Source organism: Flavobacterium frigoritolerans, assembly GCF_025847275.1.
In the GTDB taxonomy this organism is placed as follows: Bacteria; Bacteroidota; Bacteroidia; order Flavobacteriales; family Flavobacteriaceae; genus Flavobacterium; species Flavobacterium frigoritolerans.
On record NZ_JAOZEV010000004.1, the window covers coordinates 173,015 to 230,685 of the forward strand.

At 32.6% G+C, this 57,671-nt stretch carries 48 protein-coding genes and 1 tRNA gene (1 of these 49 cut by a window edge); 29 read left to right on the forward strand and 20 right to left on the reverse strand.

All coding sequences use genetic code 11. The features are described from left to right. A protein-coding gene (locus OIU80_RS07205; protein ID WP_264286362.1) for a PD-(D/E)XK nuclease family protein crosses the window boundary here: on the forward strand, nt 1-1,728 show its 3' portion. It extends 1,038 nt beyond the left edge of the window; 1,728 of the gene's 2,766 nt are visible here — the last part of the coding sequence; its start codon lies beyond the left edge, outside the window; it ends in the stop codon at nt 1,726-1,728. A gap of 63 nt (nt 1,729-1,791) precedes the next feature. Here the strand turns inward: OIU80_RS07205 and OIU80_RS07210 are convergent, their stop codons facing one another. Beyond that, nucleotides 1,792-1,938, reverse strand: coding sequence for a hypothetical protein (locus tag OIU80_RS07210; RefSeq protein WP_264286363.1), 147 nt, complete (start codon nt 1,936-1,938; stop codon nt 1,792-1,794). Between the two features lie 292 nt (nt 1,939-2,230). Between OIU80_RS07210 and OIU80_RS07215 the strand changes: the two genes are divergently transcribed. Next, nucleotides 2,231-2,560 carry a roadblock/LC7 domain-containing protein gene (locus tag OIU80_RS07215; RefSeq protein WP_264286364.1) on the forward strand — a complete coding sequence of 110 codons (330 nt, stop codon included), beginning with the start codon at nt 2,231-2,233 and terminating at the stop codon, nt 2,558-2,560. A 16-nt stretch (nt 2,561-2,576) separates the two neighbouring features. Beyond that, nucleotides 2,577-2,951, forward strand: a complete 375-nt coding sequence (locus tag OIU80_RS07220; protein ID WP_264286365.1) for a hypothetical protein — start codon at nt 2,577-2,579, stop codon at nt 2,949-2,951. 61 nt (nt 2,952-3,012) lie between these two features. On the opposite strand, the gene OIU80_RS07225 is transcribed toward OIU80_RS07220, so the two are convergent. Together OIU80_RS07225 and OIU80_RS07230 are read right to left on the reverse strand one after the other, a co-directional pair. Beyond that, entirely contained in the window at nt 3,013-3,795 is a 783-nt protein-coding gene (locus OIU80_RS07225) for an alpha/beta fold hydrolase (RefSeq protein WP_264286366.1), read from the reverse strand. A 104-nt stretch (nt 3,796-3,899) separates the two neighbouring features. Further along, complete coding sequence (locus OIU80_RS07230) at nt 3,900-5,192, reverse strand: aminopeptidase P family protein (protein WP_264286367.1); 1,293 nt, start codon at nt 5,190-5,192, stop codon at nt 3,900-3,902. A gap of 418 nt (nt 5,193-5,610) precedes the next feature. Here OIU80_RS07230 and OIU80_RS07235 point away from each other — a divergent pair, with 418 nt between their 5' ends. Both OIU80_RS07235 and OIU80_RS07240 read left to right on the forward strand, forming a co-directional pair. After that, nucleotides 5,611-6,246, forward strand: coding sequence for a hypothetical protein (locus tag OIU80_RS07235; RefSeq protein ID WP_264286368.1), 636 nt, complete (start codon nt 5,611-5,613; stop codon nt 6,244-6,246). A 28-nt stretch (nt 6,247-6,274) separates the two neighbouring features. After that, nucleotides 6,275-6,733 (forward strand): GNAT family N-acetyltransferase, encoded by a 459-nt coding sequence (locus tag OIU80_RS07240; RefSeq protein ID WP_264286369.1) that lies wholly within the window; start codon nt 6,275-6,277, stop codon nt 6,731-6,733. A gap of 102 nt (nt 6,734-6,835) precedes the next feature. Here the strand turns inward: OIU80_RS07240 and OIU80_RS07245 are convergent, their stop codons facing one another. Next, nucleotides 6,836-7,243, reverse strand: coding sequence for a helix-turn-helix domain-containing protein (locus OIU80_RS07245; RefSeq protein ID WP_264286370.1), 408 nt, complete (start codon nt 7,241-7,243; stop codon nt 6,836-6,838). A 194-nt stretch (nt 7,244-7,437) separates the two neighbouring features. Here OIU80_RS07245 and OIU80_RS07250 point away from each other — a divergent pair, with 194 nt between their 5' ends. From OIU80_RS07250 to OIU80_RS07260, 3 genes are all read left to right on the forward strand, one after another. After that, on the forward strand, nt 7,438-8,784 hold the full coding sequence (locus OIU80_RS07250) for a polymer-forming cytoskeletal protein (protein ID WP_264286371.1): 1,347 nt from the start codon (nt 7,438-7,440) through the stop codon (nt 8,782-8,784). A gap of 399 nt (nt 8,785-9,183) precedes the next feature. Next, nucleotides 9,184-10,458 carry a hypothetical protein gene (locus tag OIU80_RS07255; RefSeq protein WP_264286372.1) on the forward strand — a complete coding sequence of 425 codons (1,275 nt, stop codon included), beginning with the start codon at nt 9,184-9,186 and terminating at the stop codon, nt 10,456-10,458. Then, nucleotides 10,455-11,777 carry a hypothetical protein gene (locus OIU80_RS07260; protein ID WP_264286373.1) on the forward strand — a complete coding sequence of 441 codons (1,323 nt, stop codon included), beginning with the start codon at nt 10,455-10,457 and terminating at the stop codon, nt 11,775-11,777. The genes OIU80_RS07255 and OIU80_RS07260 overlap by 4 nt, the downstream gene beginning before the upstream one ends. Nucleotides 11,778-11,884: 107 nt before the next feature. Here OIU80_RS07260 and OIU80_RS07265 read toward each other — a convergent pair whose 3' ends face one another. Continuing rightward, on the reverse strand, nt 11,885-13,246 hold the full coding sequence (locus OIU80_RS07265; protein ID WP_264286374.1) for a hydroxymethylglutaryl-CoA synthase family protein: 1,362 nt from the start codon (nt 13,244-13,246) through the stop codon (nt 11,885-11,887). Nucleotides 13,247-13,564: 318 nt separating this feature from the next. On the opposite strand from OIU80_RS07265, the gene OIU80_RS07270 reads away from it, so the two are divergent. The 3 genes from OIU80_RS07270 (at nt 13,565) to OIU80_RS07280 (ending at nt 17,081) form a co-directional block, all read left to right on the forward strand. Beyond that, complete coding sequence (locus tag OIU80_RS07270; RefSeq protein ID WP_264286375.1) at nt 13,565-14,230, forward strand: succinate dehydrogenase cytochrome b subunit; 666 nt, start codon at nt 13,565-13,567, stop codon at nt 14,228-14,230. An 11-nt stretch (nt 14,231-14,241) separates the two neighbouring features. Beyond that, nucleotides 14,242-16,242, forward strand: a complete 2,001-nt coding sequence (locus tag OIU80_RS07275; RefSeq protein WP_264286376.1) for a fumarate reductase/succinate dehydrogenase flavoprotein subunit — start codon at nt 14,242-14,244, stop codon at nt 16,240-16,242. Nucleotides 16,243-16,334: 92 nt separating this feature from the next. Then, the gene (locus OIU80_RS07280; RefSeq protein WP_264286377.1) at nt 16,335-17,081 is read left to right on the forward strand and encodes a succinate dehydrogenase/fumarate reductase iron-sulfur subunit; all 747 of its coding nucleotides are present in this window, start codon (nt 16,335-16,337) and stop codon (nt 17,079-17,081) included. A gap of 126 nt (nt 17,082-17,207) precedes the next feature. Here OIU80_RS07280 and OIU80_RS07285 read toward each other — a convergent pair whose 3' ends face one another. Then, nucleotides 17,208-19,511 carry a family 20 glycosylhydrolase gene (locus OIU80_RS07285; protein WP_264286378.1) on the reverse strand — a complete coding sequence of 768 codons (2,304 nt, stop codon included), beginning with the start codon at nt 19,509-19,511 and terminating at the stop codon, nt 17,208-17,210. A gap of 201 nt (nt 19,512-19,712) precedes the next feature. Between OIU80_RS07285 and OIU80_RS07290 the strand changes: the two genes are divergently transcribed. Then, nucleotides 19,713-20,486, forward strand: coding sequence for a DeoR/GlpR family DNA-binding transcription regulator (locus OIU80_RS07290; RefSeq protein ID WP_264286379.1), 774 nt, complete (start codon nt 19,713-19,715; stop codon nt 20,484-20,486). Here OIU80_RS07290 and OIU80_RS07295 read toward each other — a convergent pair. The 10 genes from OIU80_RS07295 to OIU80_RS07340 all read right to left on the reverse strand — a co-directional run bounded on the left by OIU80_RS07295 (nt 20,483) and on the right by OIU80_RS07340 (nt 36,489). Beyond that, on the reverse strand, nt 20,483-21,553 hold the full coding sequence (locus OIU80_RS07295; RefSeq protein WP_264286380.1) for a dipeptidase: 1,071 nt from the start codon (nt 21,551-21,553) through the stop codon (nt 20,483-20,485). The two genes, OIU80_RS07290 and OIU80_RS07295, sit on opposite strands and share 4 nt — an antisense overlap. Before the next feature lie 20 nt (nt 21,554-21,573). After that, nucleotides 21,574-22,689 (reverse strand): D-TA family PLP-dependent enzyme, encoded by a 1,116-nt coding sequence (locus OIU80_RS07300; RefSeq protein WP_264286381.1) that lies wholly within the window; start codon nt 22,687-22,689, stop codon nt 21,574-21,576. A gap of 5 nt (nt 22,690-22,694) precedes the next feature. Then, nucleotides 22,695-23,342: a bifunctional 4-hydroxy-2-oxoglutarate aldolase/2-dehydro-3-deoxy-phosphogluconate aldolase gene (locus tag OIU80_RS07305; RefSeq protein ID WP_264286382.1), complete on the reverse strand. Its 648-nt coding sequence runs from the start codon at nt 23,340-23,342 to the stop codon at nt 22,695-22,697. 14 nt (nt 23,343-23,356) lie between these two features. Further along, nucleotides 23,357-24,388 carry a sugar kinase gene (locus OIU80_RS07310; RefSeq protein WP_264286383.1) on the reverse strand — a complete coding sequence of 344 codons (1,032 nt, stop codon included), beginning with the start codon at nt 24,386-24,388 and terminating at the stop codon, nt 23,357-23,359. A gap of 94 nt (nt 24,389-24,482) precedes the next feature. After that, nucleotides 24,483-24,950, reverse strand: coding sequence for a RidA family protein (locus OIU80_RS07315; RefSeq protein ID WP_264286384.1), 468 nt, complete (start codon nt 24,948-24,950; stop codon nt 24,483-24,485). Between the two features lie 5 nt (nt 24,951-24,955). Further along, nucleotides 24,956-26,275 (reverse strand): GntP family permease, encoded by a 1,320-nt coding sequence (locus OIU80_RS07320; RefSeq protein ID WP_264286385.1) that lies wholly within the window; start codon nt 26,273-26,275, stop codon nt 24,956-24,958. An 18-nt stretch (nt 26,276-26,293) separates the two neighbouring features. Then, nucleotides 26,294-27,823, reverse strand: a complete 1,530-nt coding sequence (locus tag OIU80_RS07325) for a SusD/RagB family nutrient-binding outer membrane lipoprotein (RefSeq protein WP_264286386.1) — start codon at nt 27,821-27,823, stop codon at nt 26,294-26,296. A gap of 12 nt (nt 27,824-27,835) precedes the next feature. Then, nucleotides 27,836-30,991, reverse strand: a complete 3,156-nt coding sequence (locus OIU80_RS07330; protein ID WP_264286387.1) for a SusC/RagA family TonB-linked outer membrane protein — start codon at nt 30,989-30,991, stop codon at nt 27,836-27,838. A 737-nt stretch (nt 30,992-31,728) separates the two neighbouring features. Next, the gene (locus tag OIU80_RS07335; protein WP_264286388.1) at nt 31,729-33,237 is read right to left on the reverse strand and encodes a SusD/RagB family nutrient-binding outer membrane lipoprotein; all 1,509 of its coding nucleotides are present in this window, start codon (nt 33,235-33,237) and stop codon (nt 31,729-31,731) included. An 18-nt stretch (nt 33,238-33,255) separates the two neighbouring features. Beyond that, nucleotides 33,256-36,489, reverse strand: a complete 3,234-nt coding sequence (locus tag OIU80_RS07340) for a SusC/RagA family TonB-linked outer membrane protein (protein WP_264286389.1) — start codon at nt 36,487-36,489, stop codon at nt 33,256-33,258. A 491-nt stretch (nt 36,490-36,980) separates the two neighbouring features. Here OIU80_RS07340 and OIU80_RS07345 point away from each other — a divergent pair, with 491 nt between their 5' ends. Further along, nucleotides 36,981-37,751 carry a nitrilase family protein gene (locus OIU80_RS07345; protein ID WP_264286390.1) on the forward strand — a complete coding sequence of 257 codons (771 nt, stop codon included), beginning with the start codon at nt 36,981-36,983 and terminating at the stop codon, nt 37,749-37,751. 1 nt (nt 37,752) lies between these two features. Here the strand turns inward: OIU80_RS07345 and OIU80_RS07350 are convergent, their stop codons facing one another. Then, on the reverse strand, nt 37,753-39,411 hold the full coding sequence (locus OIU80_RS07350) for an Ig-like domain-containing protein (protein WP_264286391.1): 1,659 nt from the start codon (nt 39,409-39,411) through the stop codon (nt 37,753-37,755). Nucleotides 39,412-39,711: 300 nt separating this feature from the next. Here OIU80_RS07350 and OIU80_RS07355 point away from each other — a divergent pair, with 300 nt between their 5' ends. The 5 genes from OIU80_RS07355 to OIU80_RS07375 all read left to right on the forward strand — a co-directional run bounded on the left by OIU80_RS07355 (nt 39,712) and on the right by OIU80_RS07375 (nt 44,181). Further along, the gene (locus OIU80_RS07355) at nt 39,712-40,611 is read left to right on the forward strand and encodes a hypothetical protein (protein ID WP_264286392.1); all 900 of its coding nucleotides are present in this window, start codon (nt 39,712-39,714) and stop codon (nt 40,609-40,611) included. After that, on the forward strand, nt 40,571-42,946 hold the full coding sequence (locus OIU80_RS07360) for a hypothetical protein (RefSeq protein WP_264286393.1): 2,376 nt from the start codon (nt 40,571-40,573) through the stop codon (nt 42,944-42,946). Before OIU80_RS07355 ends, OIU80_RS07360 begins: the two co-directional genes overlap by 41 nt. Before the next feature lie 8 nt (nt 42,947-42,954). Further along, nucleotides 42,955-43,356, forward strand: a complete 402-nt coding sequence (gene mce, locus OIU80_RS07365; protein WP_264286501.1) for a methylmalonyl-CoA epimerase — start codon at nt 42,955-42,957, stop codon at nt 43,354-43,356. A 144-nt stretch (nt 43,357-43,500) separates the two neighbouring features. Beyond that, nucleotides 43,501-43,574: transfer RNA gene (locus tag OIU80_RS07370), tRNA-Ile, on the forward strand. Between the two features lie 400 nt (nt 43,575-43,974). Further along, nucleotides 43,975-44,181, forward strand: coding sequence for a hypothetical protein (locus tag OIU80_RS07375; protein ID WP_264286394.1), 207 nt, complete (start codon nt 43,975-43,977; stop codon nt 44,179-44,181). A 32-nt stretch (nt 44,182-44,213) separates the two neighbouring features. On the opposite strand, the gene OIU80_RS07380 is transcribed toward OIU80_RS07375, so the two are convergent. After that, on the reverse strand, nt 44,214-44,801 hold the full coding sequence (locus tag OIU80_RS07380; RefSeq protein WP_264286395.1) for a riboflavin synthase: 588 nt from the start codon (nt 44,799-44,801) through the stop codon (nt 44,214-44,216). 58 nt (nt 44,802-44,859) lie between these two features. On the opposite strand from OIU80_RS07380, the gene pdxA reads away from it, so the two are divergent. The 11 genes from pdxA to OIU80_RS07435 all read left to right on the forward strand — a co-directional run bounded on the left by pdxA (nt 44,860) and on the right by OIU80_RS07435 (nt 52,902). Then, nucleotides 44,860-45,909, forward strand: coding sequence for a 4-hydroxythreonine-4-phosphate dehydrogenase PdxA (gene pdxA, locus OIU80_RS07385; RefSeq protein ID WP_264286396.1), 1,050 nt, complete (start codon nt 44,860-44,862; stop codon nt 45,907-45,909). A 107-nt stretch (nt 45,910-46,016) separates the two neighbouring features. After that, on the forward strand, nt 46,017-46,559 hold the full coding sequence (locus OIU80_RS07390; RefSeq protein ID WP_264286397.1) for a YceD family protein: 543 nt from the start codon (nt 46,017-46,019) through the stop codon (nt 46,557-46,559). 9 nt (nt 46,560-46,568) lie between these two features. Further along, nucleotides 46,569-46,763 (forward strand): 50S ribosomal protein L32, encoded by a 195-nt coding sequence (rpmF, locus tag OIU80_RS07395; protein WP_007137315.1) that lies wholly within the window; start codon nt 46,569-46,571, stop codon nt 46,761-46,763. Between the two features lie 172 nt (nt 46,764-46,935). Beyond that, the gene (locus OIU80_RS07400) at nt 46,936-47,934 is read left to right on the forward strand and encodes a beta-ketoacyl-ACP synthase III (RefSeq protein ID WP_264286398.1); all 999 of its coding nucleotides are present in this window, start codon (nt 46,936-46,938) and stop codon (nt 47,932-47,934) included. Nucleotides 47,935-47,956: 22 nt separating this feature from the next. Beyond that, nucleotides 47,957-48,439: an acetyl-CoA carboxylase biotin carboxyl carrier protein gene (gene accB, locus OIU80_RS07405; protein ID WP_264286399.1), complete on the forward strand. Its 483-nt coding sequence runs from the start codon at nt 47,957-47,959 to the stop codon at nt 48,437-48,439. An 89-nt stretch (nt 48,440-48,528) separates the two neighbouring features. Beyond that, nucleotides 48,529-49,875 (forward strand): acetyl-CoA carboxylase biotin carboxylase subunit, encoded by a 1,347-nt coding sequence (gene accC, locus OIU80_RS07410; RefSeq protein ID WP_264286400.1) that lies wholly within the window; start codon nt 48,529-48,531, stop codon nt 49,873-49,875. A gap of 254 nt (nt 49,876-50,129) precedes the next feature. Continuing rightward, nucleotides 50,130-50,426 (forward strand): hypothetical protein, encoded by a 297-nt coding sequence (locus tag OIU80_RS07415; RefSeq protein WP_264286401.1) that lies wholly within the window; start codon nt 50,130-50,132, stop codon nt 50,424-50,426. 51 nt (nt 50,427-50,477) lie between these two features. Beyond that, complete coding sequence (locus OIU80_RS07420; protein ID WP_264286402.1) at nt 50,478-50,774, forward strand: hypothetical protein; 297 nt, start codon at nt 50,478-50,480, stop codon at nt 50,772-50,774. Nucleotides 50,775-50,811: 37 nt separating this feature from the next. Then, nucleotides 50,812-51,108, forward strand: coding sequence for a hypothetical protein (locus OIU80_RS07425; RefSeq protein WP_264286403.1), 297 nt, complete (start codon nt 50,812-50,814; stop codon nt 51,106-51,108). A gap of 40 nt (nt 51,109-51,148) precedes the next feature. Continuing rightward, nucleotides 51,149-51,445 carry a hypothetical protein gene (locus OIU80_RS07430; RefSeq protein WP_264286404.1) on the forward strand — a complete coding sequence of 99 codons (297 nt, stop codon included), beginning with the start codon at nt 51,149-51,151 and terminating at the stop codon, nt 51,443-51,445. Between the two features lie 125 nt (nt 51,446-51,570). Next, nucleotides 51,571-52,902: a sigma-54-dependent transcriptional regulator gene (locus OIU80_RS07435; protein ID WP_264286405.1), complete on the forward strand. Its 1,332-nt coding sequence runs from the start codon at nt 51,571-51,573 to the stop codon at nt 52,900-52,902. On the opposite strand, the gene OIU80_RS07440 is transcribed toward OIU80_RS07435, so the two are convergent. Together OIU80_RS07440 and OIU80_RS07445 are read right to left on the reverse strand one after the other, a co-directional pair. Next, complete coding sequence (locus OIU80_RS07440) at nt 52,899-55,352, reverse strand: hybrid sensor histidine kinase/response regulator (protein WP_264286406.1); 2,454 nt, start codon at nt 55,350-55,352, stop codon at nt 52,899-52,901. The two genes, OIU80_RS07435 and OIU80_RS07440, sit on opposite strands and share 4 nt — an antisense overlap. A 211-nt stretch (nt 55,353-55,563) precedes the next feature. Continuing rightward, nucleotides 55,564-57,465, reverse strand: coding sequence for a S9 family peptidase (locus OIU80_RS07445; RefSeq protein WP_264286407.1), 1,902 nt, complete (start codon nt 57,463-57,465; stop codon nt 55,564-55,566). Nucleotides 57,466-57,671 lie beyond the last annotated feature (206 nt).

A 57,671-nucleotide genomic window follows, 5' to 3' on the forward strand; every position in this document is an offset into this window, starting at 1 on the left:
ATTTTAATTGCCAAATTGTTTAAAATGCATACTAATGCATTGTCTAGAAATAGTACATCTTACGTTTTTTATTACAAAGATGTTTTAGATATTTTGACACATCCTTTGGTAGAGCCTTATGCAAATGTAAAAGAGCTGGTAAAAAAGATAAATCAAAATAATTATACATTCATCGCACATTCTAAAATTATTGAACTTAATGAGAGTCCTTCGGATTTGTTTTTATTGCTTTTTCAAAAATGGGATTCAGGTTCTGTTGTTGTTCTAAATAATATTTCGGCGCTTTTACTTGTGATAAAAGAGAATTTAAGTAATGATAGTGAAGAAGATAAAATTGCTAAAACGTTTGTCTTTGCCATTTTTAAGGTAATCAATAAGTTGATTAATTATTATTTACAGCATCAGCATATTGATAAGATAGAAACACTTTATGCCATTTATAAACAAGTTATTGAGGTGGCTGAAGTTTCGTTTGAAGGAGAGCCTCTTAATGGTTTGCAGATAATGGGAGTTTTAGAGAGCCGCGTTTTGGACTTTGATACTGTAATTGTGACTTCTATGAATGAAGGTAAATTTCCGGCAGGAAAATCTATGAACTCGTTTATTCCTTATGACGTGAAACGTGAATTAGGTTTACCAACGTTTAAAGAAAAAGATGCTATTTATACGTTTCATTTCTATCATTTATTGCAACGAGCCAAGAATATTTACTTGCTTTATAATACCGAAAGTGAAGGGCTAGATGCAGGAGAAAGAAGCCGTTTTATAACGCAGCTAGAGGTCGAAAAACAGCCAAAACATAATTTGACCCATGAAATTTATAATGCAGTTTTGCCAGAAACAGCATATGAGCCAATGGTTATTCCGAAATCTGAAGCTGTAATGAAGCGATTGAAGGAAATTGCAATTGCAGGGTTTTCGCCATCAGCATTAACGAGTTATATTAGAAATCCGATTCAGTTTTATTTTCAAAAAATATTACGAATTCGTGAGGTCGAAGAAGTCGAAGAGAATATAGCTTTAAATACATTAGGAACAATCATCCATGAAACATTAAAGGCGCTTTATGAACCTTTTATTGGGAAATTTATCTCTGAAAATGATATTTTAAATTGTTTTAAATTATTAGATAATGAAGTATTAAAGCAGTTTAAGGTAGTTTATAAAGAAGGTGAGATTAAAAAAGGGCGTAATCTTTTGGCTTTTGAAGTAGCGAAACGTAATGTTTCTAATTTCTTAAAAGTAGAATTAGAGTGTATTAAAGAAGGTGATGCAATTAAAATTCTTGCAATAGAAGAAACTTTTGAAAGAACATTAACACACCCAAGTTTGCCTTTCCCGGTTTTAATAAAAGGAAATGTAGATAGAATTGAACAACGTAACGGAATTATTCGGATTATTGATTACAAAACGGGTAAAGTAGATAAAGCCAATGTTGTTCTTAAGAATTGGGATGGGCTTGTAACAGATATAAAAAATGATAAAATTATTCAGGTTTTAGCATATGCTTTTATGTATGAAAACAATGCAAAAGGATTGCCTATTGAAGCTGGAATTATATCCTTTAAGAATTTGAAATCAGGATTTTTGCCTTTTGGGTTTAAAGAAGAAAAAGATGTAAATTCTATTATTAATAGTGAGATAATGAAGGATTATCTGGAGCAAATAGTGTTGCTTTTGAATGAAATTCTGAATATTGAAATAGCTTTTGAGGAAAAGATATTGTAGTACTTTTAAAAAGGATTTATCAAAAGGGGCGGTTTTGATAAAAGCTCTTGTTTGTAAATAATTTTAGCTAAATATTTTTTTAAAAAAACCTTTTTTAGCCTGTTCTTGTTTGTGATCTCCTAAAGTGATATTTCCGTTTACAAAGCGGAATCTTCTAAATTTCATTAATTTAACGTTTAAATCAAAGCGTAATTCATCAGTTGTTTTCATAGAACTTAATTTTTTGCAAATTTAGATAAAAAACTTATATAATGATTTGGTAATGAGTTTTATCTGAAATCCAAAATTGTTATTTCGCTTTTTTATACTGTGATGTCTTTTTTGTGAGATTATTAGTTGTTTTTACTGTTATTTGTTGGTTTAAATAATTTATTATTGCCAAAAGATTAAAGTATAAACAATGGGCTGTCAAGGCAATATGATTAACTTTTATTTAACAAGTGTTTAGTTTAGGACTCTTTTAAATTAAAATAACTTTGGCGCTTCAAAAAAACAAAGAGATATGCAAGGAAGTATTGATTTAAACACGTTGGTGACTGAAACGGGAGCCGAGTCTGGATTAATTTTTAGTATAGACGGTATTTTAATCGAATCGGTTAATCTGGAATACGATGGAAATGTTGCTGCAATGATTGGTATGATTTTAAAAATGTGTTTAGAAATGTCGGAAGATATCAATATTGGAGGGCTTAAACAAATTATGATTAAAAATGATGGAGGGATTGTTGTTGCAAACAAAGACCAAGATGATAACTGTGTTGCTTTGCTTTCAAAAGATGTAAGTAAAATGGGGCTTTTACTTCGTAGGATGGAAACTATACATAATAACTAAATTTAAATATAAATATATGTCAGATTTTTTACAAAACTTTCAAAATGATTTGAAAGAGAATATCTCGGGATTCATTGCTGTATCTGTAACAGAAGTTGAGACAGGGATGTCATATTCTTCACTTTCTTTAGATCCGAATTTTGATCCTGAATTAGCTTCTGCTTATAACTTAGAAGTTGTTAAAGCTAAAATGAAAGCAATTAATGCTTTAGGTCTGAATGAGAAAATCAATGACATATTAATTACTCTAACCAATCAGTTGCATATAATAGACGTTTCTGAAGATGGGAAATATTTTATTTATTTAGCAGTAGATTCATCTAGAGCTAACTTAGGTATGACAAGAGCGGTTTTGGCTAAATTCAAAAAAGATATAGTTTCTAAATTATAGATTTTATTTTTACTTATAAAAAAAGCTATTTCATTTTTTTGAAATAGCTTTTTTTGTTGTTTTATATCTTATTGAAAAAATCCAATAAAATTGCAGTTAATTCTGTTTCGTTTTCGATAGAACTCATGTGTCCATCAGGGAAAGTTATAAGAGATACATTTGTGTTTTCTATTTGCTGAATACTTTCTTCGTAGTTTAAAACAGGGTCTTTTTCTCCTAAAATTAATAACTTCGGGAAAAGATTTGTATGTAAAATAATTCCTTTGTCTTTTCTGATTTTCATTCCCTCTAATGAGGCTATTATTCCCTGAAGTGGAGTTTTCAAGGCTTCTTCCTTTACGAGTTCTATATTCGCAGCAAGTCTTTCTCGGTTGTTTTCGCTAAATAAATTGCCTATGGCTAAACTGATAAAAGCAGTATAGTTTTGTTTAACTGCCTTGATTGCTCTAGTTCGGTTTAGTTTTCGTTCAGTATTATCAGGTTTAGATGTAGAATTTAATAAAACTAAGCCTTGTACCTTTTCGGGATATAATTCGGCAAAAGCCAAAGCGACATAACCACCCATAGAGTGTCCTGTAAAAACAGCCTTCTTGATCTCAAGATGAGTTAAGACTTCATTTACCACATCGGCATTATCCTCCATAGTATGGATGTAACCTAGAGGTTCTGTTTTTCCGTGACCTAATAAATCAATAGTAACAACACGGTAATTCTTAGAGAATGCATCAACATAATGATTCCACATGGTTTTGTTTTCTAAGAAACCATGAAGGAAAACGATAGTTGTACCTTTTCCTGTGTCTGAATAAGAAATGTTGGTGTTTTTGAAGAGGATATTTTTCAATGAGATTAATTTAATGTTGCAAAAATAGTAGATTGTTATGTATGGAAAAGCAAAACGGCTAACATTTCTGAAAGCCGTTTATTTTTATTATAAAATGAACTGAATTAAACGTTCATCAAGCTTTCTATTTCATCTGCTTCAATAGGAATATTACGCATTAAATTAAATGGCTCCCCAGTTTCCTGAATCACAACATTGTCTTCTATACGAATACCAAAACCTTCAGCAGGAATGTAAATTCCAGGTTCAACAGTAAAAACCATATTGGCTTTCATTGGTTCGTGAAGCAATCCGTAATCATGCGTATCTAGTCCCATGTGGTGAGAAGTTCCGTGCATGAAGTATTTTTTATAGGCTGGCCAGTCTGGGTTTTCATTTTGTACATCGGCTTTGTCTATTAGTTTTAAATCTAATAATTCCGAAGTCATTATTTTTCCAACCTCTACATGATATTGTTTCCAGAGTGTTCCAGGAGTAAGCATTTTTGTAGCTTCATTTTTTACACGTAAAACAGCATTGTAAACTGCTTTTTGACGAGCGGTATATGTACCCGATACAGGAATTGTACGAGACATATCGCTAGAATAATTAGCATATTCGGCAGCAACATCCAGCAGGATTAAATCTCCAGCTTTACATTGTTGGTTGTTTTCGATATAATGTAAAACATTTGCATTATTTCCAGAAGCAATAATCGGAGTGTAAGCAAAACCTTTAGAGCGATTACGAATAAATTCGTGGATAAGCTCGGCTTCGATTTCGTATTCGGTTACATTTGGTTTTACAAAAGATAATAATCTTCTAAAACCTTTCTCGGTAATGTTACAAGCTTGTTGAATCAAATCGATTTCTTCGCTTTCTTTTACCGAACGAATGCGTTGTAATATTGGGTTACTTTTGGCAACCTGATGTGCAGGATATCTTTCTTTCCACCATTTTACAAAACGAGCTTCACGAGTTTCAGTTTCAACAGTTGCACGATAATGCTCATTAGTATTAATGTACATTGTATCGGCATAAGTCATCATTTCGTTTAAGACTTTTTCAAAATCCTGTAACCAATAAACGGTTTTGATTCCCGAAACTTCAAAGGCACGTTGTTTGGTTAGTTTTTCACCTTCCCAAACAGCAATATGGTCATTGGTTTCTTTTAAAAATAAAATCTCACGTTGATTTTCGTAAGGAGCATCAGGAAAAAGCAACAAAATGCTTTCTTCTTGATCTACACCACTTAAGTAAAAAATATCTCTATGTTGAGCAAAAGGTAATGTACTATCGGCGCTGACTGGGTAAATATCATTTGAATTAAAAACCGCTACACTATTAGGCTTCATTTGAGCCATGAATTTTTCGCGATTTTTTATAAAAAGAGAGCTATTTATTTGATGATATTTCATATTAATTTGGTTTTATACTTTGAATACTCAAAAATACTAATTTTAGAAATACTAAAAAGGATTGGTTTATTAAAATTTTCTTATTTGTTTGGGAATTTTTCCTCTCGCTTTTTCTCTCGCAGATTTAGGAGATTTGGCAGATTTTTTTTGAAGCCTTAGTAGCTTAGGTACTCAGAACCTTAGAGCCTTAATAATGGCGGGTCCCTTTGAGTCGGGATTTCGGCTATATCTTTTATTCCGCTATCGCTTCATAAAAGGATACCGCCTCAAATGAAATTCACTGAACTCCAATTAAAATAAAATAATGTGAAGTAATCCCTCACGCGAATCTTGGTTTGATGAGAAATTCATTATTTATAAAAAAAAGATTGCTGATTCTGATATTTTGTATATTGCTTTCTATTATAATTAAAAAAAAATGGAAAAAATTAATGATTCAATTTTAAAGGGTTTACAAGAAAAGGAAAAGGAAGTTAAAGAAGCGGTTATTCAAGATTTAGAAGAATCGCAAAATGAAACTTACTTAGCTTTTTATAATTTATGGAAGAATCAGATTAGGAAAGATAATATTAATTTGATGTTTGAAGAGTTAAAGTTGAATACTGATAAATACTGGTTAGCTGATAAATACAATAATGATATTGAAAAAAGTTTCAATATGATTTATTTCGAACATGGAGGTTTGTATGGCGGAGAATTAGAAGCTTTTGCGATTGATTTTAATTATTCAAATAACGAATTACCAGAATTTAAAATCATGGACGATAGATTGGAATATTTAGAGAATATTTCTTGTTTGCCAGCTTTTATTTCGCCTACTTTATATCATTTAACAGAAAACATACAAGGAGAAGAAGATAATTTTGATGATTTTCTTGATGTAAATAATATTTATGAACTATTTGAAGCTACAGCATTAGTAGAAATAAATAAATTGTTTGAAAAGGCAAATGAGGAAAATATTTTCGAAAAACTTAATTTTAAAAAGCCGTTTTATTTTGCTGTTGGAGAACATGATGCAGGAGCGCCAAAATTAATTTATGTTGTTGAGTAAAATCTACAAATCACCAATTTATTAAAAAATGACAATCAAAGAAGCAAATTCATACGACCATGAGATCCTCACAGAAATCACTAAAAAGTCAAAAGCATTTTGGGGATATTCAGGTGAGCAAATTGAAGTTTGGTCTGAATTTTTAACGGTTTCTAAAGAATATATCGAAACTAATCCTGTTTATAATTTAATAGTTGAAGATAAAATTATCGGATATTATTCCTTCTTCCACGAAAGTGAAAATACTATAAAGCTAGATAACTTGTTTGTTTTTCCTGAATTTATCGGGAAAGGTTTTGGGAAAGTATTACTGAATGATTTTCTGAATAGATTAAAGGATATTGGCGTTCAAAAAGTAGTTCTAAACTCAGAACCAAATGCCGAAGCTTTTTATACAAAATTCGGATTTGTGAAAATTGGTCAAATAGAAACTTCGATTAAAGATAGATTTTTACCCATAATGGAATTGAATCTTGAAGGAAAATGATTGATTTTTTTGAGTTTTTTGTTAGAAATGACAATATTGCGCATAAAAAAACCGAAGCTTAATAAAACTTCGGTTTTTCTATAAATATATCTTTCGCAAAAATTATTTCTCGCTCAATAACTTCTCTAAAAGGGCAACTTTTTCTTTTTCAGCCTGAACCAATCGTTCATAAAGTTTTTCATTCTTATCAAAAGCTTCAAGAAGTTTATCTAATGGATTAAAAGTACAGTGGTTATTTTTTATAGAAGAAGAATCATTATGATAAGTATTTCCAATAATATTAAAAACAGCTTCTTCAGAAAAGTTTTTTATTACTTCGGAAGGAACTCCCAAAGCTTCGGCAATTGCTTTTAGTTTTTCGTCATCAACACTTTCGCTTCCTTCAATATTAGAAATAGATTGTTGGCTTACCCCAATTGCAAAAGCAAGTGCTTCTTGTTTCATATTCCTAAGCTCTCTGATTCGGCTAATGTTTCTTCCGATATGTCTAGGTTTTGTTTCTGTGCTCATAGTTCAAAGATATTTAAAATTCTTTTACCTTTTTGGTTTTGGTAGAAAACAAGTCCTCGTTTGTGAGATACATTTTGTAATTTGTTTTCAGGATTGTAAAAATACAATTTTTCTGATTATTATTGATTTTGATAGTAGAATTGCGTAATCTTGACATAGTAAATCCGAAGTAATTCGGCTTAATAAAGAATAAAATGAATAAGTTAGGTTTTGAATTAATTACGATTAAAGAAGTTAAAATAGAATATCCTTTTTTAGTAGAGCGTGAAGGCTTTGATTATTTTGAAGAATGGGAAGATCAGGATTTCTTTCTTGTGGCAAATGGGAACGTGAATTTTGAAGGTAATTTTTATTTAGATCTTTATGAGGATAAAGAGAAAAAATGGCTTACGAATATACTAAATCTGTCATTAAAAGAAATTGATACCAGAAGAATCGAAGGAATTTTAATAAACGGAGATTTCTCTATAAACGGAACAATTATAAATGCCGAAGGAGATTATGGTCCTTATATCTATATTAATGGGGATGTTGCTTGCCAGAGTATGTTATTAGGTGGTTCTTATGTTGAGATAAAAGGCAATGTTAAGGCAAAGGAAGTTGTAATGACTTCTTATAATCATGGTAATTTTAAATGTGAAGGTCTTATAGAAGCTCCAGTATTTATAGTCGAAGATCATTATACAATATTTGCTGAGCGTAAAAATGATTTGTTTTATTACAATGATAAGACTGACGATTTTGATGCTAAAAACGAATGCGAATATGATGAAGTTTCTGGTGAGGATATTATCTCAGCTGAATTGCGAAAACATCTTGATAATCCGTTAATAGAAACTTTCGAAGAATTAAAACGGGAACTAGAATTTGGAGAATTGATTTTAAAACAAAATAATCCTCCAGCTAAAAATTACGAATATTGGCACAAAAGAGTATTGTTAAATTATAGAGATCTTAAATTGGTTCCTAAAGAATTTAAAACCGAGGAACTTTGTAACCTGGCATTAAATAGTAGCTATCATGCTTTGCCATTTATTGATGAGAACTTAATAACTGTTGAATTCTGCGATAAATTAGTTGGCAAAGATGGTTTTGCAATTCAAGTTATTCCGGATGAATTTATAACAAAAGAACTTTGTTTTAAAGCCGCTGAAAGTGGAACAATGTTAAGGTTAATTCCAGAAGAATATTATTCTGAAGAATTGATTCTGTTAGTTTTTAAGAAAGGAAAACATCAACCGGATATTAATGATGTTCCTTCTGAGTTTATTACCGAAAGTTTGCTCGAAGAATATGTAAAAATAGGAAAAGGTTTGTGGCTTGATAAGGCTTGTAAAGAAAATGAAATGGATAAATTATCTATTCTAAAAAAAGTAGTTGATTCGGGAATCGAATATTTGGATACTGTTTTAGGAAATCATTTTAGTAAAGAAATAGTTGATTATGCTTTTTCTATTTATGGTAGTAAAAACAAAGAGGAATGGAATAAATATGTTCAAAAACACAATGTTAAATTTGAGCGTTTGGGTTTAAAATATTAGTTGTAATTATATTAAATAGATTGAAAAAATATTTAAAATATCTGATTTATCTCTTTCTGGCTTTTGTCGTGATTGCAGGTGATGGTGCTTTAGATTTTCAATCAAAATTATACAGAGCAGCATAAGAGAGATTGATGATTAGTTTATGTGTAAAATCTTTGTCGAAATTTAAAACTTTGACAAAGATTCTTTATGGCTAATTGAGGTTTTAATCACTAAATTTAAATAAGCTACTATTTTTTTTACAAGAATAGCTTTGTTAATCAGTTGATTGTGAATTATGTAGTTTAATAGTTAAAATTGATTTTATTTTGCTTTTAAAAAATTAATTTTAATGCTAAATGTTAAATTTTTTTTAATAGTTTTGGGCAAATTCCTACACAAGGGCTAATCTTACTTATGGACAGAAAAACCAAATTTTTTAAAACTGTATTATTACTTCAATTTGTTCTCGTTCTTTTGCTTGGTGCTTTGAGTTTAATGAATTTTAGAAAACAAAAGCTCCTTAATATCAGAGGTCTTCATCCATACGAATTTAATTATGGATATGCTGTTCCCTTAATTTTATTTGTTGTTTGTCTCGTTATTTTAATTCCCTATTTATTTTTAAAACAACAAGATGTTGTAGAAGATGAAGCTGGTATGCAGAAGAAAATTCGTCAGCAAAATTTTTGGAAATTTGCGTTTTATTGTAATGTTTTCTTTGTAGTGATCATTACAATCTTTACAATAGCAATTTCTCGTAAAGATCCATTTATTATAGATCAGGCTATTGCTTTCTATGGTTTAGTTTTTTTGAGATCTCTACTTGTTATTATATTGAGTTTAGTAACTGCTTCGTTTTTGTTGTCAGCAGGAATTTATTGGAAAACAAATAAAACAATGGGAGTTGTTATTCTCTTATTTGGTTTTTTAATTATTTGTATTTCATTGGTTTATGAAGCTGCTTTTGCATCTATGTTTATGAGAAACTCTGAAGTTTATATTAATAGAAGAGATGAAAAAGGGCTTTCGTCAGATGCTGCTCAAGTATCAGAAGATTATGTAGAAGAAAGTGAAGAAATAGATACGGAAGTGGTAAAGTCTAAATTGATCTCGTCTTGGAATTCTTTAATTCAGGATTGGGGAGGACTTGAAGGTAAGTATGATTTTTATGATGTTAGAATTTTGATTGGCAGAAGCCTAGATGATCATATTACTGAAAACGACTATTATTATGTGGTTCAATATATTGATAATTTAAGAGAACGTCCTGATGAACTTTATTCAGGATTCGAAAATTACAGATCGGTTATTTATAGTATTATTTCGCCAGAAACGTATCGCATTGCTAATTTTGATAAAATTGTAGATGGTTTATTGTTGACCTACGAAGATATAGGTGCAGAGAATCAAAAATTAGATGAAATTTATAAAAGCATGAATGTTTCTTATGATACTCCCAGACCTAATATGGAACAATATTATTCGGAATTTGAGAAACATTTCTCTTCAGAAACTATCCGAAAACTTCAGGATTATAAGTTTTCTAATGGCGCTAAGTTTCAGGATTCTGATCTAATATGGTTTTACAGTTTTTGGGCCAGAAGAAATCATGAAGGGAATATAGAAGAGATTGCTATAATTTTAAATGAAATAAAAGAATATTACAACCAAAACCAAAGCAAAGAATGATAAAATCGTATAAAATAATTATAATAACTCAGTTTATAATGTTACTGATTTTTAGTTTTGGGTTTTACAGGGTAGAAAATGATAGTGATATTCCATTAATTCCAGCAGTTCAGCTAATGTTAATTGGTTTTTCGCCTTTAATTTTATTGGGAATTTCGATTATAATCCAGAAAATGATAGTTGCTGTTATTCATTCAGATTCGGCAAACAATGAAACAAATAAGGAAGTACCAAATGATGAGTTTTGGAAGGTTTCTTTTCGTGTCAGTGTAATTTTTGGTGCTCTAACTTTTTTTTTATCTATTCTTGCTGTCGTTTTAAAGTTAAAAGTTGGAGTTGTTAACTATGATTATGTAAATAGGTTTTTTGTTTCTTTAGGGATTTTAATTATTTCCAGTTTAGTTGTAAGTCTTTTTTTAAGAATAAAAGAGTCAGTTAGTGAAATAACAAAACTTCTGGGTTATTTAATGCTCTTTATTTCAATAATTATTTTTACAGTTTGCTTATATATATCTATAGTAAACGTACTAACAATACGGTCTTATGGAGGTGAAAATGTAGTAGAATCTTTAAATTATGTTCCAGAAACAGAGGAGGTTTCTGTTTCTGAGGAGGTTGAAAGTGAAGGTGAGGAAGTAGAATCTGATTATTATGGTTTTAGTGGAATGAGTTTTCCAGAAATAAAAACAAACGAATATTTTAAAGATTTATTCGGTGACCAAAAGTACGATGATGCCAAAATTCAAGATCTTACTAGGCTCTTTTTGTCAAGTTTTTTAGTATTAGAAAAAGATCAGTCTTTTACAAGTATTCGAATTGCTATTGAAAGAGGTTTTGCGTATGATGAAGAAATGAAGGTAATTGATAATAAAATAAGGAGGAATCCTGAGGCGATTAAAGAAAGTTTCGATAGTTATAGCCCTTTTCTTTATGCTTTTGTATCTGATAAAATTTATTTTGAAACAAATTTAAATCTAATTGTAGATGCTCTAATAAAGAGTCATGATGATATTTATGAAGCTGAAAATCCCGAACAAGTTTTGGGTGAAATCTATAAGACAATGATTTTTGGCTCTAAAAAAGAGTTTCCTGAATATTATTATAAAGAGATAAATTCGTATGCTTCAGAAAATGTTTTGAACTTAATAAAGAAAAATGCTGAAACAAATTCAGACGGGGATAATAGCGCTGTAGATTATAGTTCGCAACTTAATACTGTTTGGATTTATAGTTTTTGGGCAAGACGATTTAAGGAGAAAAATAGTGATGTTGTATTTGAAATTTTAAAAGAAGTAAGGGAGCATTATGGAGCCAATTAAGAGATTGGCTATAAAAAAAAACCGAAACATTGAACTGCCCCCAAAAAGTTAGAAACTATTTGGGGGCAGTCTACATTAAGCTTCGGTTTTATATTTATTGGAGTTTATTAATCAATCCATTTGTAGTAACGTGCTCCAATTAAATTTGGTATTTCTTTTTCTATTCGGTCTAAAATCCACTCGTTTTTAGGGGTTCTGATGCTTTGTTTTTGTTCCTTTTTGTGAAGTCTTTCGTAAGTATTAAAATCGATTTCTACACTTTTGGTTAGGTTTTCAAAGAGTTTAATTTGGCTTAAAGCCGATTGCCATTCGGGCTGAATTGTTCCTTCGAAAACTTTTGATTTAGATCCGCTTCCATAAGCAAGAAATCCGAATTTGGTTCCTGATATTTCTTTTTTAGTGTCATAAAAATGAGCCAAAGTAGATAATAATCCCATAAAAATAGAGCCTGTATATAGATTGCCTATTAATGATGAAGCAAGCTCAGCAGGTTGTAATTTTTCGCTTATAAATGCTTTGTATGCTTCGGATTTACTTATTTCTTTTAGCTTGTTTTGGTATTCTGATGTTGATTCCTCTCCTGAAATAATTTTGGATTCACTGTCTAAAGCGTAAATCTCTGATAACATTCTACGTCCTTGAAAAGAGTAGGGAAGATGCATAATAATGCTATTCCAGTTTTCGTATAAAGTTTCGGTAGTGTTCTTTAGTTTTTTGAATGAAAAGTATGCGTTGCGAGTACGATCCATATAACACTGATTAGAATATTGTCCGTCAAAAACAGGTTGGTCTTTATGAATTTCAATTTCAGTTTCTAAATTATCAAACCAAGAATCGTTGTTTTTATTTTTTGTAATTGTTTCTTTTGAGAGACTTCTGTAAGGTTTAAAAAAGTCAAAAACTCCTTTTGTACTTGTTGCCCAATTTTCATCAAAAGCAATAATTCTAGGGTTTGAAGTTACTAACATTGCTAATGCTCCCGCACCTTGGGTATATTCTCCCGTTGAATTTAAATCATATTTAGCAAAATCAGTCGTAACCACTATTGCCTTTTTTGTTGGGTTTAGTTTAATAAAATCAATACAGTTTTGTAAAGCATCAACTCCTCCGATACAAGCAAAAGTAAAATCGACAACATCACATTCAGACAAAGTATCTTCGCCAAATTTTTGCTCCATTAATGCAATCAAAAAAGAGCTAATAGGTTTTGAATTATCTATTGCACTTTCGGTTCCTACATAAATTCGGCTTATTTCATTTAGGTTTATTTGATTTTCGGTAATTAGTTTTGTTAGCGCATTTGCACCAAAAACTACTGTATCTTGATAAGTATCTGGAAGGGTCATTTTGATTAAACCCAAGCCTTTTTCTAATTTTTCGGGTTCGATATTTCTGGCTGTAGCCAAAGTTTTTATGGGCAAATGTATGTTGGCTACATCAAAAGAAATAGCATCAATTCCTGTTTTCATTCTGGTTTTTTTGAGGCGATAAAGGTAAAATTAAGCTTTCAGACTTTGGTTATTTTAAATAGATAAAATTCGGGTTTAGGACACTTTTGAGGAAAATAAATTAAAAAGCTGAAAAAAATAGCAATTTGGTAATTACATAAAAAGCAAGAATTATGTATGTCGAAATTCTTTTGAAACTTATTTTGTTGTTTTTAAATTAATTGCAAAGAAGTCTGCGAAAACTCTTTAAACTCATTATAAATAAGAGCGAAATGGTTGTAGTTCATTAGTATTTAAGTTATTTTTGTATAATTTTTTAAAACAAACTATTAAACACTTATGGCACAATCTGCACTATTGAATGCTTCCATCTTAAAGAAAGTGGCTATGGCTCTTTCGGGAATATTCTTAATCACGTTTTTAGCGCTGCATGTTTCTTTAAATTTTATTTCTATAATTAGTGAAGAGGTTTTTAATCAGGCTTCTCACTTTATGGGGTATAATCCGCTGATTCAATATGTAATGCAGCCAGTTTTGGCAATCGGAGTAATTTTCCATTTTGTAATGGGATTTATACTGACTCTTCAAAATAGCGCTGCAAGACCAATTGCTTATGCAAAATACAATGGAGCAGCAAATGCTTCTTGGACTTCTAGAAATATGATTATTTCTGGATTGGTTATTTTGGCATTCTTAGGATTACATTTTTATGATTTTTGGATTCCAGAGGTCGCATACAAATATGTAGCAGGTACTGCACCCGACGCTACAAGATATTACGGAGAATTGGTTCATAAGTTTCATGACCCAATCCGTACAGGATTATATTGTATTTCTTTTGTGTTATTAGGATTTCACCTATGGCACGGATTCAGTTCTTCTCTTCAATCTATGGGAATGAACAACAAGTACTCTAGATCTTTAAGTAGATTCGGTTATGGATTTGCGGTAGTAGTACCAGCACTTTTCGTGATAATCGCATTATTTCATCATTTCAATAATTAATATAAATTATAATGGCATTAGATTCAAAAATTCCACACGGCCCAATATCGGACAAATGGACAGATTATAAAGATCATATTAATTTAGTAAACCCTGCTAACAAACGTAACTTAGATGTTATTGTTGTTGGAACTGGTTTAGCCGGAGGTTCTGCAGCAGCGACTCTTGCTGAATTAGGGTATAACGTAAAAGCATTTTGTTTTCAGGATTCACCACGTCGTGCGCACTCAATTGCAGCACAAGGGGGAATTAATGCAGCAAAAAACTATCAAGGAGATGGAGATTCAGTTTTCCGTTTGTTTTATGATACAGTAAAAGGGGGTGACTACCGTGCGCGTGAAGCAAACGTTCATCGTCTTGCTGAAGTTTCGGCTAATATTATCGACCAATGTGTGGCTCAAGGAGTTCCATTGGCTCGTGAATATGGTGGTCTATTGGATAATCGTTCTTTTGGAGGAACTTTGGTTTCTAGAACTTTTTATGCAAAAGGACAAACCGGACAACAATTATTATTAGGAGCATATTCTGCAATGAACCGTCAAATCGGTCGTGGAAAAATCAAAATGTATAACCGTCACGAAATGCTAGATTTAGTTATTGTGAACGGTAAAGCAAGAGGTATTATTGCTCGTAACTTAATTACAGGAGAAATCGAAAGACATTCAGCTCATGCTGTTGTTATTGGTTCAGGTGGTTACGGAAACGTATTCTTCTTGTCGACAAATGCGATGGGAAGTAATGCTACTGCAGCTTGGAAAATTCACAAAAAAGGAGCGTTTTTTGCAAACCCTTGTTACACACAAATTCACCCAACATGTATTCCAGTTTCTGGAGATCACCAGTCAAAATTGACTTTGATGTCTGAATCTTTACGTAATGATGGTCGTATTTGGGTGCCTGCAAAATTAGAAGATGCAAAAGCGATCCGTGAAGGAAAGAAAAAACCAACAGATTTATCTGAAGAAGAAAGAGATTATTACTTAGAAAGAAGATATCCTTCATTTGGAAATTTAGTTCCTCGTGACGTTGCATCTCGTGCTGCTAAAGAGCGTTGTGATGCAGGTTTTGGAGTAAATAAAACAGGTGAAGCAGTTTACCTTGATTTTGCTGCAGCAATACAGCGTTATGGTAAAGAACAAGCTTATATTAAAGGTTTGGATGCCAACGATAAGAATCTAGTTATTAAATTAGGTACTGAAGTTGTAGAAAATAAATACGGAAACTTATTCCAAATGTATTTAAAAATCGTTGATGAAAATCCATACGTAACACCAATGATGATTTATCCTGCAGTTCACTACACAATGGGTGGAACTTGGGTTGATTATAATTTAATGACTACAATTCCAGGATGTTTCTCTATCGGTGAGTCTAACTTCTCTGATCACGGAGCAAACAGATTGGGAGCTTCTGCATTAATGCAAGGTTTAGCAGATGGATATTTTGTATTACCATACACTATCGGAGATTATTTATCACCAGATATTAAGATGGGAGAAATTTCTACAGACTTACCAGAATTCGTAGAAGCTGAGAAAGCTGTAAAAGACCAGATCGAAAAATTCCTTAACAATAACGGTACACATTCTGTTGACCATTTCCATAAGAAATTAGGGAAAATTATGTGGGACAAAGTTGGTATGGCTCGTAATGCTAAAGGATTAAATGAAGCTATTGTAGAAATTGCCGCTTTACGTGAAGAATTTTACAGAGATGTAAAAGTACCAGGAAAAGCGAATGAGTTTAATCAAGAATTAGAGAAAGCGACACGTGTTGCCGATTTCTTGGAGCTAGGTGAATTGTTTGCGAAAGATGCTTTACACAGAAATGAATCTTGTGGAGGTCACTTCCGTGAAGAATACCAATCTGCAGATGGAGAAGCACAACGTGATGATGAAAACTTTGCTTATGTAGCAGCTTGGGAGTACAAAGGGAAACCTAGCGATGCAGTATTGCATAAAGAAGAATTAGTTTTCGATAATATTAAATTGGTAACTCGTAGTTATAAATAGCAATTAGTTAAAAGACAAAAGTCTCAAAGTTAAATGACTGAATGTTAATTGACTTTCGACTTTCGACTTTATGACTTTCAAACTAAAAAAGTATGAAACTTACATTAAAAATATGGCGTCAGAAAAACGCTGAAGATAAAGGAGCAATCGTAGATTACCCAATCGACGGTATTGAACCAGATATGTCTTTCCTTGAAATGCTAGATGTTCTTAACGAGCAATTAATAAATAAAGGAGAAGAGCCAGTTGCATTTGATCACGATTGTCGCGAAGGAATTTGCGGAATGTGTTCATTATTTATTAACGGTGAGGCGCATGGACCAGATAGAGGTGTAACAACTTGTCAATTGCACATGCGTATGTTTAAAGATGGAGATACGATTTTTATCGAGCCATTTAGAGCAAAAGCTTTCCCTGTAATTAAGGATTTAGTTGTTGACAGAAGTTCTTTTGATAGAATTCAACATGCAGGAGGATTTATCTCTGTAAATACTTCAGGAAATACAATTGATGCAAATACAATTCCGATTAACAAACACGATGCAGATATGGCTTTTGATGCAGCTACATGTATTGGTTGTGGAGCTTGTGTTGCAACTTGTAAAAACTCATCAGCAATGTTATTCGTTTCTGCTAAAGTATCTCAATATGCTTTGTTGCCACAAGGTCGTATCGAAGCTACAGATCGTGTTTTAAACATGGTTCATCAAATGGATGCTGAAGGTTTTGGTAACTGTACCAATACTGGAGCTTGTGAAGTAGAATGTCCTAAAGGAATTTCTCTTGAAAATATTGCACGTATGAACCGTGAGTATTTATCTGCAAGTTTAAAAGGATAATCTGAAATAAAATTCAATTTAGTTTTTATAAAAAACGCATCCATTAGATTGGATGCGTTTTTTTGTTTATAATAAACATTTAAGTTTTAAGTTCTCTAAATTAATCTTAATGTTGCTCTTGAATTGCTATTCGTAATACAATTGCGAAGCGCTTATTTCTTGTTTTTCTTTGCCTTCTTGTCGGATAAAGCACTGTAAGGTTGAGCTTCCCGATGCGTCAAAATAACTAATGTTTATTTTATGAAATCCTTTTTCGAGTTTTGCTGCTCCGAAAGCCTCATTAATCCAATGTCTTCCGTCGTTATCAACAATAAGTTGGTTATCGATAAATAATTTGGCTCCGTCATCTACAATAGTAGAAAATTCATATTGTGCTGTTTCGGGAATGTAAATATACCCTTCAAACTTTAAGCCCATATATAGGTTCTCCTTTGATTTGTATTTCTTCATTTCTATTACGCCTTCATGTATTCCGGATTTTACAAATTTTATGGTGTCGAGTTCAAGTGTTTGTTGCACAAGTTTATTTGTATAAGAATATTTTAAGCCATTTTTTGTTGGTTTAAGCGTTAGTGCAGGTTGGGTTTCTGAATTTTTAACAGAAATTGTGGTAATAGAACTTCTTCTTCCACTTGGGCTTATCTGGACTACTTTTATATTTCTAAATTCTCCTTTTGGGATGTAAACAGTAACAGGTTTTTTGTAATTGCTGGCAGTTTCATCTGGATTGTAACCGTCGATGGTATAGAAAATTTGTCCATTTTTAATTGTGGGTTGCATCTCCAGTATATATTTGGAAGCTATAACTGCGGTATCTTGAATTCCAAACGGAGCAGGGACTTTGTATAGTCTTTTTTGAGATTCTAATTTTTCTATATGATGCGGAAATCTTTTTAGCATTAAATTAGGGTAATTTTTATTCTTTGTTTCTGTCCAAGCGATTTCTGCAAACGGAAACAATCGAGGATAAAGCATATAGTTGAGCTTTGCTGGGCTTGTTATGTATTCTGACCAGATATTAGCCTGAACGCCATAGATGTATTTTTGTTGTTCTATGGTTAAACTATCTACTGGAGTTGGGTTGTAGTTATATACTTCGTGTACAGTGGTTAAACGCCCAACGGATAGTGGTTCTTGCAATGAATATCCTTGATTATGATCGAAATAAACATAATCTTCAGGTGTCATAATTACTTTATGCTTTTCTTTAGCAGCTGCAATACCGCCAGATTCTCCTCTCCACGACATTACTGTGGCATTAGGCGCAAGGCCTCCTTCTAGAATTTCATCCCATCCAAAAATCTGTCTCCCATTTGCGTTAAGATATTTTTCCATGCGTTTTATAAAATAACTTTGTAACTCATGCTCATTTTTTAATCCTAGTTCTTTTATTCTTCTTTGGCAATTCGGACATTTTTCCCATCTTGATTTTGGGCATTCGTCTCCGCCAATATGGATGTATTCGCTAGGGAAAAGTGCCATTACTTCTTTTAAAACATCTTCAAGGAAAGTAAATGTTTCTTCTTTGCCTGCGCAAAATACATCTTCAAAAACTCCCCAAGATTCAATTACTTTTAGGTCTGATGAAGAGAAACAGGCTAAATTTGGATAAGCAGCCACGGCAGCAGATGCATGTCCTGGCATTTCAATTTCTGGAATGATGTTTATAAAATGTTCTTCGGCAAATTTTACAACATCTTTAATTTCTTCTTGTGTATAATAGCCTTCGTAGGGAATATTGTCAAAAAATCTTGGAAATCTTTCGAACTTATTTCCAACAAGGGTTTGTGCTCTTTTTGATCCAATTTCGGTTAGCTTCGGGTATTTTTTTATTTCAATTCTCCAGCCTTGATCATCGGTTAAATGCCAATGAAAGTTGTTTAGTTTGTAATATGACATTTGGGCAATGAAATCCTTAATAACTGCTGTTGAAAAAAAGTGACGACAAACATCAAGATGTAAACCTCTGTATTGATATCGGGGTTGATCTATGATTTCAACGGTTGGTAGTTTTATCTGAGAATTAACGGTTGAATTATTTGGTAGGAGCTGCAGTAAACTTTGTACAGCATAAAATAAACCTTGTTCTTGACCCGTAACAAAAATCCCTTTCGGAGTAATATTTATTTTATAGGCTTCTTTGTTTGTTTTTGTTGAAGCTGGTTCAGTTGTAAATTGAACTAGAATGTCTGCTTTCTTTTTTGGAGCGTTTTTGTTTATAACAGATTCAAAAATCTGAGCTGTTTTAAGTTCTTTAGGAGTGTATTTGTTGTTCTTAAAAACAATTTTTATTTGTCCTTTTATAGTGATGCTGTCACCAGTTTCTTTGTAGGAATTTGGCGCCGGGATAATGGTAGTATTGTTTAAAGTCTCTTGGGCATTGCCTAAAAAGCAACATAGTATTAAAATAAATAAGAGTTTTTTTTTCATGTTTGGGTTTTGATTGGTTAAAAACAAATTTAAAGTTTATAATAGTATGAGTTGTTTTTTGTGCAAAAAAATTGCATTATGTGTTTTTGTGTTTAATGTGTTGTTAATGATAATGTTGTGTTATTTGTTTGCTCTATTTTTATTTTAGTTAGCAATATTATTGCATTATTTGCTTATTTTTGTTCTAATAAAAAGAATCTTATGAATGATAATGAATTGGTGAATTACACCAAGGAAGAAAGAAAAGCTCATATTTTAAAAGAGATTAATTTGCATACCCGAGTGAGTTTTGATACTCTTTCAAATCAGTTGTTTGTTTCAGAAGATACCATACGAAGAGATATAAATGAACTTGAATCGGAGTCATTATTGATAAAAGTAAAGGGTGGAGCAATGACAAAGGCTTATCACCATTCGTCGGTTAGTCAAACTTATGCGGGTGAGGCTAAACAAATAATTGGAAAAAAAACTGTTGGATTGCTTCATGACGGGATGGTTTTACTTCTTGGTGGAGGAACTACGATTAGGGAGTTTATCCGGTTAATTCCAAATGATTTAAATCTTACAATTTTTACTGTAACTGTTTTGTCTGCAGTTGAGCTTTTGGATAAACCCAATGTCAAAGCTATAATGATTGGAGGAAGTATTTCTCCTTATAGTCAAATGTGTGTCAGTGGTGATGTATATCATCAGTTATCAAGTATTAAAGTTGATTTATTAATTCTAGGTACAAATGCTTTAGATATCGAGGGTGGTTTTTCAGATTCAGATTGGGATACTGTTCAAGTAAAGAAAGCAATGATTCAATCTGCTCGAAAAACTGCTATACTTACTATATCCGAAAAATTGGATACTGTACTTAAGATGAAAATTGCCAGCCTATCCGAAGTTGATTTTGTAATTACTGAGGTTGATCCAGATCATGAAAAACTTCAATCGTATAAGCAGGCAGTTCCAAGTTTGACATTTGTTTAATGCCAATTTTTCATTAAGAAGTTTATCCAATTTTGATGGAATATTTTTTTTAAATCTTCCTCAGAGTAACCATGGCTTCTAAAGACGAAAACTAATTTTTGTAAATCTGCTATGGTGTCTAAATCATATGGCGTTTGTTCTGTTCCAAATGCACCATCGAGATCTGAACCTATGCCAATGTGATTTGCATTTCCTGCTAACTGGCATATGTGATCCATATGCTTAAAAACAGTTTCTAAGTTGCATTGCATATCAATTGGGGTAGAAACGCCTCTTTGCCAATTGGAAACTAACATCCAGGCATCTAAGGCGCCTCCTATTATTGATCCCCTATTGATAAGTTCTTTAATTTGATCATCGCTATATTGTCTGTTATGATTTACTAAGCTTCTGCAATTATTATGACTTGCCCAAATTGGACCGCTAAAATTTTCTAATGCTTGCCAAAATGCATCATCACATAAATGAGTTGCATCCAGGATAATATTTAAGCGTTCCATTTCTTTAAGTAATTCGATTCCTTTTGCTCCCATTTTTCCGGTTGAATCGGTTCCGTTGGCATAACGGCCTGGTCCATAATGTGCTGGTCCGATAGCTCTTAATCCATAGTTGTATGCTTTTTCGACATATGATATATCAATAATTGAATCTGCACCTTCTAAACTTAAGATGTATCCAATAGGTTTTTTATCATTTGGCGTGCCATCGTTCCACAATTCAATTTGTTTTTGAAGGGATTTCTTATCGGTTATTGCAACCATTTCGCCTTCTTCTTCCATGCATTTGTACCATGCAACTTGCGCCTGAGTTTGTGCCCAAGCTTGTTGTGGAGAGTTCCAGCCCGGAATTACACTGTCTGGTTTTACAAATCGTGCTATTTGAGTTGCTACCACAATACCAATGTTTCCTTTTCTTAAATCAGGAAACGATACAGTAGCTTTTTCTCTATCAGGTTTGTCATTCATTCCTTTTTCTAAATGGCGTAAGGTGGTTACATCATTTCTTAAATCTCTGTTCCATTCCATAGCATTCATGCTTAGGTCTAGGTGTGCATCAAATATGAACATAGCGTTGCAGTGTTTTATTTTTAAATACTTATTTTTTTATTACGCGCAAGGACATCCCATTGTGTGTAAATGTCATGCTGAGTGTTTATGACTTGAACTGTTTCGTATAGAGCACAAGTTGGGCAAATATGATAGGGAATAGCATAAATGGTGTCTCCTATATTGTATGGTTTGTTTCCTGTATTTTCTAATACTAGGTGTTCTTCTGAATGAGATATTGGAATTAATTTGTCATCGTTTAAAATAGTGAGACGTTTGTCTATCGAATTTTCGGATGCTACAGATTTATATCCAATATCGATGCATAAAGTGTTTGTTGTGGGTTTAGAAATGACTGTTCCAACTAAAACGGCTGCAGGTTTGAAATTTTGTTCGGGCAAATTAGTTTGATAATTAATATCCCAGAATACAAATGTACCAGGGCTGCATTCGACATTTTCTTGATTGCTATAAAAAGGGAATGTATTAGAACCTCCAGCAACAATCTTTAATTTGTAATCTAGCTTTTGTTCTAGTGTAGAAAGTTTATTGGTTATTTGAGCAAATGTATCTGATGCTTCTTTAGTTCGTTGTTCATTCGTGCCTTTTAAATGACCGTCATAGATATGTAATCCTAAAAATTTTATATTGGGTAAATTGATCATTTTGTAGATTAAATGATCCCAATCGCTTTTGTAGTTTATGCCAGTTCGATCCATTCCAGCATTTATGTCAAGATAAATGTTTAGTGTTATGTTGTTTTTTTTACCCAATTCAGATAATTCGTTTGCTGTGTCTAAATTATCAACGATGGTTGAGAAAATAAGATTTGGATATTTTTGTAGTAAAGTAATCCAGCGTTGTTGCTTTAATTTGGTGGGTTGATAGGCTAATAATATATCAGAAATATTGTGGATTGCACATAATTCTGCCTCTGCAATAGTTGCACATTTAACCTTGTCTATCTGGTATGTTTTATACAGATCGAGAATTTCTCCTAATTTATGTGTTTTTATATGGGGTCTTAATTTTTGAATATCACCTCTGACCGATTCAATTAAATGTTCGATGTTATATTGAATGCGGTCGATATAAAGTGCTAAAAAGGGAGTGTCAATATGTGTTTCTGGATTTATTTCCCACCAATTACTTTTCATGTCTTTTATTTTTTAGATTTTTCAACTATTGAGATTAGGTTTTTAAAAACTTCATATGATTTGTTATAATCCAATTGTAATAAAATTTCTTTTGAAAACAAATGAGAGCCAATGCCTACGCAAACTGCACCTGTTTTAAACCAGGATTTTAGATTGTTTTCTTCTAATGTTACACCACCACTTGGCATTAGTTTTAAATTAGGAAAAGGTGCTTTTATTGCCTTTATATAATTTGGTCCTCCTATCATATCGGCAGGAAAAAGTTTTACAATTTCGGCTCCTAATTTGTTTGCGTGAATGATTTCGTTTAATGTAGCTGCGCCAGGAATCCAGTATAAATTATTCTTAAAACAATAGTTGCCTATTTCTGGATCGGTATGTGGGCATATAATGCAATCAGCGCCTAGTTTATGATACCCTTCGGCATCGTTTAGAGTTAAAATTGATCCTACAGCTAACTTAATATTTAGATTATTTGTGTTTCTAAAATTTACCATTTGAGCAAAAACTTCTTTTGCATCTGGTGAACGTGCTGCAAATTCGATGATTTTGATTCCCGAATCTGAAGCAGATTGTAGTATTATTTCGGCAGTTTTAATCCCAATTTGTGTAACCAAAGGGAGTACTCCTTGCGTTTTTAAAATATTGTACATCTCGTAATTATGTTTTACCTATTAATTCTGTTGCTTGAGCCGTTCTTGATAAAATGATTTATTTCTTCGGATGTAGTTATGGCAAAATCGCCTACTATGCTTTGTTTTATAACACCACAAGCCGTTGCCCAATTGATGCATTCTTGTCCGGATAGATCATTCTTAAGGCTATAGAGTAGTCCTGCGGTGAAAGCATCCCCTGACCCGATTTGATCAGTTACCAGATGTATTAAATATGACTTTGATTCGTAAAATTCACCCTCATGTAATAACATGCCGGAATACAAATGTGTTTGACCTTCTGATTTTCTGAAACTCATAGCAAGTGTCTTTAAGTATGGCATTTTCTTTTTTAGTAACTCGTAAGTTTTTAGAAACCGATTTGAATCGGAATCATTCTTATCTGTTTTAATGCCAAAATATATTTCCGTTGAATCTAAATCGGCAATAGTAATTGTACTGTAATAAAGCAGTTCTGGCATAATTTCCGAAGGGTTTTTTCCATATTGCCATAGTTTGGTACGAAAGTTAAAATCTGACGATATTGTTATGCCTTTGCGATGAGCCGATATTATCGCTTTTTTGCATACTAAACTGGCTTCGTTTGAAACTCCTGGGCTAATACCAGACCAATGAAAATGTGTTGTGTCTTTAAGTACCTCATCCCAATTAATTTCATTTTCACTGATCGTTGCAAATGCGGAATTGTTTCGATCATAAATTACTTGCGATTGTCTTATTTGGTTGCCAGATTCAATAAAATATAAACCAATTCTATCTCCTCCGTAGATGCAGTTTGTAGTATCTACTTTGTATTTATGGAGCTCGTTTAATGCAAGTTGAGATAAGTCGTTGTTGGGTAAACGAGTAACGTAATTGGTATTTATGCCTAACTGTGAAAGTAATACACAAACATTTGCTTCGGCTCCACCTATATGAACCTGCATTTCTTTGGCTTGTGTAAATCGGTTACCATGAGCAACACCCATCCGCAATAATAATTCACCAAATGTTGTAATTTTTGTTTGTGAAGATTTCGTTTTCATTTTTTATAAAAAGTATTTAAATTTGGGTTGTTAAGAGCATATTTTTTATCTCATCGAAAGAAAAACCTTTTTCCGATGTGGGGTTCAATTGCTTTTAATATAATTCAAAAATAGCTTCAACTTCTACAGGGATATTATCGGGTAATGATCCCATTCCTACAGCACTCCTTACCCCGATTCCGTTTTCTTGTCCCCATATTTCAGCAAATAATTCACTACAGCCATTAATTACATAAGGATGTCTTAAGAAATCGGAGCTGCAATTAACCATTCCGAGTACTTTAATGACTCTTTTTACTGCGTTAAGACTATCAAAATTAGTAACAATGGTAGATAACATTGTTAATCCTACTTGTCTTGCTGCCAGCTTTCCTTTCTCAATATCCATGTCATCTCCAATTCGCCCTATAATTAATGATTTGTCATCTCTTACTGGTCCGTGTCCAGATAAGTATAAGTATTTACCATCTATTAAAAATGGTTTGTATATTCCAAGAGGCATAGGCGCTGGGGGTAACGTTAGGTTAAGCGTTTCAAATTTTTCTTGTGGTAATAAGTTCATGATAATTAGTGTATAAAAATGTTTAATATAAAAATAAAAAGAATTCCAAGGACAGATACAAATGATTCCATCACTGTCCATGATTTAATTGTGTCTTTCATGCTAGTCCCAAAGTATTCTTTGAACATCCAGAATCCAGGGTCGTTTACATGTGAGCACATGAGACTGCCTGCACCTATTGAAAGAACCAGTAAGTTTGGATCAAGTCCTTGTAATTTTAATAATGGTAATAGAACGCCCGCGGTCATTAAACCAGCAGCTGTAGCTGAGCCAACACAAATTCGTATTAATGCAGCAATTAGCCAGGCTAATAAATAAGGATGGATGTCTATTTTTATTAATGAATCAACAATAGTATGGCTAACGCCACTTACCATCATTATTTCTTTTAAGCTTCCGGCTCCGCCAATTATAAGTATTATTAGGGCAACGTCTTTAATGGCTACTGCATATTCATCCATGATTGTTTTCATGTTTTTACCTGTACGAAAGCCTAATGTGTAAGTGCAAATTACTAATGAAATAAGCATGATAATACTAGGCTCTCCTATTGTTTGACATAGTAAGGTTACTTGTTCATTTTTCCAAATTAATGGTAGTAATGAGGTAATTGTTAAACCGAAAACAGGGAAAAGCGAAGAGGCTATACTAGTAAAAAAACTAGGTTTTTTAGTTAAATTCAGAGGTTCTTCAGTTGGAACTACTGTGTTCTTGTCATCGGATTTAATATTCTTAAGTGTGTTTGAGAATAGTAGGCCAGCAATAAGAATAGTTGGTATAGAAACAATGATGCCGTAAGTTAAAACCAGACCGATATCTGCATTTAATATATTACTTAACGCCATTGGCGAAGGATGCGGGGGCAAGAAGCCATGTGCTACCGAAAGAGATGCAAGCATTGGAATAGCTATGTATACTTTGGGTAATTTAAATTGATTGGCTACAGAAAAAATTAAGGGAACCAAAAGTATAAAGCCTACGCTGTAAAATAGAGGAATACCAACTATAAAGCCTGTAATCATTAAGCCTAGACGAACATATTTTTCCCCTGTCCATTGCATTACTGTTTTTGCAATTACAGATGCTGCGCCAGAAGTGACGGTAAGTTTACCAATACAGGTTCCAAAAATAATGATTAAGGAAATTGATCCGAGCATATCGCCCAGTCCTTTTTGAACTGTTCCGGTTAATGTTGTTATTGGCAGACCTAATGCGAGGCCTGCCAATAAAGATGTTATGATAAAGGCAATGAATGGATTGATTTTGAACCATGTTATTTGTAGCACTAAAAAAATAATGCATGCCGAAAGAATTAAAATGCTCATTTAATTTATTTATTGTTACTATTTATCCCACCACATTCTTGTTGTAAATGTATCGCTGCCTTGGCGTTTAACAGCTTCTGCTAAGTTAGAAGAATTAACAGAATATTCGGCAGTTGGATACTTGAAACGTCTTGGTATTGTGCCGTTTGTCACATTTCCTGGGAAGTTTACAGGGGTTAAAATTGGATAGCCAGTTCTTCTCCAGTTTGCATAAACTTCTTGCTCGTCTACAAATAAAGCAATCCAGAATTGGGTGTGTATTTGATTCATTTTTTGATCAAACGTTCCTCCTGATAAATATGGATTCGCAGTTAAATAAGGAGCTGCATCAGTTATGGTGTACGCAATACCATAAATTCCAGCATTTAGAAAAGAAGCTTTTACGGCTTTTTCATATAAACTTTGATCTGACTCTCCTGTGTACCATCCTCTAAGTGCGGCTTCAGCTAGATATAAATTAGTCTCGGCATTACTGAGTATAACAAGAGGAGAATCGACTTTGAGAACAGTGTTTTGGTTAGGTTCAGAGTAAGTGGCTTGCTCTATTGGTGACGGAGCTATTTTAAGTCCATTTGGGAAACCTTTTTGTATTGCTAAACTTGAGTTTTGTACAGTACCTTGCCAAACACCAGCGTATATGCTAATCCTTGGGTCATTTGTTGTTTTTAATACATCAATAAAGGTTTTGCTAAGTTTTCCGCCTTCATTATTTTTTTGCCCATAAGATGCTTTTGCATAGTCAAGACTTATGGGGTCTAAAGCAGAAGGATTACGATTTATATCGTTTGGTCCGTCGGTATATTTCATTATTGCATTATCACCAGTATTCAGGATTACTCCGCCAGCAATTGCTCTGTTTACCCAAGTTTTAGAAAGTGCAGGGTCAACTTTGGATAATCTCATTCCTAAACGCAGCATTAATGAATAGGAGAATTTTTTCCATTTGTTAATATCGCCGTTGTATATTAAATCAGCTCCCCCAAAGCTTGGTTTGGAATCGTCTAATGCTAATGCTGCTTCATCCAGTTCTTTTAGTAGGTCTTTGTATATAAATTCCTGACTATCATATTTAGGTAAAAAGAGTAAGTCTGAATTTGCTTTTGCCGCTTCAGAATATGGTACGTCTCCGTATAAATCTGTAATTCGGTGAAATAAATAGGCTCTCCAGATTCTTGCAATATTTAATTTGTTACTGTTGTTTGAATCACCTTTTAGCGCGTTTATTACAATTGTTACTTCATTTATTGAATTTGGATATATTCTGGCAAAAAAAGCAGAGTAGTAAACTTCGTTGTCAAGATATTTGTCTCCAGCTCCTGATGCTTCTTTGTAGGTCGAATAATGTTGCATCATTTGGCCACATTCAATAATTGAAGTGAAAAAATAATTATTGTTCAAACCGTCAAGCTGAGATCTGCTAAATATAAAATTTGGAGTAGCTTTATCTACTGCATTTGGATTTGTATTGATTTCCTCAAAATCTTTGGTACAGGCTGTTATGCTTAATAAAAGGATACCTGTAACACATAGGGTTGTTATTTTTTTCATGCCTTTTAATTTTTATATTTTAACATTTAAACTTAAACCGAAACTTCTGGTTCTGGGTACGCCAAATTGTTCTATACCTTGAGCATTACCAGCGCTAAAAACTGATTCGGGATCAACGTTTGGGGTTTTCTTATAAAGAATGAATAGATTTCGGGCAACAAATGAAATGGATGCGCTTTGAATTACTGATAGCCCTTTTATTTTGTTAATAGGTAATTGGTATCCAATAATTACTTGTCTTAATTTTACGAAACTGGCATCATAAATAAATTCGGATGTTATGTTTTTTAATCCATCGTAATAAGTTCTTAAGTTTTCGGGAGCAATAACCATATCTACTGTTGCTCCATTTTTATCTACACCTTTTATAGGCAACCCATCTTCACGTCCTTCCAAAGTAAGTTTTGTTAATCCCATACGTGTGCCATATAAATCGGTGCCAGAGTATAGGCTACCTCCAAATTTAGCGTCTATCAAAAAGCTAAATGTTATTGCTTTGTATCTAAATTCATTACTAATTCCTGCTCCCCAAGGATGTACGCCCTGACCTAGTTCTTCAAGAGGGCCTCTTTCAATAGTTGCTGAACCGCCACTAACATTATAAACAGTATTTCCATTTGAGTCTTTAAGGGGTTTATATCCTTTTATTATACTATAAGGTCTGTTGACATCGCTTGAAATAATTGCATAATTGTTTACTGAAGAAGCCATTGTTATGGAGGTTAATTGATCGGTTAGTGCTTCAACGGTGTTTTTGTTGTATGATCCGTTGAAAGTAACATCCCAAGAGAAGTTTTCAGAACTCATGATTTTTCCATTGATTAAAAGCTCTACGCCTTCATTTCTCATTCTTCCAAGATTTAATAAAGAAGAAGTTGCGCCAGATGCATTAGAAATCGTAGTTTCTACAATGTCATTGGTAGTTGCGCGGTTATACCATGCAAAATCAATATTCATGCGATTGTTTAAAAAACCTAAGTCAGTACCTAATTCGAATGTTGTCGATGTTAGAGGGCTTAGCGTTGGGCTGGGTACTCTTGAGCTAGTTGGACCTTGGAGCTGCTGTCCGTTATGTCCGCCTTGAATCATAGAGTAAGACGGATTCAATGCATACGGGTCTGGAGTAGCTCCACCTACTTGTGCCCAAGAGGCTCGTAATTTTGCAAATGAAATCCAGCTAGGCATAGTTAATATATCTGAAACTATTAAACTTGATCCAATAGAAGGATAGAAAACCGTGTTGTTCTCTTTAGATAGTGTAGAGAACCAATCCTGACGTCCTGTGAAGTTTAAAAAGAATACATTTTTATAATCTAAATCTATTGCACCGTAAACGGAGTTGGTTTTTGTTTTTCCATAAGGATACGTATAGTTTACCGTTTTTAAGTTTGTTAGAGAGTAAAAGTCATCTAGAACAAATCCTGTTCCATCTACTCTTACTTCATCTCTTAATGTAGTTCTTGAATTAACTCCTACTAATGAGCTTAGTGAAATTCCTCTATAGATGTTTTTCTTGGTATAATTAAGTATTGCTTCAGAATTAATATTAGATAATATCATTTTTGAACCCTGAACATAACCATCAGGTGTGTTTAGGGATGTTTTAGGGATGTATCCGAAGAATTCATAGTTTGTGTAATCTTGACCTATGCGCCCTTGTAAAAACAAATCAGGAGTGAAATTCAATTTTAGATTTGCCATTCCTACAAAACGATTTTTAGTGTCGTTGTTTTTAATTCTATTGACTACAAATTGAGGATTTGTGGCAACAGGTACTGGATTCCAAGCTACTTCTTTCCCGTTTTGATCATATCCAGGTGCTAAATTTCGAATATCTACTGTATTTGCAATTAAATAAGTTCCCCAGTTTGGATTTGCTTCAGCGTCAGATAGTGTTGGTCTGTTATTTGATTTTTCTAGATTGTATTGAGTTACAACATCAAATTTTAGCCAATCGGTTAAGTTTACATTGCTTGCTAAATTAATCGTTTTACGATTAAAGTCAGCGTTAGGTACAATGCTTTCGCTATTCATATTTGAGAATGAGAGACGACCAGTGGCTTTTTCAGAACCTCCAGATAATGCAATGGAGTTTATATAAGTGACTCCTGGTCTGTAGAAATTTTTAATATTATTTTTTTGTGGGCTATATGGTCTTTTTACCCCGTCAAATTGAATTACATCTGTTCCGTCCATTTTTGCTCCCCATGACCAGCGGCCAGTAGCTATGGCTTCATTTTGGGTTAATGGTTTCTTACCGGCATCTCCAGCTCCGTATTCGTATTGCCAATCTGGAATAACAGCTGGTGTTTCTAGTGTAAATGATGTGTTGTAGTCTATCCCGATACCTTTTTGAGCGGAGCCTCTTTTGGTTTGAATTAAGATTACTCCATTGGCAGCATTAGCGCCATATAAAGCCGCAGCGGTTCCTCCTTTAAGAACAGTTATAGACTTAATGTCGTCTGGATTTATTAATGCGGTTCCATCTCCTCTGTCAACATTTAATTTCGGAGAACCTGGGGCATTCCCGATTCCGGGTAGATTAAGTTGCGTATTGTCTATAGGTAAGTCATTTACAACATACATAGGTTGGTTGTTTCCGTTTAAAGAGCCATTTCCTCGTATTACAACTCTAGTCGAGCCATTTGGTCCTGTTGCTGTGCTGCTAACATTTACTCCAGCAATTTTACCGACCAAAGCATTAGAGATATTAGCTTCTTTTGCTTTATTAAACTCAGATCCTTTTAGTTCGGTTACTGCATAGGTTAGCGATTTGCTTACTTTTTTAACGCCTAATGCAGTGACAAAAACTTGTTCTAAAACATTTTCAGATGGTTTTAAGCTTATGAATAATGGAGACTTTCCATTTATTTTTGATTCGACAGTTTCATAGCCCATATAACTGACAATAATAGAATTTTCATTTTCTGGTAGGCTTAGTTTAAAGTTCCCATCTTCATCAGTAATTGTGGCTATTTTATTGTTGTTTTTTGCATATATGGATGCTCCGGCAATGGGCATTCCATCATCTTGGCCAATTACTTTGCCTGTAATCTCGATTTGATTGATGCTTTGTTCTATAAAATGCTTTTTTATTGCAAACACATGAGCATTTCCTGAAAAAATAATTCCTCCAATAAAAGTTAGAGATAATAGTTTTGTTTTCATAATTAACTGATTTACATGAGTTTAATTTGTTCTTTGGTTTTTGTTAGTAATCAAATATAAATAATTAATCATTATGATTCGCAATATTTTTGCATAAATATTGCAAAAATATTGCAATATTTTTTTGTTTAATGTTTTTTTATTCCCAAAAGAGTGATGTTTGTTGAGGTGGCTGGCTTTGGAAAAGAAACTATTATAGACTAAAATCGGAATCATTTTCAGTGTAAAATCAATATAATTATTGAAGGGTGAGTGTTTTTTTGTGTTTTTGTATTGTTTTTATTACTGTTATGTTTGTGTTAAACAGAATAAGATAGGTATAATCTTTCTTAATTGTAGTTTTTAGTTAAAGCTAAAAAACGTAATTACTGTAAGTCGGGTAGTTTTGCAGTAAATTGGGGTAATTAAAATTTAGTGAATAGAAGGAGTCTTTGTTGTTAAATACTATAAAGTAAAAAATATGATTTAAGAAAAACGCAACTTTTATATGATGAATTCGTTTTCTAATAAGTGAATTGCAGCCTTTGTTTGTTTTAGAAAAAAGCATAGGAAATAAATAGTTCTTGTGAATTATGTGTTATTATTGAATTGAAATAGTATGTTGGTTCTATCTTTAACTGTAGCGATTTTACGTTTTAAAATTATAGTGCCATCCGCAATTCAAAATAAATTGCGAACGACACTATTTCTTTGTGGTATTAAGGGGGGGCAATATTTGATTTATTATGACTTATAAATTAGTCAACATCCCACCAAACTTTAGCAAGCCAATTATTGTTGTTGTATTTTGCACTTGCGGCTAGAAAGTTTGCTTTGTTACTAGTGGATTCCTCTGCAGGATAAGGCAACCTTTTTGGTATAACTCCACCTGTGCTTGATCCATTATTCGTTATCTTAATTAAAACTGGAAAATCAGTTCTTCTGTAATTGCTATACGCTTCCATTCCGTTTAGAAAGAATGTAAGCCATTGTTGTGTTGCAATTTCTTCTAGTTCTTTTCCTCGAGTAAGGCTTTTTGTAGCTAAAAATGCTGCAACTGCATTGTTGTCGATAATGCTAGCGTCCTTAAAAATTGACCATTGTCTGATTCCTGCTTCGATTCCTTTTTTGTAAAGATCATCTACATTGCCAGTGTATAATCCTCTAAAAGAAGCTTCTGCTAGAAGTAGCATTGATTCTGAATAGGTGAGATGTAAGTAAGGTGCGTTATTCTCGTATAAATAAGGTTTAATAGTTGCTAAGTCAAGGATTCCTCCTGGACCTGGATGTCTCCCGCTAGAATTGTTAGGATTTAGTCCTACATAGTTTCCGCTTGCATTAGGTGAAAACCATATTTTTTTTCTAGGGTCATCTCCTAATGTGTTTATTAAAAGTGAAGTTGGGTAGTCTTCGACGGCTCCATTTCCTTTTAGGGCATGAGACATTCCGTTCCCATTGTTTAGGGCTCCTGCTGTTTCTGCTGGAGAGGAATCATGTTTCATATAGCAATTGTCTTCATTGCTGGTAAATATCCCATTGGTAACGGCTTTTTGAATTTGTTCTTTTGCTAATGCGGGATCTACTTTCGAAATTCGCATAGCACAACGTAGTCTTAATGAGTTTATCATTTTTTTCCATTTAGACACATCGCCTGCATAAAAAAGGTCTCCTTTTATTGGATCAGACCCAGTTTGTATTTGATTTTGAGCTTCGTCCAAAAGTTTAAAAAAGTCTGTATAGATGTCTTTTTGACTGTCATATTTTGGATAGAAAATTTTCTGGTAGTAGCCTAATCCAGCTTCTGAATAAGGTACATCTCCGTATAAGTCTGTTAAACGTTGAAAAACCATAACTTTTAAAGTTTTTGCGACGCCATTTAAGTTGGTGTATTCTGATTTTCCGTTTGTTCTTTCAAGAACATCTACCAAATTACGGACAATCCCGCCTCCATAGTTTGAGTTCCAGAGTGCTGATTGATAATCAACGTTTGAGGCGTAATAAGCACCAAAAGTGGATGTTGGCCATGATCCGCTAAGGTGTTGAATGAAACCTTCTCCGTAGATGAGGTTAGCCCTCCATTGTTCAAACCATCCGCCAGATAAGGCTGCTTGTACTCCAGTTAATTGTATAGAGGGGTTAATGGTTACGAAAGCTTCAGGATTGGTATTTGTTTCTCTAAATGTTTCGTCATCGGCACAATTAATTGTGGTAAGTAGTAAAATTGCACCTAACACATATTTGGGTACTTGTATTATGTATTTTTTCATTTTGCTAAAATTTGATTGTTAGAATGATAATTGTAAGTTAAAACCATAAGATCTTCTATATGGTAAAGATCCGTATTCAAAACCTTGTCCGTTACCACTTGTATAAGTAGATTCAGGGTCTATATTTGGTACTTTTGAGTAAATAGTCCACAAGTTTCTTGCGATAACTGAAAATTTAAATCTGTCGAATCCTGTTCCTTTTAGCCATTTTTTAGGGAATTCATAACCTAAAGAGGCTTCTCTTAGTTTTACATAAGAGGCATCATAAATGAAAGGCTCTGCAGTGGTATCTTCTCCATATAGGCTTCTCCAATACGTTTGAGGGTTTACTGGCGTAGTATTATTTTCGTATCCAGTTATATTACCATTGCTGTCTTTGATTTGTTTAACACCTTCTACTATAAGTCCTGCTCCTGGCGCTAATAGTAAGATCTCTCCTGGTGTTTTTCCGGCGGCTAATTGTTGAGCTACCCAGCCGTTAAATTCTTCTCTTCCTTCTAGAGTCGCATTTGTTAACCCAGTTGAAGAAGCATAAGCGTTAGTCATAGAATACATTTTACCTCCAAATTTCATGTCTATATTTGCGCTTAGGCTAATTCCTTTGTATGAAAATTCATTGGTAACTCCGCCAATCCAGTCTGGGGCTACTCGTCCTAAGTTTTCTAATGTTTGTGTTAGTACAGGAAGTCCATTTGCTCCTATGATAACTTTTCCGTCTGGAGATCTTTCGAATTTTTTACCATAGATTTCCGTGGAGCTTTCTCCTACTTTTGCAATAATTTGTGCACCTGCCCATCTTGCGTTAGATACTATTTGTATGTCTGTAGTACCTGTTAATTCTAATACAGTATTTTTGTTTTTAGCAAAGTTGAAAGTTAGATCCCAGTTAAAACCATTTTCATTTCTGAAAATTCCTGCTTTTATCAAAGCTTCTATACCTTTGTTCTCTACAGTTCCTGCATTTGCATTAGCGCCTAAGAAACCAGATGTTTGGGATGTGCTTAATTGAATCAGTTGGTCTTTGGTTTTTGTGTAGTAATAAGAAAAGTCTATCTCTATTCGGTTTTTAAAGAATCCTAAATCGATCCCTGCTTCATAGCTAGTTGTAAATTCTGGCTTTAGTGTATTGTTTGGAATGACATTGCCTGAAACTGAACCGATAGGGTTTCCTAATAAAGGTCTTCCTTGTATATTATAGGTAAGGGCTGTTGCATAAGGTGTTTCTAATGCTTTTGCAGTTCCTGCCCAAGAAGCTCTTATTTTTCCAAATGTTAGTATGTCGTTCTTTATGTTTAAACCATCAGTGAAGATGAAGCTTGAGGAAATAGAAGGGTAGAAAAATGAATAGTTGTTATTGTAATCAGAACTAGCAGCAGAAGCAAGTGTTGAGTTCCAGTCATTACGGCCTGTGAAGTCTAAAAACAAATAATTTTTATAATTAGCTCTTAAGTAAGAATATAAGGAGCGTACTAGTATTTCGTCATTAGTTTTAGGATTTAATACGCTTGAAGTAAAATTAGACTGCTTATTTTGACCTTCAGAAATCATATTGGTAAGGTTGCTTCCAGTGGTAATTCTTTGAGAATTTCGTTGGTTGGCACCTACTCCTAGGGATATATTAAAATCACCTATTGATTTTTGAGCATTTAATAATGCTTCGGTATTGTATTCTTGAAATGTAATGTCATTGTTGTTTAACGATCCAGTTTGTCTCCCGGGCCATGTTGTTCCAGCGTTAACAAAATCAAATGATTTAAAGTTAAATCTATCGATTCCAGCTCTACCTGTAGCGGTTAACCAATCTGTAATAGCATAACTTGCGCTGAAGCTACCTAAGATTCTATTTTTTTCTGTTTCGTTTTTGTTTTCATTTATTACAAAATAAGGGTTTAATCGGTAGGGATTTGTGTTCCATAGGTAATACTTACCGTTTTCATCTTCGTAATTTTTTAACCAAGCTTGGTCAAAATTTGGTGCTAGTCCGGCTACAGATAAGCCAAGATTACTAGCGTCATCTCCTAAAGAAGGTCTATTGTTAGTGTCTTCTACGATATAGCTAAACTTAGCATCTATTGTTAATTTCTTTATTTGAGAGTTTACGCCTAATGAGAATGTATTTCTTTTAAAATCATTTTTAGGTATAACATCAGTAGCATTTAGATTGGAATAGTTTACTCGGTAAGTTGTGTTCTCACCACCACCAGAAATGCTTAAACTGTTGTTTGTGGTTACTCCTGTTCTAAAAAAGTCTTTTATGTTGTTTTTTATATGTTGATACGGTTTGTCAGAGCCGTCAAAAATTCTTATCATGACATCTGGAGATCCAAATTTTGGTCCCCATGCATTTGTTGTTGCATTTCGAACACCGTTTGGGTCATTAGGATTTGGTAACTGCCCATCTGATCCTGAACCATATTGTGTTTGATAGTCTTTGTATTTTGTGCTAACTTGATCAAAAGTTGTTGTACTATTCCAGTCAGCTCTCAAAGAATTTTTCTTTCCTTTTTTTGTTGTAATAACAATAACACCATTGGCACCACGTTCTCCGTAAAGTGCGCTGGCAGCTCCTCCTTTTAGTACAGAAATATTTTCAATATCATCCATGTTTAGACTTGATAATCCATCTCCATTGTCTGTTCCTTCGGCCCATTTCCCTGCTTTTGGATCGGTGATTCCAGCTAATCCTGTGTTCCCTAAGGTAACTCCATCTACAATATATAGAGGTTGGTTGTCTCCACTTACAGATCGGTTTCCTCTAATGACAATACGAGAACTACCTCCTATACCAGCTGCAGTTTGAGAAATGTTAACTCCTGCAACTTTTCCGTATAATGATTGAGCAATACTCAATGTTGGGTTAGCGGCTAGTTCTTTTCCTTTTATGTCTTGAAAAGAATAACCAAGTTCTTTTCTTTCTCTTTTTATTCCTAAAGCGGTAACTACTACCCCAGAAAGTGCAGTTGCAGCAGCTTCTTTTAATTGTATGTTAATTGTGTTGGAGTCACCTATGAGTACATTTTGTGTTTCTAGTCCTAAAAAAGATACAGTAAGTGTTTTTCCTTTTTGTACTTCTATAGAAAATTTACCATCAAAGTCGGTAGTTACGCCTCTTTTTTCGTCTTTTACAGCTATTGAGGCTCCTGGTAGCGAAATACCATTAGAGTCGGTGACAGTTCCTTTGACTGTCTTTACTTGTGCTAGGGTAATTTGCACAGTAAATAAAAACATAATCATTAAAATAGTTTGTTTCATTGTATTGGTTTTTTGTTAGTGTATTATAAATTATTGGTTGTTATATTCTATAATTCTGCCTAGTAGAATCAATGGGTTTTCTGGTTGATTCTTTTTAGGAGTTCTTGCTATTGATTTTGATCTTAGCTTTAATAAAAACAGATTATGACAATAAGTTTAGTCATGTGGTTTTTATTTTTTATTGCAAATTAATTTGCAATATTTTGGAGTAGTGTCGACTCTAGAAGACTCTTAGAGGGTATTTTTTTTTCATGATTAAGGTGGTTTTAAGTTTTTATAGGTTTTTAATTAATTGCCAAATATATAATTAATTCTTATCCGTTGAAATTTTTTTGCATAAATATTGCAATATTTTTGCAATATTTTTTTAGATAATGTTTTTTTATTCGAAAAAGATTGATGTTTACTGAGTTTGGCAGTTTTTTTAAAAGGAGTAGTTTTAAGTTGGGGCTTAATGAAAATGATTTATCGAAAAATAATATATTTACAATATGAAAATAGCACTAATTCAATCTGTTCTTCATTGGGAAAACCCTGAGAGAAATCGAAATCATTTCGAGCAAAAAATTAATGAAATTAACGAAGTAGTTGATTTGGTAGTGCTTCCTGAAATGTTCTCTACAGGATTTACTATGAATCCTTCTCAGGTAGCTGAAACTATGCGTGGGGAAACTGTTTTGTGGATGATATCATTAGCTAAAGCTAAAAAAATAGCAATTACCGGAAGTTTGGTAATTGAAGAGGATGGTAAATTTTATAACAGATTGTTGTTTGTTTTTCCTTCAGGAGAATTACAACATTATGATAAGCGCCATTTGTTTACCCTTGCAGGTGAAGATAAAGTTTATACCAAAGGAACGCGAAAATTAATTGTAGATTATTTAGGCTGGAAGATTTGCCCGCTTATTTGTTATGATCTTAGGTTTCCTGTTTTTTCTAGAAATACAGAGACTTATGATTTGGTTTTGTATGTGGCCAATTGGCCTAAAATACGGACTAACGCGTGGGATACATTGCTAAAAGCACGTGCTATCGAAAATGTATGTTATTCGATAGGAGTTAATAGAGTAGGTCTAGATTATCATCAATTTGAACACATTGGACATTCACAAGCTATCGATTTCTTGGGAGAATATTTAATTAAGCCTCAGGAAACAGAAGGTGTTTTTATTGTTGAATTAGACAAGGAAAAAATGTATGAAACAAGAAAAAAACTAGATTTTTTAAATGATAAGGATGATTTTATAATCGAAGGATTATAATTTATTTCTTTTTATCAGTTTTCTTTTTTTCAGGTTCAGGAGTGTAGGGAATGCTCAGGTCAAAAACTTGTTCAACATCCCAATTGGCTCTAACATCAACTTCTTTTGAAAAATAAATCACCTCTTCGGCGTATTTCTTTTCTAAGAAATTTCCTGGATCGTATTGTTTGTTTTTATTGTCATCGTAAATTGCACGAAGAGTAAATAATGTAGGTTCCAAAAGATTGAATTCTATTTTTGTGTTACCTTCAGTGTATTCGCTGGCAAGAACTTTTTCGCCCTTTTTATCTGTTAATTCTATGATTACAGGAAAGCGTTTTACGTTTTGTAAATTAAGGGTTAAGTTCCCGTAGTCAGCAGTAGCTCTAGTGGTTAGATTATATTTTAGAGTATCGTTTGTCTTTTCATAAAAATCAGTTAAAGCACCAGGCAAAAGAGTGAATTCATATTTTTCAGAAGGCTCTTTCTTAAAGTCTAAAAACAGTTGTTGATTAAAATCATCGTATTCAGTTTTGAAAGGAACAGCAACAGAATCCTTATTTATTAATTTTATTTTCGATTCATCAAAATGTACTAGGGGAGTTGCACTTTCTAATGTAAATCGATCTCTAAAGTGTATAGTTCCGTTTTGTAGTGCACTTATACGTAAAGTGTCTTTCTTCTGATCTTTTACTTTAAAGGAGTAATTCTTTTTGTAGTTTTCTTTGCTGATTTCCATCGATAGAGAATCGGCTTTTAGCGGTTTATACCATACCTGAAGTGAATCTTTTTTAGGAAATTGGGTAACAATTGTAGGTAAAACTTCTCCGTTGTTTTTTAAGACTATTTTAGGTCTTGAGTTTTTGAAGTCTTGTTTTCCATCATATCCTACAACTAGTCTATTTCCAGAAACTTGAGCAGGTTTATGTGTTTTTAAAGGGAGTACTTCTTTAAATAATTCTAATTCATAAATGGTATCATTAGGTATGGTAATAGGGTGTTTTATGAATCCTATTTTATCATCCTTAGGGTTGAATTTGTTGTTGCTTCCTTTGTCCTTTAGAGCCACCAAAAGATATTTTCCAGCTTTTAGATTCTCTAGTCTAAACGTTTTTAAACTATCTAATGTATTGGTGATGTATCTTGGGTTTTCTTTATAAACAACCGAGTCTTTATAAGTGTCGTTTATTTCATAGAGCATTACAGATACAAATGAATCAGCTTGTTTGTCATAAGCGTCTTTTATTTTTCCGCCTAGAGCTAAGGAATCTATATACGTTCCAGTAGAGAAAATGTACTTAAATTGGTTGTACGGATTACCTTCATTGTTATCAGTAATGCTTTGTCCAAAATTAAAGCTATAAGTAGTATTGGGTTGTAAGGTGTCGTTTATTTTTATAGTAATGTATTTACTTGCCGTAGTTGGAGTTATAAGAGGCTCGTGTTTCATTGGCGGCGAAATAATCAATTGCTTATTTGCATTTTTTAATTTCACATACTCATCAAATGTCAATTTTATGGTATTACCTTTAAATTCTGTACTAAAATTTTTAGGAACACTAGATAATAAAACTGGTGCAAGGGTATCTTTTAACCCGCCAGTTATGCTTCCGCGTTTGGCACAACTCGCCATCAATAAGGTTAATAAAAAGAAAATATATTTTGAGTTGCTCTTCAACATAACGGGTTTGGATTTTGAAACCACAAAATAACAATTATATTTGCTTTAATCGAAATTTTTTATCGAATTATTAGGAGTTGTTGTTTTGATGAAAAATATGAAGAGCCTCGCTTTGTTTAGAAAAACAGTTCTACATTTTCTTTAATAAAATAAAATGTATTCTTACATTTGACAGTAAATTTAATTTAGAATATTTTGAAACTTCGCGTTATTTTTGGGGTCTTATTTTTGTTATTAATTTCATGTAATAAGCAAGAGAAACCAGTTGCCGCTTTTTATTATTGGAAAACTATTTTTAAATTGTCTGCAGAAGAAAAGCAGGCTTTGGAGCAAAATAATATCAATAAAATTTATATTCGATATTTTGATATTGATTTACATCCAAAAACACAAGAGCCATTTCCACTGAGCCCAGTTCATTTTGAAAATAAAACAGAAAACTTAACGATAGTTCCAGTGGTGTACATCAAAAACAAAGTGATGTTAAAAAAAGGAATTGATGTTGAAGATTTGGCGAAAAAAACATTTGATTTTATCGAGTTAATAAATAATAAAAACGGAATTTCTTGTCAGGAAATCCAAATCGATTGTGATTGGACATTGGCAAGTAAAACAAATTATTTGAAATTTATAGAATCTTTCAAGAAGATATCCCATAAAAAACTTTCAGCTACGATACGATTACATCAGATAAAATATTTTGAAAAAACTAAAATTCCAAATGTCGATTCAGGTGTTTTAATGTATTATAATATGGGAACAATTGCGCCTGATTCTCTTAATTCTATTTATGATAGAAGAATTGCGCAACGATACATAAAAAGTTTAAAGAAATATCGCTTGCCGCTTGATTTTGCTTTGCCAATTTATTCTTGGGCAGTACATATTCGAGAGCATAAAGTAATAGGATTAAAAAGTAAAATAGATATAAAAGAAATACAAAAGGATACTAATTTTGTACAAAGTCAAAAAATATACTTCACTGTAAAGTACTCCAATTATAAAAAAGGCACTTTTTATAAACAAGGAGATATTTTAAAAGTAGAAGCGATATCTAAGGATGATTTGCTAGAAATGGCTTCCGATTTAGAGGAGAATACAGCTCAATATCCTAAAGAGATTATTTTTTACGACTTAGATGAATTCAATTTAAAAAATTATGAAAAAAATATTTTTAAACAAGTTCTTTCTTGTTTCTAGTGGTGTTTTATTGTTTGCTTACGGTGTAATTTATGCTTGTGGAGGCGGTGATGATTGGGGGATGGGGTATAGTTCTAATTTTACTCCTGAAACTTTTGTTGAGAAATCGTATCGACCATTATTTTTATCGGGAGAGGTTTTTTACGGGATTGGTTTTGATACCGAACATAATTCCCGATTTAATGATGATATTAAATCAGATTGGAATGCCTACTTAAAAACGAAAGTTGATACTGCTACAGTAAGTCATTTTTTAATTGGAGATAATACGTCAAGATATTCGTATGATAAAGATAAGGATACAGGGTATAAGAAAGAAATTGAGCAGCTTCATGTTTTTTTTAAAACTAAAAAACAAAATCAGGCTTCTCTAAAATGGGGTAAGAAAATAAATTTGAAAGATGATAAAGCCAAGGCCTTTATTGAGTTTTTATATTTGGCGCAAAAAATAGAGGCAGTTTCGGTTGGGGAAAATTATTGGAGTTATGAACCTGTTGTGGCTAAAACTTTTGATGATTTGAAAATGATTCAATCTATCGAAAATGTATACAATACTATATCAGATCCGTTTTTGAAAAACAGGTATTGGTTTCTTACTATGAAAGCTTATTTTTATAGTAGTAACAAACAAAAAGCAATTACGTTTTTTAATAAAACAGAAGCGGTAGTTCCTAAAAATGTACTGTATTATCGTGCGTTATCTTATGTGGCGGGAATAAATTACCAACAAGGCAAATATTCGACATCTAATTATTTATATGCGCAAGTATTTGATAAATGTCCTGAAATGAGAGTCGTTACAGCTTATAGTTTTCGTCCGGAAAATGAAACAGATTGGAATAAATCTTTGTCAATGGCCAAAAATAATAGAGAAAAAGCAGCACTTTGGGCAATTCACGGGTATTATAAAGACGAAATGCAAGCGATTGATAAAATTTATCAATTAGATCCTAAAAATGAGCATTTGAATTATTTGCTTACAAGATTGGTTAATCAACAAGAACAAGGGATTAATAATTCATTTGAGTTGGCTAAAGTTAATTCTGAAGGTTCTACGGATTATAGTGCGCCTGCAATAAAACAGACGGTAGCAGAAAATAAAGAAACAAATAAAAGTAAAATTAATGCAAAAGCATTTGATTTAGTTTCGAAAATTGCAGTAACAGGAAATACAGAGAAGCCTTATTTATGGAATACTGCTTTAGGGTATTTGCAAACACTAAAAGGAGAGTTTGCTAAAGCAGATGAAAATTTTGCGAAAGCCGAAAAAACTATGCCTAAAACGGAGTTGGCTAATAATCAACTTAGATTGCTTCGTTTTGTAAATAATATGAGTAAAATTGATAAGTTAAATTCTAAAAATGAGAAAACGATTCTCAAGGATTTAAATTGGTTGTATCAAGAACTTCCAAAGCAAAAAGTAGGCGATTTTCGTTATGAAAATGCTTCTAGTTGGAGCAGAATGTACTTGATGACACTTTATAAAGAACAGAAAGATTATGTAATGGCAGAATTGTTTGCAAATACTTCAGCTTATAGTTATTGGGGTGCAGGAAATTCTTTTTATGATGTCGAAAAGAATTTGTTAGGGATGAAAGCATTTTTGGCTAAGCCAAATAAAACTGAAATAGAAAAAATAGGCTTTAGTATTTATAATTTGAATTTAAATAATATTAATAATTTCCAGGCAATACAGGCAACATATCAAAATAAAATACCTGAAGCAATTGCTTTTATGCAACAAACAGATACATTACAAAACGCGGTTTTTTACGGAAATCCATTTAATGGAAGTATAAAAGATTGTCATGATTGTGACCATGCGGCATATCAAAAAAAGAAATATTCTCAAATAGAATTTTTAACGACTATAAAAACGATGCAAGATAAACTTGCTAAAAATGAAGATGTATATACAAATAGCTTGTTGCTAGGAAATGCATTTTATAATATTACCCATTTTGGAAACGGGAGAAGTTTTTATGAAATCGGAATTGTAGGGTATGGTTCAAGTCCATATTCATTTAGGGATTCTATGAAAAAAATGATTACAAATTGTTCATTGCCTAAAATGTATTACCAAAAAGCATTAGAAGCAGCTACAACAAAAGAGCAAAAAGCAAAATGTGTTTATATGTTGGCAAAATGCGAGCGAAATGAATATTATAATAAAAAGTATAATTCGGTAACAAATTGGTGGACTGCAGATCAGGATAAGATAAATTTCTTGGCATGGAATAATTTTAAAATATTGAAAAAAGATTATTCGGACACTAAATATTATCAAGATGTTATTGCTGAATGTGGTTATTTTAATACCTATGTTAATCAGTAATTAAGATGATGAATAAAATAGAACATATAGGAATTGCAGTTAAAGATTTAGAAGTTTCGAATCTTTTGTTCGAAAAGCTTTTTGGGGTTCCGGCTTATAAATCGGAAGCGGTGGAAAGCGAAGGAGTGATAACTTCATTTTTTCAAAACGGACCAAATAAAATAGAGCTTCTTGCGGCGACTAGCCCAGGAAGTCCTATCGCTAAATTTCTTGATAAAAAAGGAGAAGGGATTCACCATATAGCATTTGATGTAACGGATATCATCGAAGAAGTGGAACGTTTAAAAAGCGAAGGTTTTGTGGTTTTAAACGAAATTCCCAAAAAAGGTGCCGATAATAAACTCGTTGTTTTCTTGCATCCTAAAAGTACAAATGGAGTTTTGATAGAGTTATGTCAGGAAATTAAATAATTTCGAGTATTTAATGAGTGAATTAGATGCTTAAAAATCAGATAGTTTTGATTTTTGTAAAATTAATTATGAAAATAACGTAAAAATCATGCTTAAATATTTGCTACAAATGAAAAATAGTGGTAATATTGCAACCTCAAAACCGGTCCTATAGCTCAGCTGGTTAGAGCACCTGACTCATAATCAGGTGGTCCCTGGTTCGAGCCCAGGTGGGACCACAGTTTAAATAAAAAAAGCCTTTACAGCAATGTAGAGGCTTTTTTTTGTGGTTTTTTAATTGGATCCATTATTATTTAATAAGGTTGGGATTTCTGTTTTATGTTTTTGATGACTGTATGTAAGATTTTATATATATTAACAATTAATTTTTTAATATTGATTGTTGATTAATTTTAGTGATATTCAGTTGGTTGTGATTGTTTTTGCAGGCTTTTTATTAAGCTTTTTTTGATAGTAGTATTGTAGCTTTCTTTAAAAATGATACATTTGTTTACTGATTCTGTTTGGTATTTATAGTTCACGGAATTTAGTTTTAAAAATAAATTCCCGTTTTATTGCATTTAATTTTAAAGGATTAAAATTTATATGAAAATTATTTCACAAAGGTTTCTAATAATTATGTTGGTTTTGCTGGGTTCGGTTAGTGCTTTTGCAGCTCCTGTTCCTCCTGCGCCTCCTGTCCGACAAGGTGTGGGTATTCCGCCGCCGCCAGGTGATCCGCCATTGCCTATTGATGAAAATCTTGTGTTTTTGCTTATTGCAGCATTATCATTTGGGATATATAGGATATATGAATATAGATTAAAACAAAAAACTCCAGCGTAAACTGGAGTTTTTTGTTTTTAAGGCTGCTTTTTTTAGTTGTTCTTGTATAATCTGGATACGTACTTGCCAATTACATCAAATTCTAGATTTATTTTAGTTCCAATTTTGAAATTGTTAAAATTAGTGTTTTCAAATGTGTACGGAATTATTGATACGCTAAATTGATTTTTTTTGGAATTTACAACTGTTAGACTAACTCCATTTACGGTAATTGATCCTTTTTCGATTGTAATGTTGTTTAATTTCTCATCATACTCGAAAGTATAATTCCAGCTGCCATTAGCTTCTTCAATGGTAATGCAGTTTCCTGTTTGGTCTACGTGGCCTTGAACAATATGGCCATCAAGGCGATCGCTTAATTTCATTCCTCTTTCAAGGTTGATGATGTCGCCAACTTTCCAGTCGCCGATATTTGTTTTTTGTATGGTTTCGGCTATGGCGGTAACGGTGTAGAGTGAATCTTGTGTATTTACAACAGTTAAGCAAATGCCATTGTGGGAGACGCTTTGGTCTATTTTGAGTTCATTTGTAATAGAAGAATCTACAGTTATGTGAATATTATCTCTGTCTTTTCTTATTTCGACTACATTGCCAAGGGTTTCTATGATTCCTGTAAACATTTCTTATTTTATTTTACTAAATTTGCACATCAAAATTAGTAATAAATAACCTGTGGTCATGATAAAAAATGCAGAAAATATAATCGTCGGAATTTCAATTGGAGATTTAAACGGTATTGGAAGCGAAGTTGTTCTTAAAACATTCGAAGATTCTCGAATGCTAGAGCTGTGTACCCCAGTTATTTTTGCAAATGTAAAAATACTATCTTTCATAAAAAAGAATTTCACATCATCAGTAATGTTGCATGGGATTGACAAATTAGACCAGATTGTACCAGGTAAGATTAATGTTTACAATCTTTGGAGAGAGGGAATAGATATTAATTTGGGAACAAATAATGATAAAGTAGGAGAGTATGCTATAAAATCGTTTGTAGCTGCAACAAAGGCTTTAAAAGAAGGAATTGTAGATGTTTTGGTGACAGCTCCTATTAATAAATATAATATTCAATCGGAAACATTTAAATTTCCAGGACATACTGATTATTTAGATCAAGAGCTGGAAGGAAATGCTTTGATGATGATGGTTCAGGATAATTTAAGAGTTGGTTTGCTAACAGATCATATCCCACTAAGCGAAGTGGCGTCACATCTTACGGAAGAATTAATAGAGCGAAAAATCCAAACGATTAAACAGTCACTAATTCAGGATTTTAGTATAAATAAACCAAAAATTGCAGTTTTAGGATTAAATCCACATTGTGGAGATGGTGGTGTAATTGGAAAAGAAGATGATGCGATTTTAAAACCAGTTTTAAAGAAAATATTTGATAAAGGAACATTGGTTTTTGGGCCTTTTCCGGCAGATGGCTTTTTTGGAAGTGGTCAATATGAAAAATATGATGCTATTGTGGCCACCTATCATGATCAAGGATTGATTCCTTTTAAGACGTTGTCTTTTGGTAAAGGAGTTAATTATACTGCGGGTTTAAATAAGGTAAGAACTTCGCCGGATCACGGTACAGCGTATGATATTGCTGGAAAAGATATTGCAGATTATAATTCATTTAAGGAGGCTGTTTATTTAGCAATAGACATATTTCGTTCTCGTAATCAATATGAGGAGATTAGTAAAAAACCTCTTAAAATAAAAGAAAAACAGTTATAAACAAAAAAAGGTGAATAAGATTATTAGTTTTACAATAATTTTATATCTTTGCACCCCGATTCAGAGTTCTGTGACCCAGAATATGAATTAGGAAAAATGATGTTGAAATGAGCAAGACAAAAGAATATTTAATTCCATTCGCAGGATTAAAGTTAGGTAAACACCATTTTGAGTATCAAATAAGTAATGTGTTCTTTGAGAGCTTTGATTATGAAGAATTTCAAAATTCAGATATCAAAGTAAATGTAGTTTTAGAGAAGAAAAGCAACATGTTAGAGTTGGGTTTCAAGCACAAAGGTACTGTGAATGTACCATGTGACTTAACAAGCGAAGATTTTGACTTACCTTTAAAAGGTAATATGAAGTTGATCGTTCGTTTTGGAGAAGCTTTTAATAATGACAATGAAGAACTGCTTATTCTGCCTTATGGTGAATTTGAAATAGATATTGCACAATATATCTATGAAATGATTGCACTTTCGGTACCTCTAAAAAGGATTCATCCAGGAATTAAAGATGGAAGTTTAAAGACAGAAGCTTTAGATAAACTGAATGAATTGACTATAAAAGAACAAAAAGAAGAGAGTACAAAAGAAGAAGATATTGACCCTCGTTGGGACAAATTAAAGAAACTATTAACGGATAAATAATATAGTAAAATGGCACATCCTAAGAGAAAAATCTCGAAAACAAGAAGAGATAAGAGAAGAACACATTATAAAGCTACTGTAGCTCAAATCGCTACATGTCCTATCACTGGAGAAGCACATTTATACCACAGAGCTTACTGGCATGAAGGGAAAATGTACTACAGAGGGCAAGTTGTTATAGATAAATCTGTAGCTGTTGCTTAATACATTTTTGTAAATGATATTAGAACTCTCACTATGTGAGAGTTTTTTTTGTTGGTTATAATTTTCGTTATTTAAGAAAATTAAGACAATACGTTTAGAATTTTTTTTGTAATTTTCAAGTCTTTTAAAAATTTTTCAAATATCAGTATTTGGAAGGAAATAATTGAATATAATGAATACAATCACAGCCGCAATAACCGCTGTTGGAGCTTATGTTCCAGACTTTGTACTTTCAAACAAAGTCTTAGAAACCATGGTAGATACCAATGATGAATGGATTACTACCCGCACCGGAATAAAAGAAAGAAGAATTCTTAAAGATACTGATAAAGGAACCTCATTCCTTGCTATAAAAGCAGCACAAGATTTAATAGCCAAAGCTAATATTGATCCTTTGGAGATTGATATGATAATAATGGCAACAGCTACAGCAGATATGCCAGTAGCTTCTACAGGAGTTTATGTTGCAACACAAATTGGAGCAACAAATGCTTTTGCATACGATTTACAAGCAGCATGTTCTAGCTTCCTTTACGGAATGTCTACAGCAGCAGCGTATATTCAGTCAGGTAGATACAAAAAAGTATTACTAATAGGAGCGGATAAAATGTCTTCGATAGTAGATTATACAGACAGATCTACTTGTATTATTTTTGGAGATGGCGCAGGAGCAGTATTATTTGAACCTAATTATGAAGGTTTAGGATTGCAAGATGAATATTTGAGAAGTGACGGAGTTGGTCGTGATTTTTTGAAAATACCAGCAGGAGGATCTTTAATTCCTACTACTTTAGAAACAGTTCAAGAAAACAGACACAATATTATACAAGACGGGAAAACTGTTTTTAAATATGCTGTTACCAATATGGCTGATGCAAGCGAATTAATTCTTAAGAGAAATAATTTAACAAATCAAGATGTAAATTGGTTAGTTCCACATCAGGCAAACAAACGTATCATTGATGCTACTGCAAGCAGAATGGATTTAGAAGACTCAAAAGTATTAATGAATATCGAAAGATATGGTAATACAACATCAGCTACATTACCTTTAGTACTTAGCGATTTTGAGCATTTGTTCAAAAAAGGAGATAACATTATTTTTGCCGCTTTTGGAGGTGGATTCACTTGGGGATCTATATACTTAAAATGGGCTTACGATAAAAAATAAATTTAAACTAAAAACGAATATTATGGATTTAAAAGAAATTCAAAACCTAATCAAATTTGTAGCAAATTCGGGAGTTGCTGAAGTAAAGTTGGAGATGGATGATGTTAAAATCACCATTAGAACAACATTAGAAGGTAATGTAACTGAAACCACGTATGTTCAACAATTGCCAGCTCAAGCAACATTGCCACAAGCTGTAGTGCCTCAGCAAGCTGTTCCAGTAGTAACAACTACAGAAGCTCCTGCTGCAGCAGAAAACTCTAATTTAATTACTATAAAATCACCAATTATTGGAACTTTTTATAGAAAACCTTCACCAGACAAACCAGCTTTTGCTGAAGTAGGTTCAACAATTGCTAAAGGAGATGTTCTTTGTGTTATTGAAGCAATGAAATTATTTAATGAAATTGAATCTGAAGTTTCTGGTAAAATTGTTAAGATTTTAGTAGATGATATGTCTCCAGTTGAGTTTGATCAACCATTGTTTTTAGTAGATCCATCATAAAAAATTAGATTTTAGATTTTAGATTTTAGAAATTTTCTATAATCTAATAATCATACGATCTAATTATCTAATTATCTAATTTTAAGAAGATGTTTAAAAAAATATTAATTGCGAATAGAGGAGAAATTGCACTTCGTGTAATTCGTACATGTAAGGAAATGGGGATTAAGACTGTTGCAGTTTACTCAACAGCTGATGCTGAAAGCTTACATGTTAAATTTGCAGATGAAGCAGTTTGTATAGGTCCTCCTCCGAGTAACTTATCGTATTTGAAAATGTCAAATATTATTGCTGCTGCCGAAATTACAAATGCAGATGCAATACATCCGGGATACGGATTTCTTTCTGAGAATTCAAAGTTTTCTAAAATATGTCAGGAACACGGAATCAAATTTATTGGTGCTGCCCCTGAAATGATTGATAGAATGGGTGATAAAGCTTCTGCCAAAGCAACAATGAAAGAAGCAGGAGTTCCTTGTGTACCAGGTTCAGACGGATTATTAGAATCATTTGAACAAACACAAAAATTAGCCGAAGAATTCGGTTACCCAGTAATGCTTAAAGCTACTGCTGGTGGTGGTGGAAAAGGAATGAGAGCTGTTTGGAAAGCTGAAGAGCTTCAAAAAGCTTGGGATAGTGCACGTCAGGAATCATTAGCTGCTTTTGGTAATGACGGAATGTATCTTGAAAAATTAATTGAAGAGCCTCGCCATATCGAAATTCAAATTGTAGGTGATTCTTACGGTAAAGCATGTCATCTTTCAGAAAGAGATTGTTCTGTGCAACGTCGTCATCAAAAATTAACTGAAGAAACTCCTTCGCCATTCATGACAGATGAATTGCGTGAAAAAATGGGTGAAGCTGCTGTAAAAGCTGCTGAATTTATTAAGTATGAGGGAGCAGGAACAGTAGAATTTTTGGTTGATAAACACAGAAACTTCTATTTCATGGAAATGAATACGCGTATTCAGGTAGAGCACCCTATTACAGAACAAGTTATTGATTATGACTTGATTCGTGAACAAATTATGGTTGCAGCTGGAATTCCAATTTCTGGAAAAAATTATTTACCACAATTACATGCTATAGAATGTCGTATTAATGCTGAAGATCCATATAATGATTTTCGCCCTTCACCAGGAAAAATTACTACGCTTCATATGCCAGGAGGTCACGGTGTACGTTTAGATACGCACGTGTATTCTGGTTATAGTATTCCGCCAAATTATGATTCAATGATTGCTAAATTAATTACTACTGCACAATCTCGTGAAGAAGCAATTAGCAAGATGAGAAGAGCTTTGGATGAATTTGTAATCGAAGGAGTTAAAACAACAATTCCTTTTCACAGACAATTAATGGATGATCCACGTTATATTGCAGGAGATTATACGACTGCTTTTATGGATACATTTAAAATGAAAGAACTGGAATAGATTATTACATATCGTATTGAAAAGCCTCACAGTAATGTGAGGCTTTTTTTGTTTATATAATTTTTTGAAATCAATTTATGTGTATTTTTTATACACTTTTTACCCATTTTACCCACTTTACAATTAGTAGTAGTTTTATGTTTTTTAATTTATTTTCTTGATAATCAGTACTTTGTGTTGTTTTTGGTTTTGCGGCATAATAATTTCTTTATCTGAAGTGTAAAAACAATACAAATAATTTAAAATCTATTATTATGAAAAAGTTAATCTTATCAGCCGCAATCGTATTAGGAAGTTTGTCTTCATTTGCAACAGTTTTACCAACTTCAGTTATAGATGTTAAAACTACATCAGTTCAAGAAGAATATACTGAAATTAAAATCGAAGAATTACCAGCAGCAATTCCAGCAGCTTTGAAAAAAGCGTATCCAGATGCAGTACTTAATAAAGCATATGTGAATGCGAATAAAGAGTATAAGTTAGATGTAACTGTAGGAGATAAAGTAGGAAGTCTTTTTGCAGATGCAACAGGAAACTGGATTAAAAAATAATTCCATTTAGAAAATCAAAAATAAATTAAAAACATATAAAAATATATCATTATGAAAAAGTTAATCTTATCAGCAGCAATCGTATTAGGAAGTTTATCTTCATTCGCAACAACTTTACCAACTTCAGTTGTTGATGTTAAAACTACATCAGTTCAAGAAGAATACACTGAAATTAAAATTGAAGAATTACCAGCAGCTATTCCAGAAGCTTTGAAAAAAGCATATCCAGATGCTGTACTTAATAAAGCATACGTAAATGCTAACAAAGAGTATAAGTTAGATGTAACTGTAGGAGATAAAGTAGGAAGTCTTTTTGCAGATGCAACAGGAAACTGGATTAAAAAATAATTCGATTTAGAAGTTTAAAAACATTAAATTTAGTATCATGAAAAAGTTAATCTTATCCGCAGCAATTGTATTAGGAGGTTTTTCAGCTAATGCTACAACTGTAGCTATTGCAGAACAGACTGTCAAAGTAATTAGTATTCAGGATGAATACGTAGAGATTAGTGCAGATGCACTTCCTGCAGAAGTAAAAGCTACTCTTGATAAATCTTTTCCAGATTCGAAACTTGAAAAAGCTTATAAAAACGAAAAAAATGTATATAAATTAGAAATCGTTCATGGCGATAAAAAATATACTATTTTCTCTGACGCATTAGGAAATCTGATCAAAAAATAATTGATCATAAACCAAACGAGTTAAATTTAAACATATCATTATGAAAAAAGTAATCTTATCCGCAGCAATTGTTTTAGGGAGCTTGTCAATTTATGCAGCAACTCTAACAGTTACAGAGCCAGTAATTAAAGTTGCAATAGTGCAAGACGGCTACACTGAAATTAGTGGAGACACAGTGCCGGTGGCAGTAAAAACAGCTTTGCAGAAGGCTTATCCGGATGTGAAACTTGATAAGGCATATGTAAATGAAAAGAAAGAATACAAATTAGAAATCTCAGTTGGTGACCAAAAGGCTACTGTGTATTCAGATGTCAATGGCAATTGGATAAAAATATAATTTAGGTAGATTAGTTTAGGTTTTTTTTTAAAAAGAGATTGCATTTGCAATCTCTTTTTTTTTGCAAAATTTTGTGAAAATACAATTAATTTAGTCTTATTTTAGCATGAAAAGTCCAAACACTAATGCCAAAGATTTTATTAATAGAAGATGATATTTCGTTTTGTAAATTATTAGATAAATTTCTAACAAAAAAAGCATACACAGTTGTGACTGCTTTTTCTGCAACCGAAGCTCGAAATATAATTAAGGATGAATCTTTCGATCTTATTATTACAGACTTAAGACTTCCAGATTCAGATGGAATAGGGTTGATGACTGAATTTAAAAAAATATATCCTGAAATTCCAGTTATTTTAATGACAGGATATTCAGATGTAAATACTGCTGTGAAGGCTATAAAAAATGGTGCTGCAGATTATATTTCGAAACCATTTAATCCAGAAGAAGTTTTATTAGTAATTTCAAATGCTTTACAAAATTCAGTTATAGTTCCAGAAAAAGAACAGAAAGTAAAGTCTCAAAAAAAATCAAACGAATTTGAGTTTGTAAAAGGAATTTCTAAAGCTTCAAAGAAATTAGCTGAACATATTAAGCTTGTTAGTCCAACCAATATGTCAGTTTTAATAATTGGGGAAAGCGGTACAGGAAAAGAAATCATAGCCAAGAGCATTCATGAACAAAGCCCTAGAAAAGGAAATAATTTTATAGCTGTAGATTGTGGTGCTATACCCAAAGAATTAGCAGCTAGTGAGTTCTTCGGGCATTTAAAAGGCTCTTTTACAGGAGCGATTACTGATAAAATAGGCTATTTTGAAGCTGCAAATGGAGGAACTGTATTTTTAGACGAGATAGGAAATCTTTCTTACGAAAATCAAATCCAACTGTTGAGAGCTTTGCAAGAACGAAAGATAAAACCTGTTGGGAGTAATAAAGAAATCGATGTTGATATTCGTATTGTAACAGCAACCAACGAAGATTTGAGAGAAGCAGTGCAAAAAGGAGATTTTAGGGAAGATCTATACCATCGAATAAATGAGTTTTCTATTCATTCGCCTTCATTGATTGAAAGGGAAGAAGATTTAATGATTTTTGCAGATTTCTTTCTTGAAAAAGCCAATGAGCAATTAAACAAAAATATTATTGGTTTTTCGGATGAAGTAGTTGCAGTTTTTCAAAAATACAGATGGCCAGGAAATTTAAGAGAACTTCAAAATTGTGTCAAGAGAGCAACACTATTGTCACAAGGAGATTTTATAGAAACGAGTGTATTACCACTAGAATTCTTTCAGACCCAAAAGCAGGTTCCAAATGATTTTTCATTGTCTGAAAATGAAAAAGAAGCTATTATTCATGCTTTATCAAAGGCTAAAAACAACAAGTCTGAAGCTGCAAAAATGCTGAAGATCACTCGAAAAACTTTATATAATAAGTTAAAACAATATAATATAGATTAAGTTGTTTCTTTTTCGAGCGTCTGGAGTAGTGAATTGATTTTAGTTTTTAATTCATTAAAAATTGTCTCTAAATCAGTATCAGCATATTTATTTTGTTCTAAATCACCTAGAATCTTACTGATTTCAGAAGCATTGATTTGCTTGAACATTGGAGAAATTCGGTGTGCAATAGCACTAATTTCGATAGTATCTTTACTCTCAATACTCTTCTCTAAAACTACTAAGTTTTCTTTTGTTGTTGTTATAAATGTCTTAAGGACTTCTTGAAGAGCCTCTTTGTCATTAGTTAAAAATGATTTTAAAGAATCAAGAGAAAATCCTTTCTCTAAACTAGCGTTATTGATGTTGTTGTCTTCAGGCTCAATTTCATACGAACTATCAAATAACGAAAGTATCGTTTTGAGTAAGGTTTTAGGTGAATAAGGTTTTTTTACAACAGTTGTAAAGCCAGCATCCATATAAACGTCCAAATCTAAATCATCTCTTCCTGTTAAGGCAATTATAGGTTGGTTATGATATTGAGAGTTAGTTGTTTCTTTTAATTTTTCTAAAAATTGAAATCCATCAATTTCCGGCATTTGAATGTCGGTTATGATAAAGTCAAAAGGGGTGTTCTCTATAGTTTTTAAGGCGTCATTGGCATTATTAAAAGCCAAAACGGTGTAATTGTGCTGTCTTAAAACTTCAGAAGTTAAGCCCAGTAAATTAGTATCGTCATCTAGTACAATTGCAGTTTTAGATGAAACTAAAGGAGCGGTGTGATTTTCTCGGTTTGTTGTTTCTTCTAATTCAGATTTTGGATTGGTATCGAAAACTAACGGAAGTTGAATTTCAAAAGTACTACCTTTTCTAAAAACACTTTTTAGATGTAAATCTCCACCTAAAAGAGTCGCTATTTTTTTTGATATGGCAAGACCTAAACCAGTTCCTCCATATTTTTTTTCAATATTTTCATTAGCTTGAGCAAATTCTTCGAATATTAGGTTTTGATTTTTTTTCTCAATTCCAATACCAGAATCTTCTACTTTTATAAGAACAAAATCTCCATTATCATTAATTGTAGCATCGATTTTTATAAAACCTTTTTCGGTAAATTTATAAGCATTACCAATAATATTGCTCAAAATTTGTTTCAGTCGAAAAGAATCTCCAATTACTCTTTGGTTTAATTTTTCGTCAGCATGAATGATAAGTTCTATGTCTTTTTGATTGTAAACAGATTGAATACTTTTGGCAACCTCAGTTATGATTTCAGGAAGTAAGAAAGGTTTCTTTTCGATTGTAATTTTTCCAGCTTCGATTTGAGAGAAATCAAGTAAATCCTGTACCAATTGTGATATGTATTCGGATGAATTTTTAATATTCTTGATAAAATACGATTGCTTTGTATTTATGTCAGAATTATCTAAGAGTTCTGTGTAGCCCACAATTGTGCTCAATGGAGTTTTTAGATCATGACTTACTGTAGAAATGAGCTGTTCACGGCTTTTTAAAAGATTTCTAGTCTTGAAATTAGCAATTTCTAATTGTTTCTTATAAAGTTGTGTCTTGGAAAAATCACTCGCAATAAGGATAGAAAAAAAGATAGTAAGTAACAAGCCTACAATAGCTGCCCCAGTAACAATCTGATTAATTTTTTTTAATGATTTTTCTTTATCAGTATTGTATTTAATGGAGTTTATTATAATTTCTCGCTCAATTATGCGTAATACTTTCCGAAGTTGTTCAGAAATTAAAATTTCATTTTTCAGTAATTTGTTCTCCTGATAATTGAGAGATTCCTTTTTCTTTTCTGTTTCTCTTTTTACAGAACTTAATAATTTTTTGGAAGTAGATAAGATAGAGTCAGATGCTTTTTTGCTTAAAGTATTTGTGCTATCATCTGGAATGTTTTGATTTAGATAATCAACATACTTTTGGAGAACATTACGCTGATAAGTTCCTAATTTATCAGGGTTTTTTGCAAAATCTTCAAGTTGCAATTTACGTAATGAAAATTCGAGTTTAGTTAATTCATCAATGGCATTATTTACTGTAACTTCATCATTAGCTTTACTTTTGATAGATTTTAATTGTCGAATGTTTTTAGTCTTTTCAGCCAATAAATAATTTACACTATCCAATAAAACAATTTGTGATTGGGTAGTAACTATTTTTTTTAAAGAATCAATTCGAATTCGTAAGGAATCAGATTCTTTGATGTAGTGTTCGAAATCGGTTTCAGAATTGGATTGAATTGTTTTTCGAGCCAGGCTTTCCGTTTTATATACATTTGAAAATAGCTGACTAACTTTTAATATTTTAGTTTTTTCAAAAGCGATTTTACTTTCTATATTAGAGTAAATAACGTTTTCCGAATATAAAACCCAACCCACACTAATTACAAGCGAAGCTAATGCGATGTAACTTATAAAAACTTTAAGCGGAATGTAACTGTTTTTACTCTCCATAGATTGTAATTGTAGGGATTTTGTTTTTTATATTATCGCAATTTATTTAAAATTTTCTGATTAAGACTTATAAATCACAATCAATATGTTATATGATTTTAATTATAAAACACAAAAAAGCCACAGGTACATATTTAATGTCTGTGGCTTTTATATAAAATTATTTTAAACTAATTTAATTGTTTTGGTCTCTTATTCAAGAGCAATTTGATTAAAGAGTTTCTTCTAACCATTTAAAGAATTCACCTTGCCAAACTTGGGCATTCTGTGGTTTTAAAACCCAGTGATTTTCTTCAGGGAAATACAATAATCTACTTTTTATTCCGCGCAATTGAGCAGCTTGAAATGCTTCCTGAGATTGACCAATTGGTACACGGAAATCTTTTCCACCTTGAATAATCAAGATTGGTTTGTTCCATTTATCAACGTAGTTTATTGGGTTAAATGTAGTATATGCTTTTTGAGCAATTGCATTATTTTTATCCCAGTAAGGACCACCAAAATCCCAGTTGTTAAAGAAAACTTCTTCAGTAGTTCCAAACATACTTTGTGTGTTGAAAACACCATCATGAGCAATAAAAGTTTTGAAACGGTTGTTGTGATTTCCTGCTAAAAAGAAAGCCGAATAACCGCCGTAGCTTGCACCTACACAACCTAAACGTGTTTTGTCAACATAGTTTTCTTTAGCAACATCGTCAATAGCTGATAAGTAATCATCCATAACCTGTCCGCCCCAATCTTTACTAATTTGTTCGTTCCATTTTACTCCATGACCAGGCATTCCGCGACGGTTAGGTGCTACAACTATATAGCCTTTAGCAGCCATTAATGAGAAATTCCAACGGTAAGAATAGGATTGTGTTAAAGCAGATTGTGGTCCACCTTGGCAATATAAAAGTGTTGGATATTTTTTTGAAGCATCAAAATTTGGAGGTAAGATTACCCAAACTAACATTTTTTTGCCATCGGTTGTAGTAACATAACGTCTTTCAGTTTTGCTTAAAGTAAGTTTTTCGTAGGTATCAGTATTAACATCTGATAATTGCTTCCAAGTATTCTTTTTAAAGTTAAAAGAGAAAATTTCGTTAGCATGATTCATGTCTGATCTGGTAACAATGATGTTGTCATCTGCAAAACCAACTAAATCATTAACATCATAATTACCATTTGTAATTTGGCGAACATTTATAGCAATCTTAGTTAATCCAGGGAAGTTCACTTCAAAAAGTTGTTTTGTACCATCAATTGGCGCTACAAAAAATACTTTTTTACCATCTTTACTCCACATAAAACTATTTACGGTTCCATCCCAATTAGCAGTTAGATTCATCTTCATGCCTTTAAAATCAACAACAATGTCGTTTTTATCAGCTTCATAGCCATCACGTTTCATTTGCAGCCAAGTTAAATTTCCTGCTGGTGAAAATTGTGGAGCCATATCATAACCTAAATTACCTTCGGTTCTATTTATTGTCTTACCAGTTTCAAGGTTGTATTCGTAAATATCAGTATTAGTAGAAATTGCATATTGTGTTCCAGCTTTTTTCTTGCTTACATACAAAATGCTTTTACTATCAGGTGACCAGATATAGTCTTCGTCTCCACCAAAAGGTTTTTGAGGACTGTTGAAATTTTCTCCTTTTAAAAGATCAATTCCAGTAGCACCATCTTTATTCTCTTTGTAAAAAACATGATTGAATTTACCTTCATTCCAAGTGTCCCAATGACGGTAATCTAAACCATCGTAGATTTGAGCATCAGATTTATTCAGGTTAGGGTAAAAATCTTTTCCTAATACTTTGTCAATTTTTACTTCTTCATTGTACACTAAAAATTTCCCGTCTGGAGAAATATTTTTATCAGTTAAAACTGTTTTTATATCTGAAACTTCAGTTGCTTTTCCACCATTTACAGCTAGTGTATAATATTTTGATTGCGAATTGTTTTCGGCAATTGATGGTGTTGTAACCTTATAAACAACGTTTTTTCCATCTTTTGAAAGTCCAAGTGGAGTAACTCGTCCTAACTTCCATAATAATTCGGGTGACATTACATTTTGTGCCATGGTGCTTAAACTCATCATTACTAAGGTTGTAAATAGTGCTTTTTTCATAGATTTAAACTTAATTTTTAAGGTTCTAAAAGTACAAAAATTATTCTAGCAACCCGACGGTAATACAATAGGTATTCTCTTAAATAAAAGATAAAGGGCAATTGAAGATTTGAATAATTAGTTTAATCATATAAGTAATATGTGTTTGTTTTAAGTTTTATTTGAGCAATTTTGTTATATGAATTTGTGTTTTTTAAATGTTTGAA

Excerpts from the sequence above, each read along its gene's own strand:
- OIU80_RS07245 (WP_264286370.1), bottom strand. The coding sequence starts at position 7,243 with ATGAGCACAGAAACAAAACCTAGACATATCGGAAGAAACATTAGCCGA.
- OIU80_RS07265 (WP_264286374.1), bottom strand. The coding sequence starts at position 13,246 with ATGAAAACAGGAATTGATGCTATTTCTTTTGATGTAGCCAACATACAT.
- OIU80_RS07240 (WP_264286369.1), top strand. The coding sequence starts at position 6,275 with ATGACAATCAAAGAAGCAAATTCATACGACCATGAGATCCTCACAGAA.
- OIU80_RS07285 (WP_264286378.1), bottom strand. The coding sequence starts at position 19,511 with ATGAAAAAAAAACTCTTATTTATTTTAATACTATGTTGCTTTTTAGGC.
- OIU80_RS07400 (WP_264286398.1), top strand. The coding sequence starts at position 46,936 with ATGAATACAATCACAGCCGCAATAACCGCTGTTGGAGCTTATGTTCCA.
- OIU80_RS07380 (WP_264286395.1), bottom strand. The coding sequence starts at position 44,801 with ATGTTTACAGGAATCATAGAAACCCTTGGCAATGTAGTCGAAATAAGA.
- OIU80_RS07360 (WP_264286393.1), top strand. The coding sequence starts at position 40,571 with ATGAAAAAAATATTTTTAAACAAGTTCTTTCTTGTTTCTAGTGGTGTT.
- OIU80_RS07275 (WP_264286376.1), top strand. The coding sequence starts at position 14,242 with ATGGCATTAGATTCAAAAATTCCACACGGCCCAATATCGGACAAATGG.
- OIU80_RS07260 (WP_264286373.1), top strand. The coding sequence starts at position 10,455 with ATGATAAAATCGTATAAAATAATTATAATAACTCAGTTTATAATGTTA.
- OIU80_RS07220 (WP_264286365.1), top strand. The coding sequence starts at position 2,577 with ATGTCAGATTTTTTACAAAACTTTCAAAATGATTTGAAAGAGAATATC.
- OIU80_RS07270 (WP_264286375.1), top strand. The coding sequence starts at position 13,565 with ATGGCACAATCTGCACTATTGAATGCTTCCATCTTAAAGAAAGTGGCT.
- OIU80_RS07350 (WP_264286391.1), bottom strand. The coding sequence starts at position 39,411 with ATGTTGAAGAGCAACTCAAAATATATTTTCTTTTTATTAACCTTATTG.
- OIU80_RS07255 (WP_264286372.1), top strand. The coding sequence starts at position 9,184 with ATGGACAGAAAAACCAAATTTTTTAAAACTGTATTATTACTTCAATTT.
- OIU80_RS07345 (WP_264286390.1), top strand. The coding sequence starts at position 36,981 with ATGAAAATAGCACTAATTCAATCTGTTCTTCATTGGGAAAACCCTGAG.
- OIU80_RS07325 (WP_264286386.1), bottom strand. The coding sequence starts at position 27,823 with ATGAAAAAAATAACAACCCTATGTGTTACAGGTATCCTTTTATTAAGC.
- OIU80_RS07330 (WP_264286387.1), bottom strand. The coding sequence starts at position 30,991 with ATGAAAACAAAACTATTATCTCTAACTTTTATTGGAGGAATTATTTTT.
- OIU80_RS07420 (WP_264286402.1), top strand. The coding sequence starts at position 50,478 with ATGAAAAAGTTAATCTTATCAGCAGCAATCGTATTAGGAAGTTTATCT.
- OIU80_RS07425 (WP_264286403.1), top strand. The coding sequence starts at position 50,812 with ATGAAAAAGTTAATCTTATCCGCAGCAATTGTATTAGGAGGTTTTTCA.
- OIU80_RS07435 (WP_264286405.1), top strand. The coding sequence starts at position 51,571 with ATGCCAAAGATTTTATTAATAGAAGATGATATTTCGTTTTGTAAATTA.
- OIU80_RS07320 (WP_264286385.1), bottom strand. The coding sequence starts at position 26,275 with ATGAGCATTTTAATTCTTTCGGCATGCATTATTTTTTTAGTGCTACAA.
- OIU80_RS07310 (WP_264286383.1), bottom strand. The coding sequence starts at position 24,388 with ATGAAAACGAAATCTTCACAAACAAAAATTACAACATTTGGTGAATTA.
- OIU80_RS07315 (WP_264286384.1), bottom strand. The coding sequence starts at position 24,950 with ATGAACTTATTACCACAAGAAAAATTTGAAACGCTTAACCTAACGTTA.
- OIU80_RS07445 (WP_264286407.1), bottom strand. The coding sequence starts at position 57,465 with ATGAAAAAAGCACTATTTACAACCTTAGTAATGATGAGTTTAAGCACC.
- OIU80_RS07305 (WP_264286382.1), bottom strand. The coding sequence starts at position 23,342 with ATGTACAATATTTTAAAAACGCAAGGAGTACTCCCTTTGGTTACACAA.
- OIU80_RS07290 (WP_264286379.1), top strand. The coding sequence starts at position 19,713 with ATGAATGATAATGAATTGGTGAATTACACCAAGGAAGAAAGAAAAGCT.
- mce (WP_264286501.1), top strand. The coding sequence starts at position 42,955 with ATGAATAAAATAGAACATATAGGAATTGCAGTTAAAGATTTAGAAGTT.
- OIU80_RS07390 (WP_264286397.1), top strand. The coding sequence starts at position 46,017 with ATGAGCAAGACAAAAGAATATTTAATTCCATTCGCAGGATTAAAGTTA.
- OIU80_RS07300 (WP_264286381.1), bottom strand. The coding sequence starts at position 22,689 with ATGAAAAGTAATTGGTGGGAAATAAATCCAGAAACACATATTGACACT.
- OIU80_RS07230 (WP_264286367.1), bottom strand. The coding sequence starts at position 5,192 with ATGAAATATCATCAAATAAATAGCTCTCTTTTTATAAAAAATCGCGAA.
- OIU80_RS07215 (WP_264286364.1), top strand. The coding sequence starts at position 2,231 with ATGCAAGGAAGTATTGATTTAAACACGTTGGTGACTGAAACGGGAGCC.
- OIU80_RS07235 (WP_264286368.1), top strand. The coding sequence starts at position 5,611 with ATGGAAAAAATTAATGATTCAATTTTAAAGGGTTTACAAGAAAAGGAA.
- pdxA (WP_264286396.1), top strand. The coding sequence starts at position 44,860 with ATGATAAAAAATGCAGAAAATATAATCGTCGGAATTTCAATTGGAGAT.
- OIU80_RS07335 (WP_264286388.1), bottom strand. The coding sequence starts at position 33,237 with ATGAAAAAATACATAATACAAGTACCCAAATATGTGTTAGGTGCAATT.
- OIU80_RS07340 (WP_264286389.1), bottom strand. The coding sequence starts at position 36,489 with ATGAAACAAACTATTTTAATGATTATGTTTTTATTTACTGTGCAAATT.
- OIU80_RS07375 (WP_264286394.1), top strand. The coding sequence starts at position 43,975 with ATGTTGGTTTTGCTGGGTTCGGTTAGTGCTTTTGCAGCTCCTGTTCCT.
- OIU80_RS07440 (WP_264286406.1), bottom strand. The coding sequence starts at position 55,352 with ATGGAGAGTAAAAACAGTTACATTCCGCTTAAAGTTTTTATAAGTTAC.
- OIU80_RS07295 (WP_264286380.1), bottom strand. The coding sequence starts at position 21,553 with ATGTTCATATTTGATGCACACCTAGACCTAAGCATGAATGCTATGGAA.
- OIU80_RS07415 (WP_264286401.1), top strand. The coding sequence starts at position 50,130 with ATGAAAAAGTTAATCTTATCAGCCGCAATCGTATTAGGAAGTTTGTCT.
- OIU80_RS07280 (WP_264286377.1), top strand. The coding sequence starts at position 16,335 with ATGAAACTTACATTAAAAATATGGCGTCAGAAAAACGCTGAAGATAAA.
- accB (WP_264286399.1), top strand. The coding sequence starts at position 47,957 with ATGGATTTAAAAGAAATTCAAAACCTAATCAAATTTGTAGCAAATTCG.
- OIU80_RS07210 (WP_264286363.1), bottom strand. The coding sequence starts at position 1,938 with ATGAAAACAACTGATGAATTACGCTTTGATTTAAACGTTAAATTAATG.
- OIU80_RS07430 (WP_264286404.1), top strand. The coding sequence starts at position 51,149 with ATGAAAAAAGTAATCTTATCCGCAGCAATTGTTTTAGGGAGCTTGTCA.
- OIU80_RS07250 (WP_264286371.1), top strand. The coding sequence starts at position 7,438 with ATGAATAAGTTAGGTTTTGAATTAATTACGATTAAAGAAGTTAAAATA.
- rpmF (WP_007137315.1), top strand. The coding sequence starts at position 46,569 with ATGGCACATCCTAAGAGAAAAATCTCGAAAACAAGAAGAGATAAGAGA.
- accC (WP_264286400.1), top strand. The coding sequence starts at position 48,529 with ATGTTTAAAAAAATATTAATTGCGAATAGAGGAGAAATTGCACTTCGT.